The sequence below is a fragment of the Cupriavidus sp. IK-TO18 genome, from assembly GCF_015549295.1.
Classification (GTDB): Bacteria; Pseudomonadota; Gammaproteobacteria; order Burkholderiales; family Burkholderiaceae; genus Cupriavidus; species Cupriavidus oxalaticus_A.
In genome coordinates this window covers 110,747-166,179 of record NZ_JADGMP010000007.1, presented here as the reverse complement: position 1 = coordinate 166,179, position 55,433 = coordinate 110,747, and the positions used below count along the sequence as shown (strand labels likewise).

62 protein-coding genes (2 of these 62 running past the window's edge) are annotated in these 55,433 nt (G+C 64.7%); 16 read left to right on the top strand and 46 right to left on the bottom strand.

Features of this window, described 5'->3' with window-relative positions:
- The 8 genes from IPF36_RS06095 to IPF36_RS06060 all read right to left on the bottom strand — a co-directional run.
- Positions 1 to 192: the 5' end (the start) of a long-chain fatty acid--CoA ligase gene (locus IPF36_RS06095; RefSeq protein ID WP_195427579.1), read on the bottom strand. It extends 1,353 nt beyond the left edge of the window; only the first 192 of its 1,545 coding nucleotides appear in the window; its start codon is at positions 190 to 192; its stop codon lies off the left edge, out of view.
- Between the two features lie 15 nt (positions 193 to 207).
- Complete coding sequence (locus tag IPF36_RS06090) at positions 208 to 1,284, bottom strand: branched-chain amino acid ABC transporter permease (RefSeq protein ID WP_133096446.1); 1,077 nt, start codon at positions 1,282 to 1,284, stop codon at positions 208 to 210.
- A 16-nt stretch (positions 1,285 to 1,300) separates the two neighbouring features.
- A complete protein-coding gene (locus IPF36_RS06085) occupies positions 1,301 to 2,326 on the bottom strand; it encodes a branched-chain amino acid ABC transporter permease (RefSeq protein WP_135705468.1) in 1,026 nt (341 codons plus the stop codon).
- Positions 2,327 to 2,422: 96 nt separating this feature from the next.
- A complete protein-coding gene (locus IPF36_RS06080) occupies positions 2,423 to 3,163 on the bottom strand; it encodes an ABC transporter ATP-binding protein (RefSeq protein ID WP_195427578.1) in 741 nt (246 codons plus the stop codon).
- Positions 3,156 to 3,926 (bottom strand): ABC transporter ATP-binding protein, encoded by a 771-nt coding sequence (locus tag IPF36_RS06075; protein WP_195427699.1) that lies wholly within the window; start codon positions 3,924 to 3,926, stop codon positions 3,156 to 3,158. The genes IPF36_RS06080 and IPF36_RS06075 overlap by 8 nt, the downstream gene beginning before the upstream one ends.
- 116 nt (positions 3,927 to 4,042) lie before the next feature.
- Complete coding sequence (locus tag IPF36_RS06070; RefSeq protein WP_133096449.1) at positions 4,043 to 5,230, bottom strand: substrate-binding domain-containing protein; 1,188 nt, start codon at positions 5,228 to 5,230, stop codon at positions 4,043 to 4,045.
- A gap of 78 nt (positions 5,231 to 5,308) precedes the next feature.
- Complete coding sequence (locus tag IPF36_RS06065) at positions 5,309 to 6,091, bottom strand: enoyl-CoA hydratase/isomerase family protein (RefSeq protein ID WP_195427577.1); 783 nt, start codon at positions 6,089 to 6,091, stop codon at positions 5,309 to 5,311.
- A complete protein-coding gene (locus IPF36_RS06060; protein WP_135705470.1) occupies positions 6,088 to 6,732 on the bottom strand; it encodes a TetR/AcrR family transcriptional regulator in 645 nt (214 codons plus the stop codon). Before IPF36_RS06060 ends, IPF36_RS06065 begins: the two co-directional genes overlap by 4 nt.
- Before the next feature lie 238 nt (positions 6,733 to 6,970).
- Here IPF36_RS06060 and IPF36_RS06055 point away from each other — a divergent pair, with 238 nt between their 5' ends.
- A complete protein-coding gene (locus IPF36_RS06055) occupies positions 6,971 to 7,837 on the top strand; it encodes an alpha/beta fold hydrolase (RefSeq protein WP_133096452.1) in 867 nt (288 codons plus the stop codon).
- Here IPF36_RS06055 and crcB read toward each other — a convergent pair.
- The 7 genes from crcB to IPF36_RS06020 form a co-directional block, all read right to left on the bottom strand.
- Positions 7,819 to 8,199: a fluoride efflux transporter CrcB gene (crcB, locus tag IPF36_RS06050; protein WP_133096453.1), complete on the bottom strand. Its 381-nt coding sequence runs from the start codon at positions 8,197 to 8,199 to the stop codon at positions 7,819 to 7,821. The two genes, IPF36_RS06055 and crcB, sit on opposite strands and share 19 nt — an antisense overlap.
- Positions 8,199 to 8,702 carry a molybdopterin synthase catalytic subunit MoaE gene (gene moaE / locus IPF36_RS06045; protein WP_133096454.1) on the bottom strand — a complete coding sequence of 168 codons (504 nt, stop codon included), beginning with the start codon at positions 8,700 to 8,702 and terminating at the stop codon, positions 8,199 to 8,201. Before moaE ends, crcB begins: the two co-directional genes overlap by 1 nt.
- 1 nt (position 8,703) lies before the next feature.
- The gene (gene moaD / locus IPF36_RS06040; protein ID WP_029048714.1) at positions 8,704 to 8,961 is read right to left on the bottom strand and encodes a molybdopterin converting factor subunit 1; all 258 of its coding nucleotides are present in this window, start codon (positions 8,959 to 8,961) and stop codon (positions 8,704 to 8,706) included.
- Positions 8,962 to 8,997: 36 nt separating this feature from the next.
- Positions 8,998 to 10,239 (bottom strand): gephyrin-like molybdotransferase Glp, encoded by a 1,242-nt coding sequence (glp, locus tag IPF36_RS06035; RefSeq protein WP_195427576.1) that lies wholly within the window; start codon positions 10,237 to 10,239, stop codon positions 8,998 to 9,000.
- Between the two features lie 185 nt (positions 10,240 to 10,424).
- Positions 10,425 to 11,870, bottom strand: coding sequence for a threonine synthase (gene thrC, locus IPF36_RS06030; RefSeq protein ID WP_133096456.1), 1,446 nt, complete (start codon positions 11,868 to 11,870; stop codon positions 10,425 to 10,427).
- A gap of 32 nt (positions 11,871 to 11,902) precedes the next feature.
- Positions 11,903 to 13,213 carry a homoserine dehydrogenase gene (locus IPF36_RS06025; RefSeq protein WP_135705472.1) on the bottom strand — a complete coding sequence of 437 codons (1,311 nt, stop codon included), beginning with the start codon at positions 13,211 to 13,213 and terminating at the stop codon, positions 11,903 to 11,905.
- A 49-nt stretch (positions 13,214 to 13,262) separates the two neighbouring features.
- The gene (locus IPF36_RS06020) at positions 13,263 to 14,498 is read right to left on the bottom strand and encodes a pyridoxal phosphate-dependent aminotransferase (protein WP_133096458.1); all 1,236 of its coding nucleotides are present in this window, start codon (positions 14,496 to 14,498) and stop codon (positions 13,263 to 13,265) included.
- Positions 14,499 to 14,864: 366 nt separating this feature from the next.
- On the opposite strand from IPF36_RS06020, the gene IPF36_RS06015 reads away from it, so the two are divergent.
- From IPF36_RS06015 to IPF36_RS05995, 5 genes are all read left to right on the top strand, one after another.
- A complete protein-coding gene (locus tag IPF36_RS06015; RefSeq protein ID WP_133096459.1) occupies positions 14,865 to 15,254 on the top strand; it encodes an Mth938-like domain-containing protein in 390 nt (129 codons plus the stop codon).
- A gap of 147 nt (positions 15,255 to 15,401) precedes the next feature.
- The gene (locus tag IPF36_RS06010; RefSeq protein WP_133096460.1) at positions 15,402 to 15,866 is read left to right on the top strand and encodes a peroxiredoxin; all 465 of its coding nucleotides are present in this window, start codon (positions 15,402 to 15,404) and stop codon (positions 15,864 to 15,866) included.
- Positions 15,867 to 16,240: 374 nt separating this feature from the next.
- Complete coding sequence (locus IPF36_RS06005; protein ID WP_195427575.1) at positions 16,241 to 17,944, top strand: PhoH family protein; 1,704 nt, start codon at positions 16,241 to 16,243, stop codon at positions 17,942 to 17,944.
- 129 nt (positions 17,945 to 18,073) lie between these two features.
- Positions 18,074 to 18,481 (top strand): hypothetical protein, encoded by a 408-nt coding sequence (locus tag IPF36_RS06000; RefSeq protein WP_133096462.1) that lies wholly within the window; start codon positions 18,074 to 18,076, stop codon positions 18,479 to 18,481.
- Positions 18,482 to 18,597: 116 nt separating this feature from the next.
- The gene (locus IPF36_RS05995) at positions 18,598 to 19,200 is read left to right on the top strand and encodes a C40 family peptidase (RefSeq protein ID WP_255519694.1); all 603 of its coding nucleotides are present in this window, start codon (positions 18,598 to 18,600) and stop codon (positions 19,198 to 19,200) included.
- A gap of 70 nt (positions 19,201 to 19,270) precedes the next feature.
- Here the strand turns inward: IPF36_RS05995 and IPF36_RS05990 are convergent, their stop codons facing one another.
- From IPF36_RS05990 to IPF36_RS05955, 8 genes are all read right to left on the bottom strand, one after another.
- Entirely contained in the window at positions 19,271 to 20,278 is a 1,008-nt protein-coding gene (locus tag IPF36_RS05990) for an inorganic phosphate transporter (protein WP_133096464.1), read from the bottom strand.
- Between the two features lie 13 nt (positions 20,279 to 20,291).
- Positions 20,292 to 20,918, bottom strand: coding sequence for a DUF47 domain-containing protein (locus IPF36_RS05985; RefSeq protein WP_010809517.1), 627 nt, complete (start codon positions 20,916 to 20,918; stop codon positions 20,292 to 20,294).
- 192 nt (positions 20,919 to 21,110) lie between these two features.
- A complete protein-coding gene (locus IPF36_RS05980; protein ID WP_063238032.1) occupies positions 21,111 to 22,502 on the bottom strand; it encodes a replicative DNA helicase in 1,392 nt (463 codons plus the stop codon).
- Positions 22,503 to 22,687: 185 nt separating this feature from the next.
- Complete coding sequence (gene rplI, locus IPF36_RS05975; RefSeq protein WP_135705474.1) at positions 22,688 to 23,140, bottom strand: 50S ribosomal protein L9; 453 nt, start codon at positions 23,138 to 23,140, stop codon at positions 22,688 to 22,690.
- 31 nt (positions 23,141 to 23,171) lie between these two features.
- Complete coding sequence (gene rpsR, locus IPF36_RS05970) at positions 23,172 to 23,450, bottom strand: 30S ribosomal protein S18 (RefSeq protein ID WP_006575387.1); 279 nt, start codon at positions 23,448 to 23,450, stop codon at positions 23,172 to 23,174.
- A 3-nt stretch (positions 23,451 to 23,453) separates the two neighbouring features.
- Entirely contained in the window at positions 23,454 to 23,753 is a 300-nt protein-coding gene (priB, locus tag IPF36_RS05965; RefSeq protein ID WP_133096466.1) for a primosomal replication protein N, read from the bottom strand.
- A gap of 77 nt (positions 23,754 to 23,830) precedes the next feature.
- The gene (gene rpsF, locus IPF36_RS05960) at positions 23,831 to 24,205 is read right to left on the bottom strand and encodes a 30S ribosomal protein S6 (protein WP_029048699.1); all 375 of its coding nucleotides are present in this window, start codon (positions 24,203 to 24,205) and stop codon (positions 23,831 to 23,833) included.
- A gap of 112 nt (positions 24,206 to 24,317) precedes the next feature.
- The gene (locus tag IPF36_RS05955; RefSeq protein WP_195427574.1) at positions 24,318 to 25,310 is read right to left on the bottom strand and encodes an asparaginase; all 993 of its coding nucleotides are present in this window, start codon (positions 25,308 to 25,310) and stop codon (positions 24,318 to 24,320) included.
- A gap of 280 nt (positions 25,311 to 25,590) precedes the next feature.
- On the opposite strand from IPF36_RS05955, the gene lexA reads away from it, so the two are divergent.
- A complete protein-coding gene (gene lexA / locus IPF36_RS05950; RefSeq protein ID WP_029048697.1) occupies positions 25,591 to 26,247 on the top strand; it encodes a transcriptional repressor LexA in 657 nt (218 codons plus the stop codon).
- 113 nt (positions 26,248 to 26,360) lie between these two features.
- On the top strand, positions 26,361 to 26,528 hold the full coding sequence (locus IPF36_RS05945; protein WP_165971523.1) for a hypothetical protein: 168 nt from the start codon (positions 26,361 to 26,363) through the stop codon (positions 26,526 to 26,528).
- Here IPF36_RS05945 and IPF36_RS05940 read toward each other — a convergent pair whose 3' ends face one another.
- The 4 genes from IPF36_RS05940 to IPF36_RS05925 form a co-directional block, all read right to left on the bottom strand.
- On the bottom strand, positions 26,529 to 26,879 hold the full coding sequence (locus IPF36_RS05940; protein ID WP_240745881.1) for a hypothetical protein: 351 nt from the start codon (positions 26,877 to 26,879) through the stop codon (positions 26,529 to 26,531).
- Between the two features lie 536 nt (positions 26,880 to 27,415).
- Positions 27,416 to 27,655, bottom strand: a complete 240-nt coding sequence (locus IPF36_RS05935; RefSeq protein WP_133096468.1) for a hypothetical protein — start codon at positions 27,653 to 27,655, stop codon at positions 27,416 to 27,418.
- Between the two features lie 1,786 nt (positions 27,656 to 29,441).
- Positions 29,442 to 29,723 carry a hypothetical protein gene (locus IPF36_RS05930; protein ID WP_195427573.1) on the bottom strand — a complete coding sequence of 94 codons (282 nt, stop codon included), beginning with the start codon at positions 29,721 to 29,723 and terminating at the stop codon, positions 29,442 to 29,444.
- A gap of 511 nt (positions 29,724 to 30,234) precedes the next feature.
- Positions 30,235 to 30,456 carry a hypothetical protein gene (locus tag IPF36_RS05925; RefSeq protein WP_133096470.1) on the bottom strand — a complete coding sequence of 74 codons (222 nt, stop codon included), beginning with the start codon at positions 30,454 to 30,456 and terminating at the stop codon, positions 30,235 to 30,237.
- 35 nt (positions 30,457 to 30,491) lie between these two features.
- Between IPF36_RS05925 and IPF36_RS05920 the strand changes: the two genes are divergently transcribed.
- The 8 genes from IPF36_RS05920 to IPF36_RS05885 all read left to right on the top strand — a co-directional run bounded on the left by IPF36_RS05920 (position 30,492) and on the right by IPF36_RS05885 (position 34,199).
- Positions 30,492 to 31,040 carry a DUF1643 domain-containing protein gene (locus IPF36_RS05920; protein ID WP_195427572.1) on the top strand — a complete coding sequence of 183 codons (549 nt, stop codon included), beginning with the start codon at positions 30,492 to 30,494 and terminating at the stop codon, positions 31,038 to 31,040.
- 685 nt (positions 31,041 to 31,725) lie between these two features.
- On the top strand, positions 31,726 to 32,016 hold the full coding sequence (locus tag IPF36_RS05915) for a DUF2471 domain-containing protein (RefSeq protein WP_195427571.1): 291 nt from the start codon (positions 31,726 to 31,728) through the stop codon (positions 32,014 to 32,016).
- Positions 32,017 to 32,025: 9 nt separating this feature from the next.
- On the top strand, positions 32,026 to 32,316 hold the full coding sequence (locus IPF36_RS05910) for a hypothetical protein (RefSeq protein ID WP_195427570.1): 291 nt from the start codon (positions 32,026 to 32,028) through the stop codon (positions 32,314 to 32,316).
- Positions 32,317 to 32,321: 5 nt separating this feature from the next.
- Positions 32,322 to 32,573: a hypothetical protein gene (locus IPF36_RS05905; protein ID WP_195427569.1), complete on the top strand. Its 252-nt coding sequence runs from the start codon at positions 32,322 to 32,324 to the stop codon at positions 32,571 to 32,573.
- A gap of 4 nt (positions 32,574 to 32,577) precedes the next feature.
- On the top strand, positions 32,578 to 32,970 hold the full coding sequence (locus IPF36_RS05900) for a hypothetical protein (RefSeq protein ID WP_195427568.1): 393 nt from the start codon (positions 32,578 to 32,580) through the stop codon (positions 32,968 to 32,970).
- Positions 32,971 to 33,164: 194 nt separating this feature from the next.
- The gene (locus IPF36_RS05895; protein WP_195427567.1) at positions 33,165 to 33,344 is read left to right on the top strand and encodes a hypothetical protein; all 180 of its coding nucleotides are present in this window, start codon (positions 33,165 to 33,167) and stop codon (positions 33,342 to 33,344) included.
- A 31-nt stretch (positions 33,345 to 33,375) separates the two neighbouring features.
- Complete coding sequence (locus IPF36_RS05890; protein ID WP_195427566.1) at positions 33,376 to 33,645, top strand: hypothetical protein; 270 nt, start codon at positions 33,376 to 33,378, stop codon at positions 33,643 to 33,645.
- Entirely contained in the window at positions 33,642 to 34,199 is a 558-nt protein-coding gene (locus IPF36_RS05885; RefSeq protein WP_195427565.1) for a hypothetical protein, read from the top strand. The genes IPF36_RS05890 and IPF36_RS05885 overlap by 4 nt, the downstream gene beginning before the upstream one ends.
- Positions 34,200 to 34,386: 187 nt before the next feature.
- Here the strand turns inward: IPF36_RS05885 and IPF36_RS05880 are convergent, their stop codons facing one another.
- From IPF36_RS05880 to IPF36_RS05790, 19 genes are all read right to left on the bottom strand, one after another.
- Positions 34,387 to 34,623 (bottom strand): hypothetical protein, encoded by a 237-nt coding sequence (locus IPF36_RS05880; RefSeq protein WP_195427564.1) that lies wholly within the window; start codon positions 34,621 to 34,623, stop codon positions 34,387 to 34,389.
- 190 nt (positions 34,624 to 34,813) lie between these two features.
- The gene (locus IPF36_RS05875) at positions 34,814 to 35,308 is read right to left on the bottom strand and encodes a pilin (RefSeq protein ID WP_304524022.1); all 495 of its coding nucleotides are present in this window, start codon (positions 35,306 to 35,308) and stop codon (positions 34,814 to 34,816) included.
- A gap of 104 nt (positions 35,309 to 35,412) precedes the next feature.
- Positions 35,413 to 35,907 (bottom strand): pilin, encoded by a 495-nt coding sequence (locus tag IPF36_RS05870; protein WP_304524021.1) that lies wholly within the window; start codon positions 35,905 to 35,907, stop codon positions 35,413 to 35,415.
- 267 nt (positions 35,908 to 36,174) lie between these two features.
- Entirely contained in the window at positions 36,175 to 36,636 is a 462-nt protein-coding gene (locus IPF36_RS05865; RefSeq protein WP_195427563.1) for a lysozyme, read from the bottom strand.
- Positions 36,633 to 37,103, bottom strand: a complete 471-nt coding sequence (locus tag IPF36_RS05860; protein WP_195427562.1) for a hypothetical protein — start codon at positions 37,101 to 37,103, stop codon at positions 36,633 to 36,635. Before IPF36_RS05860 ends, IPF36_RS05865 begins: the two co-directional genes overlap by 4 nt.
- 76 nt (positions 37,104 to 37,179) lie before the next feature.
- Positions 37,180 to 37,410: a hypothetical protein gene (locus IPF36_RS05855; RefSeq protein WP_368671119.1), complete on the bottom strand. Its 231-nt coding sequence runs from the start codon at positions 37,408 to 37,410 to the stop codon at positions 37,180 to 37,182.
- Positions 37,394 to 39,316 carry a hypothetical protein gene (locus IPF36_RS05850; protein ID WP_195427561.1) on the bottom strand — a complete coding sequence of 641 codons (1,923 nt, stop codon included), beginning with the start codon at positions 39,314 to 39,316 and terminating at the stop codon, positions 37,394 to 37,396. The genes IPF36_RS05855 and IPF36_RS05850 overlap by 17 nt, the downstream gene beginning before the upstream one ends.
- A complete protein-coding gene (locus IPF36_RS05845; RefSeq protein ID WP_195427560.1) occupies positions 39,313 to 39,732 on the bottom strand; it encodes a hypothetical protein in 420 nt (139 codons plus the stop codon). The genes IPF36_RS05850 and IPF36_RS05845 overlap by 4 nt, the downstream gene beginning before the upstream one ends.
- Complete coding sequence (locus IPF36_RS05840; RefSeq protein WP_195427559.1) at positions 39,729 to 42,398, bottom strand: DUF2341 domain-containing protein; 2,670 nt, start codon at positions 42,396 to 42,398, stop codon at positions 39,729 to 39,731. Before IPF36_RS05840 ends, IPF36_RS05845 begins: the two co-directional genes overlap by 4 nt.
- A 9-nt stretch (positions 42,399 to 42,407) precedes the next feature.
- Positions 42,408 to 43,574 (bottom strand): hypothetical protein, encoded by a 1,167-nt coding sequence (locus IPF36_RS05835; protein WP_195427558.1) that lies wholly within the window; start codon positions 43,572 to 43,574, stop codon positions 42,408 to 42,410.
- 12 nt (positions 43,575 to 43,586) lie between these two features.
- Positions 43,587 to 44,798: a hypothetical protein gene (locus IPF36_RS05830; RefSeq protein WP_195427557.1), complete on the bottom strand. Its 1,212-nt coding sequence runs from the start codon at positions 44,796 to 44,798 to the stop codon at positions 43,587 to 43,589.
- An 8-nt stretch (positions 44,799 to 44,806) separates the two neighbouring features.
- Entirely contained in the window at positions 44,807 to 48,469 is a 3,663-nt protein-coding gene (locus IPF36_RS05825; RefSeq protein ID WP_195427556.1) for a hypothetical protein, read from the bottom strand.
- 3 nt (positions 48,470 to 48,472) lie between these two features.
- Positions 48,473 to 48,871 carry a hypothetical protein gene (locus tag IPF36_RS05820; protein ID WP_195427555.1) on the bottom strand — a complete coding sequence of 133 codons (399 nt, stop codon included), beginning with the start codon at positions 48,869 to 48,871 and terminating at the stop codon, positions 48,473 to 48,475.
- Positions 48,868 to 52,659, bottom strand: coding sequence for a tape measure protein (locus tag IPF36_RS05815; protein ID WP_195427554.1), 3,792 nt, complete (start codon positions 52,657 to 52,659; stop codon positions 48,868 to 48,870). Before IPF36_RS05815 ends, IPF36_RS05820 begins: the two co-directional genes overlap by 4 nt.
- 94 nt (positions 52,660 to 52,753) lie before the next feature.
- Entirely contained in the window at positions 52,754 to 53,521 is a 768-nt protein-coding gene (locus tag IPF36_RS05810) for a hypothetical protein (protein WP_195427553.1), read from the bottom strand.
- Positions 53,522 to 53,603: 82 nt separating this feature from the next.
- On the bottom strand, positions 53,604 to 54,056 hold the full coding sequence (locus IPF36_RS05805; RefSeq protein WP_195427552.1) for a hypothetical protein: 453 nt from the start codon (positions 54,054 to 54,056) through the stop codon (positions 53,604 to 53,606).
- Positions 54,049 to 54,777, bottom strand: a complete 729-nt coding sequence (locus IPF36_RS05800; protein WP_195427551.1) for a phage tail protein — start codon at positions 54,775 to 54,777, stop codon at positions 54,049 to 54,051. The genes IPF36_RS05805 and IPF36_RS05800 overlap by 8 nt, the downstream gene beginning before the upstream one ends.
- Positions 54,777 to 55,088 carry a hypothetical protein gene (locus IPF36_RS05795; RefSeq protein WP_195427550.1) on the bottom strand — a complete coding sequence of 104 codons (312 nt, stop codon included), beginning with the start codon at positions 55,086 to 55,088 and terminating at the stop codon, positions 54,777 to 54,779. The genes IPF36_RS05800 and IPF36_RS05795 overlap by 1 nt, the downstream gene beginning before the upstream one ends.
- A 1-nt stretch (position 55,089) precedes the next feature.
- A protein-coding gene (locus IPF36_RS05790) for a major capsid protein (protein ID WP_195427549.1) crosses the window boundary here: on the bottom strand, positions 55,090 to 55,433 show its final stretch. Its footprint extends 652 nt past the window's final position; the window shows 344 of its 996 coding nt (coding positions 653-996); the start codon falls outside the window, past its right edge; the stop codon is at positions 55,090 to 55,092.

The following is a 55,433-nucleotide window of genomic DNA, read 5'->3' as shown; positions in this document are numbered from 1 at the left end:
GCTGTTGTGCGCCAGCACGGCGACGCGCGTGCCTGGCGCCAGCTGCAGGCCTTCGGCCAGGTATTCGGCGAAGCGGCTGGCGCGCTCGTCGAACTGGCGATAGGTCACCCGGCGGCCGCTTTCCACGTCCACCAGCGCGATCTTGTCGGGGGTGTGCTGCGCGTTCTTGTGCAGCCAGTCGATTACGTACATTGCGCGGCCCTCCGCTCAGGTTGCCACGTCCTGCACGGCCCGATTGCCGCGCAGCCGCCCCACCACGCCCTGCGGGAAGTAGTAGACGCTCAGGATAAACAGCAGGCCGAGCCACAGCAGCCAGCGGTCCGGATGCAGCAGCGACGACAGCAGCGGCAGCGCCGTGGTGGCGTCGCTCGCCAGCTTCATCACGTCCTGCAGGTAGGTCTGCGCCACCAGGAACAGCACCGTGCCGATCACCGCGCCGTAGATCGTGCCCATGCCGCCGATCACCACGATCAGCAGGATGTCGACCATGATCTCGAATGACAGCGAGGTGTCAGGACCGTTATAGCGCAGCCAAACCGCCATCAGCACCCCGGCCAGCGTGGCGAACATCGCAGACAAGACCGTCGACACCGTGCGGTAGACCACAGTGCGGTAGCCGATGGCCTCGGCACGGAAGTCATTCTCGCGGATCGCCTGCAGCACGCGGCCGAACGGCGAATTGACCACGCGCAGCAGCGCCAGGAACAGCACCAGCGCGCCGGCAAACACCAGGTAGTAGCTCAGCAGCTTGCCGGTCAGCGGCACGCCCAGCAGCTCGGCGTCGCCGAGCGAGAAGCCCGGGCGCAGCACCTCGGGCACCTTGAAGGTCAGCCCGTCCTCGCCGCCGGTCCATTCCGACAGCTGCGACACCAGCGTGGCGAAGGCGGTCGCCACCGCCAGCGTGATCATCGCGAAGAAGATCGCACGCACGCGCAGCGAGAACAGGCCGATCAGGAAAGCCAGCAGCGCCGAGACCGCCAGCGCGCCCGCGGCGCCCACGGCGAGCGCGCCCCAGCCTGGCTCCATGCGCGACATCGCGATGGCCACGCCATAGCCGCCGATGCCGAAGAACATGGTGTGCGCAAACGAGACGATGCCGGTGTAGCCCAGCAGCAGGTCATAGCTGGCCACCAGCACCACGAAGATGCAGATCTTGGCCGCCATGTTCAGTGCGCGCGCGCCGGGAAAGGCGAACGGCGCGCAGGCCAGCGCCAGCAGGATCAGCAGCAGGATCACGGTGAGCACGCGGCTGCGCGGCAGATCGCCGGAGAGAAGTCGGATCATGGTCGTGTCGCTCCGTTCATCGCCGTGCCACCGGGAACAGTCCTTGCGGGCGCCACAGCAGGATCAGCATCATCAGCAGGATGTTGGAGAACAGCGCAACCTTCGGGTACAGGAAACCGGTGTAGTTGGCCATCAGGCCGACCAGCAGCGCGCCGACAAAGCAGCCCGTAGTCGAACCCAGCCCGCCGATGATGATGACGATGAAGATCAGCACGTTCACCTGCGCGCCGATCGCCGCGGTGATGTTCTGCTGGTACAGCCCCCACAGCACGCCGCCCAGCCCGGCGAGCCCAGCGCCGACCACGAACACGCCGATAAACAGCCGGCGGATGCGATAGCCGAGCGCCTCGACCATCTCGCGGTTCTCCACGCCCGCGCGGATCAGCAGGCCGATGCGGGTGCGGTTGAGCAGCAGCACCATCGCGATAAAGATTACCAGCCCGAGGGCCATCGCGATCAGCCGGTATTTCTCGATCGCGGCATCGCCCAGCAGCACCGCGCCGCGGAAGGTGGTGGGCACCTGCAGCGCAATGGTTTCCGGGCCCCAGATCGCCTTGATCAGCTGCTCGGCGACAATCATGCCGCCCATGGTGATCAGGATCTGCTTCAGGTGCTGGCCATAGACGGGGCGCACCACCACGCGCTCGAAGAACAGCCCGACCGCGCCGGCCGCGACCATGGCCGCGGCAATCGCCAGCGCGAAGACCGCCAGGTTCTGCACGAGGCTGTCCGCCTCCACCCAGCCTGCCATCGGCAGCAGCACCGATGCCGCCACGTAGGCGCCCAGCGCGATGAAGGCGCCGTGGCCGAAATTGAGCACGTCCATCAGGCCGAAGACCAGCGTCAGGCCGGAGGACACCACGAAGATGATCATCCCCATCGCCAGGCCGGCGATGGTCAGCGTGAGCCAGGTCGAAGGGCTGCCGACCAGCGGGAAGGCTAGCAGCATCAGCAGCGGCGCCAGGGCCAGCGGGGTCCAGTCGAGCCGGACCTTGGGCAGGGCTGCCGGCGGTGCGGTAGGTAAGGTCGTTGAAGTTGTCATGGGTCTCCATCCTGCGGCGGGCGTATCGGCCGCACGTTGTTTGCTCCCCTCTCCCGCACGCGGGAGAGGGGAGCAAACCATCAGTCCTGCACGGCGCTACTGGTGTGCCGCCAGCGACAGCCCCAGCAATTGCTGCTGCAGCCCGTCATCCCCCGCCAGCGCCGCCATCGTTCCCGCATGCACGGTGCGTCCGTCATCCATCACTGCCACCGTATCCCCCACCGACTTTGCCATGTTGAAGTTCTGCTCCACCAGCAGGATCGACACTTCGGTCTGCTTGAGCTCGCGGAAGACATGGATCATGTTCTGGATGATCGCGGGTGCCAGCCCCTTGGTGGGCTCGTCGACGATCAGCAGCTTGCGCGGCTCGATGATCGCGCGCGCCACCGACAGCATCTGTTTCTGCCCGCCCGACAGCACGCCGGCACGCTGGTGCCAGAAGGTCTTCAGTGCCGGGAACATGCGAAAGACCCAGTCCAGCCGCCGCTCGTCGATGGCCCCGCTGCGCGCGGCAAGGCGCATGTTCTCGGCCACGGTGAGGTCGGAAAACACGCTCATGTTCTCCGGCACGTAGGCAATGCCTGCCTGCGCGATCGACGGCGTGCTGTGGCGCGTGATGTCCGCGCCGTCGAAGCTCACCGTGCCGGCGCTTGCCTGCCACAAACCCATGATGGTGCGCAGCGTGGTGGTCTTGCCGGCGCCGTTGCGCCCCAGCAGCATGGTCACGCCGCCGCGCGGCACGTCGAAGCTGACGCCGTGCAGGATGTGGTACGGGCCGATATGGGTCTGCACGCCCTGCAGCCGCAGGATCGGCGTGGCGTGTTGCGCGTCAGCCATGGTTGCCGCCCTCCTTCTCTTCCTCCGCCATGCCCAGGTAAGCCTGCTGCACTACCGGCGATGCGATCACCTCGGCGGGGTCGCCGTCGGCCACCAGCGTGCCGTTGTGCAGCACGATGATGCGATCCGCCAGCGAGCGCACCACATCCATCTTGTGCTCGACCAGCAACACCGTCTTGCTGCGGTCCTGGCGGATCTCGCGGATCAGGTCCAGGATCACCGGCACTTCGTCCACGCTCATCCCCGCGGTGGGTTCGTCGAACATGAACACGCGCGGCTGCAGCGCCAGCAGGATGCCGACTTCCAGCTTGCGCTGGTCGCCATGCGGCAGCGACGCCACCACCAGGTGCTGCTTGCCCGCCAGCGCCACCCGCTCCAGGATCGCCAGCGCCTGCGCGCGCACGTCGCGGTGGCTGGTCCACATCGAGATCAGGTCGATGCCGCGCTGCTGCCGCGCCTGCACCGCCAGCCGCACGTTCTCCAGCACGGACAGCTGCGGGAACAGGCTGGTCAGCTGGAAGGCGCGGCCGATGCCGCGCCGGGTCTTCTGCGACACCGGCAGGCGCGTCACGTCCTCGCCGTCGAGCAGGATCTGCCCGGCGGAGGGCGGCAACTGCCCCGAGACCAGGTTGAAGTACGTGGTCTTGCCGGCGCCGTTCGGGCCGACGATGCAGGTCAGCTCGCCCGGCCGGAATGCGCACGACACCGCATTGACCGCGACATGGCCGCCGAAGCGGATGGTCAGGTCGCGCGTCTCGAGCAGCGGCCGGGCGCCGGCCGCCGCGGCCGTGCCGCGCTGCGCAGCGGGCGACTGCGACGCCGGCAGGCCGGCAGAGCGGGCAGAGGAGGCCGAGGGGGCGGAGGGGGCTGGCGCGTTCATCAGCGTTGGTTGCGCACGGGCACGTTCATCTCTTCGGGCTTGATCTCGCGCACGAGCTCGGGCACGCCCCAGGCAAAGGCCGGGTCCACCTTGATCTTGAAGTGGTACATCGACTGCATCGCCTGGTGGTCTTCCTTGCGGAAGGTCATCTTGCCCTTGGGGGTCTCGAAAGACATGCCTTCCATCGCCATGATCAGCTTGTCGGTGCCGGTGTCTCCGTTAGTCTTCTTCAGCGCCTCGACCAGCGCGATGCCAGCGGTCATGCCGCCGGCGGTGAAGAAATCGGGCGGTGCCTTGAACTTGCTGTAGTGGTTCGACACCAGCCACTCGTTGGCCTTGTTCTTCGGGATGCCGAAGTAGTAGTACGTGGCCCCTTCCATGCCGGGGAAGTTCTTGTAGCTGGTCATCGCCGGGAGGATATTGCCGCCGGTGGCGATCTCGATGCCGTAGCGCTTGGGATCGAGGTCCGCGATCTTGAACGGATTGCCGGCGCCGGCCCAGATGATGAAGATCACCTTGCGGCCAGGCTTGTCCTTGAGCGAATCGAACAAGCGCTGCGCACCGGCAGTGAAGTCCGTGGTGTTGGTGGGCAGGTATTCCTCATGGACGATCTTCGCGTTCTTGAGCGCGCCCTTGAACGCTTTCACGCCGTCGCGGCCGAAGGCATAGTCCTGCGCCAGCGTGGCGATGGTCACGCCCGGCTTGTCCAGCGCCACGGCATTGGAGATCGCGTCCTGCGACGAATTGCGGCCGGTGCGGAAGATATAGCGGTTCCATTTGTCGCCGGTGATCGAATCGGCGACGGCGGGCTCGACCAGCAGCACCTTCTTGTATTCCTCCGCCACCGACAGCATCGCCAGCGCGGTGCCGGACGACGTCGGGCCGACGGCGATATCGGCGCGGTCGTCGCTGTAGGCGGCGGCAAGCTGCGCCTTGGCCACGTCAGGCTTGCCCTGCGTATCCTTTTCGATCACCACCAGCTTGTTGCCGTTGACGGTCATGGTGCCGTTGGTGGCGTATTCCAGGCCCATCAGCAGGCCGGTCTGGGTCTGCTTGGCATACGCTTCCAGCGCGCCGGTCTTGTCGTAGACGTGGGCGATGCGGATATCCTTGGCCAGCGCGGCGCCGGTGGCAAGAAGGCCGGCGGCCATGACCAGGGCGCGTACGGCGAGGGGGTTGCTTTGCATGGCTGTCTCCTGTGTTCGGGTTCTTTTGCGTTAGAAGGGCTGGAACCTGCTGCAACTGCGGGAATTTCTACTGCCCGGCTACTCTCGCGTGCGCCCGGCAAGGAAGCGGCGCATGCCGTCGGCGGTCTCCGCGCTGGAGATTTGCGCGACGAAGGCGGCGCGCTCGCGTTCCAGGCCCGCTGCCAGCGCGTCGGCGTCCCAGCGCAGCAGCGCGCGGGTATGCGCCACGCTGCCGGGCAACTTGTCCGCCACGCCGCGCGCCAGCGCGATTGCATCGGCCTCTGCCGCACCGGGTGCGGACAGCGCAGAGGCCAGGCCATGCATGACGGCATCCGGCGCCGCCACGACCATGTTGTTCAGTTGCCAGGCGCGCGCCCGTGCCGGACCGGCCAGCTGCGGCAGCATCGCCGTCCAGCCGCCGTCCGGGCTGAAGCCCACCACCGTGTAGAACGGCGCGATGCGCGCATCCTGCGCCAGTACGGCCATGTCGCAGGCCAGCGCCAGCCCGAGCGAGCCGCCGGTCAGCCAGCCTTCGACGGCCGCCACCACCGGGCAACGCAGTGCCGTGAGGCGCAGGATCGAACGGTTCAGCAGCGCGAGCAACTCGCTGGCGTAGGCGGCAATGCCATCGCCTTGCGCCGCAAAGGCCGCCACGTCGCCGCCAGTCGAGAAATTGCGCCCTGCATGCGTCAGCACCACGGCACGGACCGACGTGTCGGCTTCGACCTCGTCCAGTGCGGCCAGCAAGGCTTCCAGCAACGCCGGCACGAGGCTGTTGTGCCGCTGCGGCCGGTTGAGGCGCAGCAGGGCCACGCCGTCCCGGCGTTCGAGCAAGACCAGCGGATCTGCGGCCGTGGTCATCGCGGCTGCAGGCCGTGGGCGATCAGGTCGAAGGCGGTATCGACCACCTTCTCCATGGAGGCCGGACGCTTCCAGCGCGCATAGCGCATGCCGAGGAAGTTGCTGATGCCGATCAGGCACCACGCGCGCACCTCGGCATCGCCGGGGACGATTTCGCCCTGCTCTTCGGCGCGCTCCAGCCGCCGGCTGTAGAGCTCGGCAAAGACCTGGAAATAGCTGCTGTAGATGGTTTCGTCCACCGAGTACGAGTCCAGCACAATGCGGTACAGGTTCTTGTGGCGCGAAACGAAGGAGAGAAAGGCCTTCAGGCCCAGCCGCTCGGCTTCCATCTGGCTGGCGGCGTTGGCCACGTGCTTGCGCAGGTGGGTGCGCACCAGTTCCAGCATGTGGCCGACCAGCGCTCGGAAAATATCTTCCTTGTCCTTGAAGTACAGGTAGAAGGTGCCCATGGCGACCTTGGCTTCCTGCGTGATCTCGGAGATCGACGCGGCGTAGTAGCCCTTCTCGCCGAACACCTTTTCGGCGGCGCGCAGCAACGCTGCACGGGTCTTCTGCCCGCGCGCGGTCTTGGGCGGGCACATGCCGCCGGCGTGGGCCATGTCGGTGGCTTCGCCGACTTCGCCAGTCTCGGTCTGGGACATCTTGTCTCCGGTGGCGCTGCGCGCCTTGTCATGGGAATGCCAGCCGCTTCGGGTCATGCCGCAGGCACCTCCTCCTACTCCTCCTCGCCCCTGCCGCCACCCCGGAAACCGATATGCAGGCAAAACCTGATATCTGATTCATGTTTCATCGTATAAATTGACCGGCGTGGATGTCAATAGAGGCGCACCCTGCCCTCGCTTGCATCGCCCCCCACCTACCGCCTGGAGAGACACGTCGTTGGACGCTCCCGATTCGGCTTGTGACAGCGCCGCCGCCCCGCCCTTTTCCACACATCCGGCGCATGGCGCCTTGCCGGGCTGGCGCGAAGCCGGCGCCGGCCGGCCGCTGCTGCTGCTGCACGGCTGGTCCGTCACCGGCGAAGCCTTCGACGGCCAGCGCGCGCTGGCGCGGGCGGGATTCAGGGTGATTGCGCCCGACCATGCCGGCCACGGGCTGTCGCGGCACGGCACCGGCACCACCATCGCGGCGCTGGCGCGCGATGCCGCGGCGCTGGTCGGCCATCTCGGGCTGGACGATGTGGTCGTGGCGGGCTGGTCGATGGGCGCGATGGTGGCATGGACGCTGCTGCGTGACCATCCGGGTTGTCCACTGGCGGCAGTTGGCAGCATCGACATGACGCCCCGGCTGGTCACCGACCCGCAATGGCCGCACGGACTCCACGGCCATTACGACATGACCCAGGCCAGGCAGATGGCGGCGCGCATCCGCGCCGACTGGCCGCGGCTGGCGCCTTCGGTGGCATTGGGACTGTGGGCGGCAGGACGGCGCCCCGACGGCGCGGCGATGCAGCGCATTGCGCGGATGGCGCAGAGCTGCGAGGCCGCCACGCTGGCCGCGCTATGGGAAGACATGGCAAGGCAGGACTTCCGCGACACGCTGCGCACGGCGCGCCTGCCGCTGTTCCACCTGTATGGCGAGGCCAGCCGGCTGTATGCCCCGGCAGTAGGCATCGCCACCCACGGCTTGCGGCCCGACGCGGGCCTCACCGTGATCGCCGGCGCCGGCCACAGTCCGCACATGGAGCAGCCGCAGGTATTCAATGCCGCGCTGCGCGCGCTGGTGGCTCAGGCCAGCACGCGGTAAGTCCAGAGTCCCAGCGCGGTCAGCAGCAGCGAGCCGCCCAGGTGCAGCAGCAGGTGCATCGCTGCCCAGCCGTAGTCGCCGGCGAGCAGGTTGGCAAGCACCTCGCTGGAAAAGGTCGAGAACGTGGTCAGGCCGCCAAGGAAACCGGTGATGGCCAGCAGGCGCCATTCCGGCGGCAGGCCGGCATGGGTATCGAAAAAACCGACGGCAAGCCCGATCAGGTAGCCGCCCAGCAGGTTGGCGGCCAGCGTGCCGTACGGCAGCGCGGGGTTGAGCGCATTCCACAGCACCGAGAAACCCCAGCGCAGCCATGCCCCCGCCGCGGCGCCGACGCCGACGGCGACAAACCCCAACGGGCCCATCAGGGCTTGCCCTCGCTGCCCTCTCCACCCTCTCCGCTGGCGTTGAGCGACTGGATACCCCAGCGCTTCAGCGCGTCCTCATCGGTCACGCGTGCATCGACCCAGCGCGCGCCTTCCGGCGTTTCTTCCTTTTTCCAGAACGGCGCTTCGGACTTGAGGTAGTCCATGATGAATTCGCAAGCCGCGAACGCATTGCCGCGATGCTTCGATGCGACCGCGACCAGCACAATCTGGTCCAGCGGCAGCAGCGGGCCGACGCGATGGATGACGGTGACGCCCAGCAGTTCCCAGCGCGCGCACGCCGCCGCCTCGATCTGCGCCAGCGCCTTCTCGGTCATGCCCGGGTAGTGCTCCAGCTCCATCGCGCTGATGGCGCTGCCCTCGCTGACATCGCGCACTGTGCCGATAAAGCTGGCCACGGCGCCGACCTGCGGGTTGCCGGCGCGCAGTGCCGCCACCTCGGCGCCCAGGTCGAAATCCTCGCGCTGAACCCTGACGCTCATCTCAGCCTCCGGTAACGGGCGGGAAGAAGGCAACCTCGCAGCCATCGGTGATCGCCGTGTCGGGGCGCGCCACCGCGTGGTCGACGGCCATGCGCAGCGCGCGGCCTTCGGCCAGGGTCTCGGCCCAGGCGCCGCCGCGCTGGCGCAGCCACTGGCGCAGCTCGCCCACGGTGCGGACCTCGGCCGGCACCTCGGCGCGCTCCTCGGCCACGCCGAGTTGTTCGCGCACGCTGGCGAAGAATCGTAGTTCGATGGTCATGACTGCCTCTGTGTACATGCTGGTAATGCGGGCCGGCTATGCGAGCAGGCCGTCAAACGGAATGAACTGCACGGTCTCGCCGCGCGCGATGGCCTGGTTGGGAGGGTTGTCGATCAGCCCGTCGCCCCATACCGTGGACGTGAGCACGCCGGAACTCTGGTTGGGAAACAGGTCCAGCCCGCCTTCGGTATTGATGCGCGCGCGCAGGAACTCGTTGCGGCGGTCGCCCTTGTTCAGTTCGAAATCGGCGCGCAGCGGCAGGCGGCGCGGCGCCACGTCGGCAACGCCCTGCAGGCGCAGGATGAACGGCCGCACGAACAGCAGGAAGGTAACGAAGCTCGACACCGGGTTGCCCGGCAGGCCCAGGAAAAACGCCCGGTCGGGCCCTGCGCTGTTGACCTGGCCGAACGCCAGCGGCTTGCCCGGCTTGATTGCGATCTGCCACATGTCGAGGCGACCTTCCGCCTCGACCGCGGGCTTGATATGGTCTTCCTCGCCGACCGACACGCCACCCGACGTGATGATCAGGTCGTGCCCCTGCGCCGCGCGGCGCAGCGTCTCGCGCGTGGCCGCCAGCGTATCGGGCACGATGCCGAAGTCGCTGACCTCGCAGCCCAGGTTTTCCAGCAGGCCGCGCAGCGTGAAGCGATTCGAGTTGTAGATCGCGCCGGGCTTGAGCGGCTCGCCCGGCATCGCCAGTTCGTCGCCGGTGAAAAACACCGCGACGCGCACGCGGCGCACCACGTCCAGCTTCGCCTGCCCGACCGACGCGGCCAGACCCAGCGCCTGCGGCGTCAGCCGCGTGCCCGCGGGCAGGATCACGCTGCCGGCCTCGATGTCCTCGCCTGCGCGCCGGATCCATTCACCGGATTGCGGCACGTGGTTGACGATCACGTCCTCGCCCTCCGCCGTGCATTGCTCCTGCATCACGACGGCGTCGGCGCCTGGCGGAATCAGGCCGCCGGTAAAGATGCGCGCGGCGGTGCCCGGCTGCAGTTCGGTGCCGACATGCCCCGCCGGAATCCGCTGCGACACGCGCAGCCGCGTGCCCGCTGCCGGGACATCGGCGGCGCGCATGGCGTAGCCATCCATCGAGGTGTTGTCCGCCGGCGGCACGCGCAGCGTGCTGGTCACGGGCGCGGCCAGCACGCGGCCATTGGCGTCAAGCGTGTCGACCTGCTCTACCTGCGCCAGCGGGCGCGCGGCGGACAGCAGCGCATCGAGCGCCTGGGCCATGGTCAGCATCGGGGGACGGGAAGGTGCTGCGGCTTGGGTCATGGTGCGATGTGCAGGAAGGGTTGGCCCATGCGGGTTGGCCAAAAAGAAACGGCCCGCGCATCGCCTCCGCCATGACAGCAGGAAGCAATCCGGGGGCCGGGGATCGGGCCCGCAGCCTGATTGTAGCGAGTTGGCGCGGACACGGCACGCCGCGGTGCCGCAGCGTGCCCTTGGCGCCAGCGTGCTTACAGGCCGGTGTGGCCGGCGATATAGGCCTTGACCCTGGCGGCGTCGGCCGGCATCACTTCAAAGCGCTGCGGCAGGCTCTCGATGCCCTCGAACCTGGCCGGACGCTCCGGCTCGTGGCCGAGCGCCTCGCGGATGGTGTCGGCGAACTTGGCCGGCAGCGCGGTTTCCAGCACCACCATCGGCACGCCGGCGCTGAGATGCTCGCGCGCCACCTTGACGCCATCGGCGGTGTGGGTATCGATGGTGATGCCATAGCGCGACGACAGGTCGCGGATGGTCGCCAGCCGGTCCTCGTGCGTGCTGCGGCCCGAGACAAAGCCGAATGCGCGGATGCGGTCGAATTCCGGCGTGCCCGCCAGGTCGAAGCCGCCCTTCTCATCCACGTCGCGGAACAGCGCAGCCAGCTTGCCGGCGTCCTGGCCCAGCAGGTCGAACACGAAGCGCTCGAAGTTCGAGGCCTTGGAGATATCCATGCTCGGGCTGGAGGTGTGATACGTCTCGGCCGACTTGCGCACGCGGTAGGCGCCGGTGCGGAAGAACTCGTCGAGCACGTCGTTCTCGTTGGTGGCGACCACCAGCCTGTCGATCGGCAGCCCCATCATGCGCGCGATATGGCCGGCGCAGACATTGCCGAAGTTGCCCGACGGCACGCAGAACGAGACCTTCTGGCCCGGGCCGTCGGTCGCCAGCAGCCAGCCCTTGAAGTAGTAAACCACTTGGGCCACCACGCGCGCCCAGTTGATCGAATTGACCGTGCCGATCTTCTGGCGGGCCTTGAATTCGTGGTCGTTGGAGACGGCCTTGACGATGTCCTGCGCGTCGTCGAACACGCCTTCAATGGCGATGTTGAAGATATTCGGGTCCTGCAGGCTGAACATCTGCGCGGTCTGGAACGCGCTCATCTTGCGGTGCGGGCTCAGCATGAACACACGGATGCCGCGCTTGCCGCGCATCGCGTATTCGGCGGCGCTGCCGGTGTCGCCGGAGGTCGCGCCCAGGATGTTCAGCTCCTGGCCGGCACGGGCGAGCGCGTACTCGAACAGGTTGCCGAGCAACTGCATCGCCATGTCCTTGAAGGCCAGCGTCGGGCCGTTGGACAGGCCCAGCAGTTGCAGCTTCGTACCGCCTTCTTCGCCCAGCGTGCGCAGCGGCGTGATGTCGGCGGTGTTATCGCCCTCGCGCGCGTTGCAGTACACCTCGGCGGTATAGGTCTTGCGCGTCAGCGCGCGCAGGTCCTCGGCAGGAATGTCGTCGCAGAACTTGCGCAGGACCTCGTAGGCCAGGTCGGCATACGGCAGCTTGCGCCAGGCCTCCAGCTCGTCGGCCGTGACTTGCGGATACTGCTTGGGCAGGTACAGGCCGCCATCGGGGGCCAGGCCGCCGAGCAGGATCTCGGAGAACGATTGCGGCATGTCATGGCCGCGGGTCGACTGGTATTTCATGTGGCTCTGCTGTGGCTATGCGGTGGCTGCGCTTAGTTCAGTTCTTCCATGCGCAGGCGCGTCACGTCGGACAGCACGGTCGACAGCGCCTCGATCTTGGCGATGGCGGCGTTGACGTGCTTCTCGCGCGTGATGTGCGTGAGGATGATGATGTCGGTCTGCGGCTCGCCTTCGCGCGATTCCTTCTGCAGCATGGCGTCGATCGAGATGCCGCCCTCTGCCAGGATGCGGGTGATCTCGGCCAGCACGCCGGTCTCGTCGGCCACGCGCATGCGCAGGTAGTACGAGCTGTTGATCTCTTCGATCGGCAGCACCGGCACGCTCGACAGCTCGTCGGGCTGGAACGCCAGGTGCGGCACGCGGTGGTTCGGGTCGGCGGTGTGCAGGCGGGTCACGTCGACCAGGTCGGCGATCACGGCCGAGGCGGTCGGCTCGGCGCCGGCACCCTTGCCGTAGTACAGCGTGGCGCCCACGGCGTCGCCCTGCACCAGCACGGCGTTCATCGCACCTTCCACGTTCGCGATCAGGCGCGCGGCCGGCACCAGGGTCGGATGCACGCGCAGTTCCACGCCGTCGTCGCGGCGGCGCGTGATGCCCAGCAGCTTGATGCGGTAGCCCAGTTCCTCGGCGTACTTGATGTCGGTGGCGGACAGCTTCGTGATGCCCTCCACGTGCGCGCGGTCGAACTGCACCGGCATGCCGAAGGCGATCGCGCTCATCAGCGTGACCTTGTGCGCGGCATCGACGCCCTCGATGTCGAAGGTGGGATCGGCTTCCGCGTAGCCCAGCTGCTGCGCTTCCTTCAGGACCACGTCGAAATCCAGGCCCTTGTCGCGCATCTCGGACAGGATGAAGTTGGTGGTGCCGTTGATGATGCCGGCGATCCACTGGATGCGGTTGGCGGTCAGGCCTTCGCGCAGCGCCTTGATGATGGGGATGCCACCGGCGACCGCGGCTTCGAAGGCCACGATCACGCCCTTCTTGCGCGCGGCTTCGAAGATCTCGTTGCCATGCACGGCCAGCAGCGCCTTGTTGGCGGTGACCACGTGCTTGCCGTTCTCGATGGCCTTGAGCACCAGCTCGCGCGCCACGCCGTAGCCGCCGATCAGTTCGATGACGATGTCGATGTCGGGGCGCGTCACCACCTGGTGAGCGTCGCTGACGATCTCCACTTCCCCGTTGGTCAGTTCGCGCGCGCGTTCAGTGTTGAGATCGGCCACCACGGCAATCTCGATGCCGCGGCCGGCGCGGCGACGAATTTCTTCCTGGTTGCGCTTGAGCACGTTGAACGTGCCGCTACCGACGGTACCGATGCCGAGCAGGCCAACTTTGATGGGGTTCATGGACAATCTTCTGAGTTGCTAAGGATGGGTTGCGGCGCAGCCCGCGAAATCAGGCCGCTGCCTTGCCGTGGCGTTTCCGGTACGCCTCGAGGAAGCGCGCGATACGGCCGATGGCCTCGCGCAGGTCTTCCTCATGCGGCAGGAACACGATGCGGAAATGGTCGGGCTTGGCCCAGTTGAAGCCGGAGCCCTGCACCAGCAGCACCTTGGACTCCTGCAGCAGTTCGTAGATGAACTCCTGGTCGTCCTGCACCGGGTACATCGACAGGTCCAGCTTCGGGAACAGGTACAGCGCCGCCTTGGGCTTGACGCAGGTCACGCCCGGGATCGCGGTGATCAGTTCATAGGCCAGGTCGCGCTGGCGGCGCAAGCGCCCGCCTTCCGCGACCAGGTCGTTGATGCTCTGGTAGCCGCCCAGCGCGGTCTGGATCGCCCACTGGCCCGGCACGTTGGCGCACAGGCGCATCGACGACAGCATGTTCAGGCCTTCGATGTAGTCGATGGCCGGGCGCTTGTCGCCCGACACCACCATCCAGCCCGCGCGGTAGCCGCACGAGCGGTAGTTCTTGGACAGGCCGTTGAAGGTCACCGTCAGCACGTCGGTCGACAGCGAGGCAATCGAGGTGTGGGTGACGCCGTCGTACAGGACCTTGTCGTAGATCTCGTCGGCGAAGATGATCAGGCCATGCTCGCGCGCGATGGCGACGATCTCGAGCAGCAGCTCATCCGAATACAGCGCCCCGGTGGGGTTGTTCGGGTTGATGATGACGATGGCCTTGGTATGCGGCGTGATGCGGGCGCGGATATCGGCCGGATCGGGCATCCACTCGTTGGCCTCGTCGCAGATATAGTGCACCGGCGTGCCGCCGGACAGGCTGACCGCGGCGGTCCACAGCGGGTAGTCCGGCGCCGGCACCAGCACTTCGTCGCCGGTGTTGAGCAGCGCATTGACCGCCATCACGATCAGCTCGGAGGCGCCGTTGCCGACATAAATATCGTCCAGGCCAACGCCTTCGATATTTTTTTGCTGGGTATAGTGCATGATCGCCTTGCGTGCAGCGAAAATGCCCTTGGAATCAGAATAACCTGCCGAATTCGGCAGATTTCGCATCATGTCCTGCTGAATCTCTTCCGGCGCGTCAAAACCGAATACGGCGAGGTTGCCAATATTCAGCTTGATGATCTTGTGCCCTTCTTCCTCCATCTGCTTGGCCTTTTCCAGCACCGGACCGCGGATGTCGTAGCAAACGTTATTGAGTTTGTTGGATTTCTGGATGGGTTTCACGGCGATGTCGGGGCAAGCTGTCGGTCAGGCTGTCGGGCAGGCATAGTGTGCCGCGTCGGCGGCACCGGGCAGAAAACCTGGCTAAATCTGGAAGAACGCGGAGGCGCCGTCCGCTGCAATGCAACGCGCGCGTGGCACAGGCGTGGCAAACAGGGAGGCAAAAGCTATAATTTATCGGATTATGACAGACTTCGGCAGGGATTCTTGCATTGCAGCGTACGCCACCGGCGCGTACGGCAAGCGAACGCGGGCCATGGCCCGGCCCTGCGCCTGTCCTGCCCGTCACACCACGACCGCCCGCGCTGCCGGCCTTCCGCCCCACGGGCCGGCCATGCAATCCGCGGCGGCCGCCGCAGAGGCCTCCAAGTGAAACTCCACGCCGACCAGCCCCAGTCGCTGAATACCGTCACGGCCTATGGGCCGGACTATATCGAGATCAACCTCGTCCGCCACACCACCTCGATCCTGGTCATGCCCGAGGGCGAAATCCGGCCCTGGCCGGTGAACCGCTTCGAAGAACTCGAGCCGGCTCATTTCGAACAGCTGGCCGAACTCAATCCCGAAGTGGTGCTGCTTGGCACCGGCTCGCGCCTGCGCTTCCCGCACCCGCGCCTGACCGCATCGCTCTCGCGCCGCCATGTGGGCGTCGACGCGATGGACATGCAGGCCGCCTGCCGCACCTACAACATCCTGATGGCCGAGGGCCGCAAGGTGGCTGCGGTGCTGCTGATCGAGCCGGCCGCCGGCGCTGCCTGAGGTCGAAGCGGGATCGCGTGGTGCGCCCACGCCGAAGTTGAGCCCACGCCACGCTTGAAGTCCGGGTGCGCGCCCCAATCTGCTCCCGCTAAGGTGGCAGCACCCCCCTTCCCGAATCTCCCTGCCCCTTGCCCAGGAGCCACAAGAATGACGATCAGTCTCAACAAGGCCGTACCCGACTTCAGCGCGCCGATGACCGGCGACGCCACCTTCCGCCTTGCCGACTTCCGCGGCAAGACGGTGGTGCTGTACTTCTACCCGAAGGACAACACGCCGGGTTGCACCACGGAGGCCATGAACTTCCGCGACCAGTACGAGGATTTCACCAAGGCCGGCGTGCAGGTGTTCGGCATCTCGCGCGACAGCATCCGTTCGCACGAGAACTTCAAGGCCAAGCTCGAGCTGCCGTTCGAACTGATCTCCGATGCCGACGAAGCGGTGTGCGCACTGTTCGATGTCATCAAGATGAAAAAGCTTTATGGCAAGGAGTATCGCGGCATCGAGCGCAGCACCTTTGTCATCGACGGCAAGGGCATCCTGCGGCACGAGCTGCGCGGCATCAAGGTGCCGAACCATGTCGACGAAATTTTGGAACTGGTGCGCGCCATCTGAGGTCCTGCGTGTTTTGCGTGGCTGCGACACCGCGTACAGCCGGCGCCGCAAAGGGTTGCCAAACCCAATTGCCAAACCCGGGACCTTCGGATACATTGGCCCGTAATGAGTTCAGATTCCGGATGCCACGCTGATTCGACTTCCCGGCCCAGGCGGTTCGCGCCACAGGCCGGTCGCGGACCTGCCGTGTCGCCGGTCCGCAAAGAAGCCGCCAACCCTGTTATGCAGGCATGGCGGCTTTTTTGTTTGCGCTCACGCCTGTCCGCGCCGGGTGCCTCGCGCATGCATGCCCCGGCCCATGACCACGACGCAGTCGCGCGTCGCGGCACGGACGCCTTAGCCCCTCTCTCGTCCCCCTGAAAGGAAAGCCAAGCATGCCGCTGCCTACCATGCCCGCCAAGCCTGCCCAATTGCTGGACCCGAGCGAATTCGCTCCGGTCTCCGCGGTGCCCAAGGCCAAGTCCGCCACACAGTTGAAGAAACCTGTGCCGGCACTCGAGCGCGTGGCATTGCTGGAAACCGGCGAGGCCAGGGCGCCTGCCGTGAAGGCGCGCGCCGCCGGTGGTACCCGCGCCCGCAGCACCGAGACCCCGGCCGGGCCCGCGCCCACGGCCAGCGCGCCGCCGGTCAGCCTGGTCAAGCCCGTGGCCGGCACCTCGCGCCGCGCGCGCAAGGCCGAAGGCCCGAGCAAGCTGTTCGTGCTCGACACCAACGTGCTGATGCACGACCCGAGCTCGCTCTTCCGCTTCGAGGAACACGACATCTATCTGCCGATGATGACGCTCGAAGAACTGGACAACCACAAGAAGGGCATGAGCGAAGTCGCGCGCAACGCGCGCATGGTCAGCCGCACGCTCGATTCGCTGGTGGGCGGCACCGACGGCGTACTCGACGAGGGCCTGCCGCTGGAGAAGCTCGGCAACCGCGACGCGCAGGGCAAGCTGTTCTTCCAGACGCGGCTGAACGACATCAAGCTGCCCGAGGGCCTGCCGCAGGGCAAGGCCGACAACCAGATCCTGGGCGTGGTCAGCGCGCTGCAGCAGCAATACCCCGAGCGCCAGGTCGTGCTGGTGTCCAAAGACATCAACATGCGCATCAAGGCGCGCGCACTGGGGCTGCCGGCGGAGGACTACTACAACGACCAGGTCCTGGAAGACAAGGACCTGCTCTACGCCGGCGTCATGCAGTTGCCCAGCGACTTCTGGGCCAAGCACGGCAAGGGCGTGGAAAGCTGGCAGGATCCCAAGTCCGGCGCGATGTTCTATCGCCTGACCGGACCGCTGGTGCCTTCCTTCCTGGTCAACCAGTTCGTCTACCTGGAACCGGTCGACGGCAGCCTGCCGCTGTACGCGCAGGTCAAGGAAATCAACGGCAAGACCGCACTGCTGCAGACGCTCAAGGATTACACGCACCACAAGAACAATGTGTGGAGCGTGACCGCGCGCAATCGCGAGCAGAACTTCGCGCTCAACCTGCTGATGAATCCCGACATCGACTTCGTCACGCTGCTGGGCCAGGCCGGTACCGGCAAGACGCTGCTGGCGCTGGCGGCAGGCCTGGAGCAGGTGCTCGACCAGAAGCTCTACAACGAGATCATCGTCACCCGCGCCACCGTGCCGGTCGGCGAGGACATCGGCTTCCTGCCCGGCACCGAGGAAGAGAAGATGCAGCCGTGGATGGGCGCGTTCGACGACAACCTTGAAGTGCTGCAGAAGAGCGACGACAGCGCCGGCGACTGGGGCCGCGCCGCCACGCAGGAGCTGATCCGCTCGCGCATCAAGGTCAAGAGCATGAACTTCATGCGCGGCCGCACCTTCGTCAACAAGTTCGTCATCATCGACGAGGCACAGAACCTGACGCCCAAGCAGATGAAGACGCTGGTGACGCGCGCGGGCCCCGGCACCAAGATCATCTGCCTGGGCAATATCGCGCAGATCGACACGCCGTACCTGACCGAAGGCTCGTCCGGCCTGACCTACGTGGTGGACCGCTTCAAGGGCTGGAGCCACAGCGGGCATATCACGCTGGCGCGCGGCGAGCGCTCGCGCCTGGCCGACCACGCCGGCGACGTGCTCTGACGCGGGCGGCAGCCGGGACGCCTGCCTTGCGGGCGGTCGCCCCGGCCCGCTGTCGTGAACGGCAAGCACAATGCGGCTATGATGTCCGCACATCCGCTTGTTGTCCCGCACCCCCAACCGGAGGCGTCGATGAACCAACAGCATCTCCGCCTGGCCGCGCTGATTGGCGCTGCCATGGTCCTGGCCGGCCCGCTTCAGGCGCGCGCAGCGGCTGACGACCTGGTGATTCGCACCATGGGTCCGGTCAGCTATGTCTGCGGCGGTGTCGCCGAAGACGAGCGCGATGCGCTGGCCGCGCGCGAGAAGGATTTCAATATCGGCATCCTGTTCACGCAAGGCGCCGCGGGCGAGTTCCTGTCCGACGTCGCGGTCAAGCTGGTACGCGACGAACAGGAGGTCGCAACCTTCCGCGCCGCCGGCCCCCGCTGCCTGATACGTGCGCCGGAAGGCAGCTACAATATCGAAGCCAGTTACAAGGGCCAGGCCAAGTCGATCAAGGTCAGCACCGGTACGCGCAACGCCCAGCTACGCTGGTAGCGTCAAGGCTTCCGGTGCGCCGGCAGGCCGGCGACCGGAATCCAGCGATGCCATTGCCCCGTACCCCTAGCTCTTCCAGTCCTCCCGCACTGCCAGGCCCGCTTGCCCGGGCCGGCATGCCGCTGCTCTGCGCCGCCGCACTGCTGCTGGCAGCGTGCGCCAGTTCCCCACCCTCTCGCCATGGCAGCTTGCCGCGTACGCCCGGCAAGCCCATGGTCGATCCCAGCGCCGGACTCGAGGAGATCTCGATCCAGGCGATGTCGCTGGTCGGCACGCCCTACCGCTACGGCGGCAACACGCCGGATGCCGGCTTTGACTGCAGCGGCTTGGTACGCTATGTGGTATCCCGTGCCGCCAGCGTGGACCTGCCGCGCACCACCGAAGCCATGGGCACCCGCGGCACCACGCTCGACCGCAGCGAAGTCGCCTCCGGCGACCTGGTGTTCTTCAACACCACCGGACGCGCCAACTCGCATGTCGGCATCTACGTCGGCCAGAACCGCTTTGTCCATGCGCCATCGTCCGGCGGCACCGTGCGGCTGGAAGACATGGGCAAGCCATACTGGGCCTCGCGCTACAACGGCGCGCGGCGCGTGGTTTCCGGCGCGATCAACCTGCCGCCGCCTGCTATACCGGCCCCCGCACCAGCGCCGCCGGTACCGGAACCGGCCCCGCTGCCCGACGACGACGATCCCATCGCCGCCTTCGCCAACCGCTGAGCGCCTGGCACGCGGGCAAACAAAAAGCCAGGCAGCTGCCTGGCTTTTTGCATGACCGTCCAACCCTGCGTTACAGGATATGGCGCCCGATCCACCATGCGATCGCCGCCATGAAGGCCGATGCCGGGATCGTCAGCACCCAGGCCCACACGATATTGCCGGCCACGCCCCAGCGCACCGCGGACATCTTCTGCGCCGAACCGACGCCGACGATGGCCCCTGTGATCGTATGCGTGGTCGATACCGGCACGCCCAGCGCCGAGGCAAAGAACAGCGTCAGCGCTCCCCCGGTCTCGGCACAGAAGCCGCCCACCGGCTTGAGCTTGGTGATCTTCTGCCCCATGGTTCGCACGATGCGCCAGCCGCCGAACAGCGTGCCCATGCCGATGGCCACATAGCAGCTCACGATCACCCATGTCGGGGGTTGGCCGCCAGCCATCACGTGGCCACTGGCGATCAGCAGCATCCAGATGATGCCGATGGTCTTCTGCGCATCATTGCCGCCATGGCCCAGGCTGTACAGCGAGGCCGACACCAGCTGCAGCCGGCGGAACCAGCGGTCTACACGCGACGGCGGGGTGCGGAAGAAGGTCCAGCCCACCATCACCATCATGATCGAGCCAAGCACGAAACCCAGGAACGGCGAGATCAGGATAAAGGCCACCGTCTTCAGCAGACCGCTGCCAACCAGCGCACCGGTGCCGGCCTTGGCCACCGCCGCGCCGACCAGCCCGCCGATCAGTGCGTGCGACGACGACGACGGGATGCCGTAGTACCAGGTAATGACGTTCCAGGCGATCGCCCCGACCAGGGCGCCGAAGATGACGTAGTGGTCGACGATCCCGACATCGATGGTGCCGGTGCCGACGGTGGCCGCCACCTTCAGGTGAAAGACGAAGATGGCGACGACGTTGCACATCGCCGCCATAGCGACCGCATGGTGCGGCTTGAGCACGCCGGTGGACACCACCGTGGCGATCGAGTTGGCCGCGTCATGGAAGCCGTTCATGAAGTCGAACAGCAGCGCGAGCGCCACCAGCAGGGCAATCACCCACAGGCTCATTTGAATGGTCTGCATGCCGATTGCCGCCTCAGGCGTTTTCCAGGACGATGCCTTCGATGATGTTGGCGACGTCCTCGCACTTGTCGGTGATCGTCTCGAGCTGTTCGTAGATGGCCTTCAGCTTGATCAGGCGCTTCACGTCGGTCTCGTCGCGGAACAGCTTCGACATCGCCGAGCGCATCACGCGGTCGGCCTCGGACTCGAGCTGGTCGATCTGCTGGGCGGTCTTCAGGATGGTGCTGGCATTCCCCATGTCCTCGAGCAGGCCCACCGCGATCTTGACCTGGTCGCAGCACTGCACGCAGATTGCGGCCAGGCGCAGCGCCTCGTCGGTCAGGTTGGTCACGTCGTACAGCGAGATGGTCTCGGCCACGTCTTCCATCAGGTCCAGGATATCGTCCATGGTCGTGATGAGCTTGTGGATCTCGTCGCGGTCCAGCGGCGTGATGAAGGTCTTGTGCAGCAGGTCGATGGTGTCGTGCGTGATCCGGTCGGCCTTCTTCTCGGTGGCCTGGACGCGGCGGGCATGGGCCTCGGCGTTGGGCAGGTCGTTGACCAGGGCCTGGAGCTCGTGGGCGGCGGTCACCGCGCAGTCGGCGTGCTGGTTGAAATATTCGAAGAACTTGCCCTCGGTGGGCATGAATCGGCCGAACATGGAATGTTCCTTAAGGCGGCGCGTGTAGCGCTGCTGATGTGTTGCAGATGGATTGAACGCGAAGCACGACAGCCGCCGGGTCGGCGGCTGTCATCAAAGCGCAATATTTTACAGGGTTACGCGGACATTGCCCGCCGATTTGGCACAAACGAGACGGCCAGCGGCGCGATCTCTGCAGGCGGCTTGACTTCGTCAGGTGTCGTTGTCGAAGAACGCCGGGCCGCCGGTGAAGTTGTCGAACTTGGTGAACTGGCCCAGGAAGGTCAGCCGCACCGTGCCGATCGGGCCGTTACGCTGCTTGCCGATAATGATTTCGGCGGTGCCCTTGTCCTGCGAATCGGGGTTGTAGACCTCGTCGCGGTAGATGAACAGGATCACGTCGGCATCCTGTTCGATAGCGCCGGATTCACGCAGGTCGGACATCACCGGACGCTTGTTGGGACGCTGTTCCAGGCTTCGGTTCAGCTGCGACAGCGCGATCACCGGGCAGTTGAGTTCCTTGGCCAAGCCCTTCAGAGAACGGGAAATCTCTGAAATTTCCGTCGCGCGGTTCTCACCGCCGCCGGAGCCCGACATCAGCTGCAGGTAGTCGATGATGATCAGGCCGAGCTGCCCGCACTGGCGCGCCAGCCGGCGCGAGCGCGCGCGCAGTTCCATCGGGTTCAGCGCGGGAGTTTCGTCGATGAACAGCTGCGCATCGTTCATGCGCTGGATGGCATGCGTCAGGCGTGGCCAGTCTTCATCCAGCAGGCGGCCGGTACGCAGCCGGTGCTGGTCCAGCCGCCCGACCGAGCCGAGCATACGCATGGCCAGCTGCGTGCCGGCCATTTCCATCGAGAACACTGCCACCGGCAGGCCCTGCTCCACCGCCACATGCTCGCCGATGTTCAGCGAGAACGCGGTCTTACCCATCGACGGGCGGCCGGCGACGATGATCAGGTCGCCGCCCTGCATGCCGCTGGTCATCCGGTCCAGGTCCACGAAGCCCGTGGGCACGCCGGTCACGTCGCTGGTGCTGTCGCGATGGTAAAGCTCGTCGATGCGCTCCACCACCTGCGTCAGCAGCGGCTGGATTTCCTGGAAGCCGGCCTGGCCGCGCGCGCCTTCCTCGGCGATCGCAAAGACCTTGGATTCAGCTTCGTCCAGCAGCTCGCGGACTTCCCGCCCCTTGGGCGCGAAGGCGGCCGAGGCGATATCGTCGGCCACCGTAACCAGCTTGCGCAGCACCGCACGCTCGCGCACGATTTCCGCATAGCGGCGGATATTGGCCGCGCTGGGCGTGTTCTGTGCCAGCGAATTCAGGTACGCCAGCCCGCCAACTTCCTCGGCCTTGCCCGCAACCTGCAGCATTTCATAGACCGTGATCACGTCGGCCGGCTTGGTGGCCGAGATCAACCGGGCGATGCTCTGGAAGATCATCCGGTGGTCGAAGCGGTAGAAATCCGCCTCCGAAAGGAAGTCCGCAATGCGGTCCCAGGCGGCATTGTCCAGCAGCAGGCCACCGAGCACCGACTGCTCGGCTTCGATGGAATGCGGCGGGACCTTGAGGTTGTCGAGTTGGGGGTCGGCGACGGGCGCGTTCATGGGGAGGGATTATAACGGCGGGACGCTGGCAGGAGGACGCACTACACCGGACATTTGCCGGACGTGCGTCCAACATCTGCCGGCCAGCGCCAGCGGGCAACAAAAAAGGCAGGAGCCAGGGCTCCTGCCTTTTCTGCTTGCAGTGCTTCGGGCGGCGCCGCGCAGCGGCACCGCTGCAGCGGGTCTTAGACCTGCTCGCCCAGCACCGACACGGTCACGTCGACCACGACGTCGGTGTGCAGCGCGACGCTGATCGGGTGGTCGCCCACCATCTTCAGCGGGCCGTTCGGCAGGCGAACCTGAGCCTTCTCGACCTTGAAGCCTTGGCCTTCCAGGGCCACGGCGATGTCGGCGTTGGTGACCGAGCCGAACAGACGGCCGTCCACACCCGACTTCTGGCTGACCTGGACGGTCAGGCCGTTCAGCTTCTCGCCTTCGGCTTGCGCCGCGACCAGCTTCTCGGCGGCGGCCTTTTCCAGCTCGGCGCGCTTGACTTCGAATTCGGCGATCGCGGTTTGCGTGGCGCGGCGCGCCTTCTTCGACGGGATCAGGAAGTTACGAGCGTAACCGTCCTTCACCTTGACGATGTCACCCAGGTTGCCCAGGTTGATGACTTTTTCCAGCAGAATGACTTGCATCGTGTTTTCTCCGTTACGGACCTAGGGCCTATCAGTTCTTGTGCAGGTCGGTGTACGGCAGCAGCGCGAGGAAACGCGCACGCTTGATCGCCGTATCCAGCTGACGCTGATAGTGGGCCTTGGTACCGGTCAGGCGGGCCGGCGTGATCTTGCCGTTGTCGCCGATGAAGTCCTTCAGGGTGTCCAGATCCTTGTAGTCGATCTGTTCCACGCCAGCCACGGTGAAGCGGCAGAAGCGCTTGCGCTTGAACAGCGGGTTCTGTTGCTGGAAGCGCTTCTTGTTCTTGTTGTCACGTTTGACGAATGCCATGATTCAATCCTTTACGAATGCTTTACATCCGGTGATGTGAAAGACGAGAGCCTTGCTGTTGCGGTGCTTGCGGGCGAGGAATCCTTCGCAGTCGAGCAGCGTGCCGAGCGGTAACCGCTCAAGCCGCTGACCCACCGGCCCGATCCCCATTGCCGCGATGGCAAACTCAACCTGCCGTGGCGTTTCCGCCTCGACCGTCTCGCCGCTGTACTGCAGGATGCAGTTCACGACGGGCACTCCGGCCGGGGTATAGCGCAGGGCATCGCGTTCCGCCAAAGTGGCGGCAAGCCGAAGTTGGTTCAACGCGGGGCCTCTTGCCGTTTGCCATCCGTGCCGCCAGGGCCGACATGGTCAGCCTGGGCGCGCACCGCAGTCCGCACTCAGGCGGCCTGGCCTTCGGTGGTCGTTTGCGCGGCCTTGCGGGCTTCTTCGCGCTGCACTTCCTTCATCATCGGCGAAGGAGCGGTTTCAGCCTTCTTGGTCTGCACGATCAGGTGGCGCAGAACGGCGTCGTTGAACTTGAAGGCGTGTTCCAGTTCAGCCAGCGTGTCCTTGCCGCATTCGATGTTCAGGCAAACGTAGTGAGCCTTGGCCAGCTTCTGGATCATGTAGGCCATCTGGCGACGGCCCCAGTCTTCCACGCGGTGAACGTTGCCGTTCTGCGAGGTCACGAGCTGCTTGTAGCGCTCGATCATGGCCGGCACTTGCTCGCTCTGGTCCGGGTGGACGATGAAGACGATTTCGTAATGACGCATTGACGCTCCTTTTGGGATTAGCCACCCGGGCGTCACGAGTCCGGTGTGGCAAGGTTGAATAGCCTTAAATTATAGCCCGGCGCCAACGGGGCGCGCAAGCGGCAAGGCTGGCTCAGGCTTTGGCAAAGGCGGCCTGCAGGCGCACGGGATCCCGTGCCAGCGCAGGATCCGCCGCAAGCGCCAATGCCAGCAGTACCCTCGCCTTATACGGATTCAGGTCCGAGGCGGAGACAAAAACGCCATCGGACGGGCTGGGATGCGCCGGAATCGCCACATGACCTGCCCCGGTGCGCGAACTGCGCACCACCGCCACTCCGGCGGCGGCGGCATCCACCAGGGCCTCCGCCAGCACTTCGTGTATCGAGCCATTGCCGGCGGCGGCCACCACCAGGCCCGCCACGCCAGCCTGCACCAGCGCATCGACGGCGATCCGGCCCGGCTGCGCGTAGCTCGCCACGATCTCGACCACCGGCCATGCGCCCGGCATCGGACCGATCGCCCATGCCTGCCGGGGCGTGCGGGCAAAGCCCACGTAGTCGTCCTGCACCAGCCCGAGCGGCCCGCACTGGGACACGAAGGCATCCACCGCCGAGGTATGCGCCTTGGCAACATCGCGCGCCGCATGGATCTGCTGGTTCAGCACCACCAGCACGCCCTTTCCGCGCGCATCCGGATACGCCGCCACCCGTACCGCGTCGAGCAGGTTGAGCGGCCCGTCGGCCGACAGCGAGGTGGACGGCCGCATCGCCGCCGTCATCACCACCGGGACCGGGCACGCCTGGGTCAGGTGCAGCGCCATCGCCGTTTCTTCCAGCGTATCGGTGCCGTGCGTGATCACGATGCCCGCCACATCCGCCTGCGCCGACCAGTGCTCGACGCGAGCGGCCAGCGCGACCCACAGCGCAAAGGTCATGTCCTTGCTGTCGACCTGCGCCACCTGCTCGGCTTCGATCCGTGCCACCGACTGCAGCGCCGGCACCGCCGCAAGCAACGACGACACGGGCACGGTGGCCGCCTGGTAGTGCGCGCTGCTGGCGGGGTTGCCGGAAGCGCCGGCAATGGTGCCGCCGGTAGCCAATACAACGATGCGAGGCAATTGGGTCATGGATGCTGGGGCTCAGGAAACAGAAGGGAATACATGCGCCGGGCGATGGAATCGCGATTGTAACGGCGGACTTCCACCGGAATGGCCCGCGCCGAGGCCGATCGGTTCACGCGCGCCAGCAAAAATTCTGCTTGCGCTGACGCCGATACTGTATAAAATCACAGCATACTGTTTAAACATACAGTGCCCGGCCCGCCGGATGCAGGATTTCGGGGACCGCCCACCCCGTTGGGCAGCCCATCCAACCCTGCCCAGCGCGCCCGCACGGAACGGCGATCCCATGGCGACCCTGACACCCCGGCAGCAGCAGATTTTCGATCTGATCCGCAATACGATCCGCCGTACCGGCTTCCCGCCGACGCGTGCCGAGATTGCTGCCGAATTTGGCTTTTCCTCGCCAAATGCCGCGGAAGAGCACCTGCGCGCGTTGGCCCGCAAAGGCGTGATCGAGCTGACGCCTGGCGCCTCGCGCGGCATCCGCCTGAAGGTTTCGCGCAGCGACTCGGAAATGCCGGACCAGTTCTCGCTACCCATCCCCGGCGTTTTGCAGCTGACGCTGCCGTTGGTTGGCCGCGTCGCAGCCGGCAGCCCCATCCTTGCCGCCGAACATATCGACCGCCAATACCAGGTGGACGCCTCGGTCTTCGATGAACGCCCCGACTACCTGCTGCGCGTGCGCGGCCTGAGCATGCGCGACGCCGGCATTCTCGACGGCGACCTGCTCGCCGTGCGCCGGGCCAGCGAAGCGCCCAACGGCAAGATCGTGGTGGCGCGACTCGGCGACGATGTCACGGTCAAGCGCCTGCAACGGCGCGGCGGCCATATCGAGCTGATCGCGGAAAACCCGGACTTCGCCAACATCATCGTTGAACCGGGGCGCGAAGAGTTTTCGCTGGAAGGCATCGCGGTCGGCCTGATCCGATCCTCCGGCTTCTAGCCGGTCACGGCAGGCGCTTCGCCTGCGCGGACCCACCCGCTTCCATTGCTTTGCAGACGCCGCCCGGCTTGCCGGGTGTTGACCCCGCTTTTGCCTGAAAAAGAGGTGCAACCATGCCGCAAACCCACCACGTCGCCGCCCGCCGCCCGGTCAAGCCGGTGCCCTTCCGCCAGTGCAAGGGCGTGCGCGTCTATCAGGGCGCGCAGCGCCGGACCATGGTAGGCAGCATGGCCGCGATCTGCAGGATGCTTGAACTGGAAACCACTAGCAAGCTGGCCTGATCAGCTACGCGCGCACGCCTTGGTTTCCGTCTCCAGTTCTTCCGGAGTCATCTGCGGGAACCATGTATTAGTCTTGCGCAACTCGACCGCCGTGCCATCCGGCCTGGCGGTCAGCGAGATCAGGTAGGCATACGCAAATTCGCCACTGATCTTTGGCTGTCCGATCCGGATTTCCATCTGGTTCTGTGCCGGCAGGTTGACCATCGTGGCTTCGTCGCCGAGATTGTTGCGCAGGCATTTGGCAACGTCAGCCATTTTTGCCGGCGTGAACAAGCGCATCGGCGGACGCGCACGAATATCTTTCTCCGATGTGCCGGTGGCGCATCCGGCCATCATCGCGGCCACTGCCACGCCAGCCCCTATTACCGCTGCTCGAAAGAACATACGACCCCTTTGGAATGCAAGGCGCGTATGGTACAGGAGCCACATCGATTGTGGGCGTCGCTGGCACTGAAAGGAGCGTCCAAGACGATGACGCAGGGATCTCCATCCCCTCCGCGCAAGCGCGTTTAGCCAGGCCACGCCAGGAAGAGTAGGCCCAGCCCGAGCACCACCGCCGCGAGGATCAAATAGTGGCGCCAGCCGTGCCTCGGATCACCGGTACGGTATGCATGATGGGAATGAGGGATGTGAGGTCTCATGGAGCGAATTGCCGAAAGCTCTTATCCCATCGTAGCCCTTTAAGACCAAGTCGTCCCGCTCGCGCAGCGTCCGCAGCATGCCGCAGCGCCGCCGTCTATTCCGATTCTCTAAGTGCAGTTCGCCTGCATAGGAAGCTGGCCGAAACGCCGCGCGTGTAAGGCGGCAGCACTGGTAAGCGCCAACGCGCCTGAGATGGCGAGTTGGTCGGCGAAGGAATCAAAATGCTTCGGAGTGGCCGCATGAGGCTACAGCCCGGTCTTAGTGTTCTCGACGCAAGCCTTTGCGTAAGCAATTGCTTCAGCCATCGCCTCTTCCTCGCTATTGAACGTGGCTTTGATCTTGTGTCGCAAGCCTGGGACAAACTCGTTTGCGTGATCGATTCTGCGCTCGAACAATACCGATGCCTCCCAGGATCCAGATTTCGACTTCCAGACCGTGCAGTGGCAGAAATACTCCCCTTCTTCGACCAAGGCATGGCTCGACATGGCGCGCTCCCATCGTTTCAGAGGAATCCTAGCATGATGAAAGAACGCCCCATCCGCTTCAACGGCAAGCCTCATCGCCCTCGTCCATCTGCTCGGTCACCGCACTCGGTCGCATACCCGCCAGCGCAAAACGCACGAACGGAATTTCCTCCCTTCTCGGCCGTCTCTTCGCAGTAGTCCAGCGGAGAATGGCTTTTTATGGCACGGCCGATATTCCCACTTCTACTGGTCGGCTTACCGCGCCGAGCAAGCGATCGACGAGCGCCATAAAGTGACTCGCGACAATATTGTGCGCTGCATCACAATTCATAACGAAGCTCTTGTGCGATGCGGCATATGATGTGACGGGGGACCTGTAGTAAGAGCCTTGGGCCCATGCAGCCAAGGCCTCATATCTGTTTTGACGGGGGAATTTCGGTAGCCCAAACGGGCCTTGGCCTATGCAGCCAAGGCCCACTCCATTCTGTGCAAGCGGCGAGGTCAGCGAATACACCCGACGGCAGAAGGAGGGATCCGCCAATGGGTAGCAGCGCCGCTGTTCTCGCCCTGCAGGACATCGACGCGTGTCGGCCCGAGGTGAGCAAGAAATGTTTGCGAGGCAACGGAGCCCCCTCGCCTACCCACAGAGAACGCGCAAATCGGCACGCGCCTTCAGAGCGATCGGCGCCCACTGCTTGCCTGCCCGTAGCTTCGCTACATACGTTGGCTCATAGCACCGCAATTCATGTGCCGGAGTTCAGGATGCCTGGCGGCCGACCGCGATCAAGCGGGGCCTACCTTCAACATCCTCGATGCGCGGCAGGGCGCCCGAAGCAATGTTCTGCCGAACCGCAGCCTTCAATTCAGGAACATCCCAACGCCCCTGCTCGATAGCACCCAGAGCGTCGCCAGTAACTGCGAATCTCCCGCCACAGGCAGCGCAGCGGTATATTTGACTACCGCGCAGGCGATCTTGTCGGTCAAGCCAGCGTCGCGCGAGTGCAGCGCATAGTAAGCAAGGCACGGTTTTGGTTGAACTCACAGTGTGTCCCCGGCGATTGTCAAATCGGCCTTACGGCCGGCCTGCGTCTTGCAACCTGCTTGGGGTCAACATCAGGCACAGCAGGAGATTGGTGGTCCAATCCGGATGCAATGGTGCGCCTGGCAGACCCTCATCGTCACGGTAGCCTTAGGCCTAAGTTTCATTTAAGAAACGTGCCCTGATCTGTTTGCGACACAACAGAGTCAACCAGTGCTGTGCCGTGCCGCACAACGAGGGATGGACAATTCCCGGCGTGGGCCATCGATCACCCCCTTGAGGTGTGGCTCGCCGTCGGTGCTTGGGCTGCGCTGGACGACACCACCATTCGTTTTTCCCTGCGCTGACGGCCCATGCCAAGCAAAGCGCTACCTCTGGATGTGCCGGCCCTCACGGACGAGGAGTCGCGCGACATCTGCCTCCGCATGCGCAATCCCGACGTAAATGACCTGCTCAACTCCTTTACTCGTATCAGATTGCCCTGCAACTGTCACAGGAAGACGCCCTGACTTTCGCGCAGGTCATGGACTGCAGCAGGCGACGACCGTGGAAGCCTTGAACCTCGCCGCAAACCTGTCAGGTACGTGCCCGACATGGTGCAACAGGATGAGCTTCGAGCGGAATTCGAGCGCCTGAAGAAAGGCGACGACTAAACCCCGAGAGCGGAGCGCCGCGCGTGTGAGAACCAGGCGTGACAGCCGGCAGAGACCGGCACGCTTACAAACGTAGCAGGAACAAACATGACCAAGTACGGAAAGCTGGATTGCCTCATCTTGCGTTCCTTTGGCGAGCAATCGGCGCAATTTGCTTCCACATCCGCGACCTTCTGTGCGCTCCAGGCCTGTCAATCGTTGCCACGATCTCCGCCTCGACCTCTACCGCCGTCGCCCCCGCGATTTCCTCCACGGTCATCAGCGCGGTTGCCGCCGCGGCCACTGCTTCTGTCTTCGCCACGCTCGGCGCGGCGGTCCGAGCCGCGATTCTCCGCTCGCTCATCGCCGCGATTCCACCCACGCTTCTCACCGCGGTTTTCGCCTTGATTTCCACCACGATTCCAACTGCGGTTGTCACCGTCGTTCCAATCGCGGCCCCTGCTGCGTTTCTCGTCCCGGTCCCAGCCGCGATTCCAGTCACCATCCCATTTGCGATTACCGCCGTAGTACCTGGCGCCGCTCCAATCAGAGTAACCTCCGCCGTAGTATGGGCGCGAGTATCCGCCGTGGTAGTAGCCGTCATCGTAGGGAGCGACAGCACAGCCGGTGAGAAGTGCTGCCGTAGCTACGGTGAGCACGAGAGGGGGTTTCATGGTGACCTGCGTTTGCGGTTGGCGAATTTGCCGCAAGAATACCGACGGGCGACTCCCCCAGTTGTAAGAAATCGTGTCCCGTTAATGATCGTTCATGGCGTGCATCGCCACAGCCATCGGGGTTGATGGCGACGTCGAGGAGGAACTGGTCCTGGATCCCCTCTTCGCCGGACCCGATCACCGGCGCCGGCGCGCGGGACGCCCGCCCGATCCGTCGGTGTGTGTGGTGGGGTTCAGGAGGGTCGAGCGACAGACTTAAAACTCGAGTTCTTTCAGCGTCCTGGTGGCCAGGTATGTCGCAGCTTCCTTCGCCTCATCTCTAGTTGGGAAATCCTCCACGGTTTGGTGTGGCACTTCTGCATCCGGCTCTTCTTCCAAACGGCGGATATACACATACCCTCTGAACCGTCCAGGAGCGGTCTCCATAACCGCTATCCGGGCCACATGCGTGTCCGTGGCAAAAAGCTCATCTTCCATGGCAGCCTCCACTTCTAATGTCTCAGGATCGTAGCATGATCAAATCCCCCAGGAACCGCTGTGAAACGACTGTCGAGACCACGCTGGACGGTGAGGGCGGATGCATCCTGTCGGATTGCGAGCAGTACCGGTACCGCCTCTGGCGCGCCTGGGACGACAACCGCCCAGCGCTCGGCTTCATCATGCTGAACCCGTCGACGGCCGACCACCACGTCAGCGACCCGACCATCACCAGGTGCCTGCAGCGCGCGCTGGCCGGCAAGTATGGCCGGCTCGAAGTCGTCAACCTGTTCCCACTGCGATCGACGGATCCGGATGGCCTGCTGAGTCATCCGGATCCGCTCGGAGATCCGCCGGGTCGCAACGACGGCGCTGTCATGGATGCAATCGATGGCTGCTCGACGGTCATCTGCGCGTGGGGATCGCACAGAGCGGCACCGGCGCGTGCGGCGGAAGTGCTGCGAATCGTCCGCATGTGCGGCCGCGGCAACCTGCTTTACCACCTCGGACTCAACCATGACGGCAGTCCAAGGCATCCGCTCTACGTCGCGGCCACAGTCCAACCGCGGCCGTACACCGCCTGACCGGACCCGCGAAATATCATCGAGACAACCCCGCAACACAGGGACGCATAAATCCGAGCGCGGTACCCTGCCCGATCTACACGCCTACCCAGCAATTACAGCGCGGGTCTACGACCACGACCGGAGCAAAATGGTCAGACGCAAGGCACTCTAGAGCCGTGCAGCGTCAAGGCGGAGCGTCTCCGATTCATAGCCCGGGAACTTAGCGTTGTGCGTGACCTACGCACCAGGCGCCAACCGCGCTTGAATTTCCGCGACCAAGTGCTCGAGCTTCTGCCAGTCCTTCGCGCCCACCATGTTCTCTCCTCATTGTTACGAAAAAGTAACATGAGACCGGGGCGAGATTGGAAGGCTATTCCCACCGTGGGAATATGGCGGGAACAGACCACTGTATGGATGTCCAGAAAGCAAAACAGCCGCTTTTGTAAGCGGCTGTTTTGCAAAGAATTTTTGGGGTGGCTGATGGGACTCGAACCCACGACGACAGGAATCACAATCCGGCCGCGAAAGTCACGTTTCCCTTTAAGAATCAACACACAGGTTTTCTAATTTTCCCACAGCAGCGAGAAGTGCCACCCTCTAGTTATGCGGGTTACAGGGCGGCAGTGGGAAAATTTTGACGCCTTGTAGCGGTCCTCATTGGCTGCGCTATACTGTACATCCATACAGTACTTCACCGCATACCATGCCCCCCTTCGAAGCAGCTGAATCGTCCATCGTTGCAGCCACCCCGGCCATCGTCGCCAAGCACCGCAGCGCCGGCATCCTGACGTGGAACTTGATCCACCAGATCGAGGACGAGGTAATACGAGAGGTTGCCCAGACCGGCAAGCACCCGTCCAACCTATTGCGCATGCTGAGGGCATCGCCAATGCTGGGCTACCCGAAGGACGACACCCCTGCCGACTTTACCGGTAGCGACGTGTTGCCACTGACCTTTGGAGCAATTCAGGACGCTTGGAATCGAGTCAACTGAACCGGCGCCATGGGCAACAGCAAACTGGCCGCGAGCTGCCACCTCTCTTCGGATCTCTCGGACGCCGCGCCCGCCGCCGCTGAGAACGGCATTCTCGGGCAGATCCACGGCCAGTACATTGCGGCCGCCATCGGGACGCTTGGCAGGGCCACGCGCGAGGCGACAGACCGCCATGAGGTGATAGTAGAGGCCGGGCACGCCGGGACGGTCCGGTTGTTCATCGAGAAGAAGCGGGCCAGGCACGGCCGGTATTCCCACTACTACTGGTCGGCCTACCGCGCCGAGCCAGAGAACCGCTAGCGCCAATGTCGGCCACCACCATTTTTCTCGAAGCCCACTACTTCGGCGAGGACAGCGAAGAACTGCGGCTACCGTGCGACGCGATCGCGGCGACGGCCGGCGGCCTGGTCGTGACCGGGCTGGAGACCAGGCACCTGAAGACGCTGACCTGGCGGCCGGACTACGTCTCCTACTGGTCGGACGGCCTACTGGTGCGGCTCGCCGTCGGCACGTGGGCTGCGCTGAATGACACCACCGTCCGTTTTTCTCTGCGCTGACGCCATGCCCAACAAAGAGCTCCCCGTGGATCTGCCAGCCCTCACAGACGAGGAGCTGCGCGACATCGGCCTTCGCGTGCGCAATCAGGACGTGAAGGACCTTCTCTGGGAAATAGCTCGCCTGCGGAGACAAGTCCTTCACTCGTACCAGATAGCCTTGCAGTTGCCCTCCAGCAATGAGGGACACTGGCGCACTTGGCTCCAACACTTGGAAGGCGAGCCCTGCGTGGTCGAGGCGCTTGAAGGCGACTATGGAAGCAAGGCGCCTGGAACGCGCGGCTGGCGCGGGGAAGTGCGGACGCCTGAGCATGAGGTGCAGCTGGGCAAAATGAAGGCTGAGGCCAAAGGCCGTATTGCAAAGCGGCGGGCACGCGCAGGCCGCGACAGCCTGGGCTAATCTTACTGAAACGCATACCGCACTTACCACTTCTACTATGCCAAGGGCGGATGGATCACAAAGCCACTACGTCAAGACAGTCCCGCTTGCTCAAAAAGGTCTACGAAAAGTCTTTGATATTAGCCCCTTTGGTGCTAATATACGTCTCAGAGGTAGCGCACCGCGCCGCCCGACATCCCGAAAGGACGACACGAATGGAAAAGACCTTGGACATCCTGAAGACCGAAGCGGAAATCGGCAAGCTGATGGCTGAGACGATGAAGCTCAACGCCGAAGCCTCCAAGCTGAACCGCGAGCACCGCTGGCTGCCGGTGGTGTATGCCACTGGCTTGATCGTGGCAGCGATGGGTTTCGCGAAGCTGTTCCTCAACTGATCCAAGGCCCGCCGCAAGGCGGGTTTCTTCTATGCGCTATACCCCTCCCAGCACCACGGACCTGCAACGGCTGAAAGACGAACTCGGCCGGACCGGCGAGCAGATGGCGGAACTGTTTGGCGTCGCTGGCGGCCAGCAGTGGCGTAAGTACACCGGCGGCGCCCAGCCGCGGGAGATGGCTCCGCAGATGCTATTCTTCGGCGCCGCACGCTTGGCTCTGTCAGACGCTGAGATGGAGCGCGTGCTGGCGCGCATGCGCGACATCGGCGCGGATGTTGATCTAAGCGGGTCAGACGCGTGACGCTACCTTCTTTTTCGCTGAGCGACGCGCAGATCGCTGTCGGCATCCTGGTATCTATTGTCGGCGTGCTCGGGACCGTGTTCGGCTGGTTCGGCCGCGCGTTCCGTTGGTTGGGCAACCTAGCCGGCAAGAAGCCGGCGCAGACTGGAACGATCCCGATCCCGAAGCGCACCGTGATTGTCCAAGCGGGCCACCGACACGCACCGTTCTGGTGGCACATGGGCAGCATGAGCGGAGCACCCGCCATGCAAATCGTCGCCCATTTGTCCGCGACGAACGTCTCTCAGTACGACGTGCTGCTCGTGGCCGCGCAGCTTCGGCACGGGCGCCTTCTGCGCAAGACGGTGTCAGGGGCGGCGGCCACCCAAGCACACGACCGTGTAATGTATGGCAGGTTTTCCATCCCCGTCCGCCATATCTCCGAAGTATCCTGCGACTTCTGGATTCAGCCGCCCTGCAGAGTGAAGACCAAGCCGTTCCGCGCAGACATCGCGCTCATTGACCAGTTCGGAAACAAGCATTGGGTCAAAGGCGTTACCTTCGCCTACACCTGAATTCGCGCTAGCGCGGCCGACGTAAAGATGGATCGCTTGTTGACGCGCATGCGCGACATTGGCGCGGATGTTGATCTTGACGAAGGTCCTGGAGGCACGGAATAATCGTCGTGCCGATTCGTCGGCGGCTCGCCGTACTACATGACCCCTCGAAGAGTGATGTGGTGCAATGGCGGGCCTTTTGCGTTTACGCGCCCTTCCACTGCTTGCGCGCCTCTATTAGCGCAAGCGCCATCGTCTCACCGAGATCCGGCGGCACGCGATAGATTGCCGCCAGGTTGCGCATGCGCAACACCTCCCGCGCCACTTCATCCGGCGTCTCCAGAGGCGGCAGATCGGCGGCCAACTTCAGACGCTCATAAAGCAGATCCACCAGTTCCTCATCCAGTGAGGCGATAAGTTCCGATGTACTTGGCAGCGACAACCTTTACTCTCCAACAATTAAAGTGACGCCATCTACACGATGCGTCTCTAACAAACCCGCTACGCCCTAAGGCTTACATCCTACGGCGATATTGAGCGACGTGCATTGAGATTGCGTCGAATCATCGCTGCCGAACTTAAAATGGAAAAAGCGCCCCTTAGGGGCGCTTCCATCAAAAGTGAGCCTCAAATTAAACCCACTTGGCGATTTCCGTGGTGCACGGTGCTGCAGTAGCGTTGGTCGTGACAGTCCACGTCATAACGTTACTGCCCGCATTGGGAGCCGGCGTGAACGTAATCGTCTTGCCGTTGCCACAGGTACCGATGGTGTTGGCAAGCGTCACAACAATGGCACCCGTCGCGGCCGTGAGGGCATAAGACGCGATTTCATTTGTCGCGGTCGGTGCAGCGGTAAGACCCAGGCCGCCCGCGGTTTGTGCCCCGGTCCAATTGCTGGCCGTAATCGCCGCCGGGTTGCCGCCGTTAAACTGGACATACTCGGCCACCGCCGTCTTCAGCGGCTCGACTGCCACTGTTACCTTCGCCAAGCGGGCGCGAATCGTGTAGTCCTGATACTGCGGAATCGCAATAGCCGCCAGGATACCGATGATCGCGACCACGATCATCAGTTCGATCAGCGTGAAGCCTTTTTGTACCCGCTTGAATCCCATCTGCGTTTTTTTCATGATGACTGACACCCCATGTTTGAATAACAAAGTGCGCCGAGCGATACCTGAGAAATTCGCTTGGCAAAAGACGACAGCGCTCTCGGGGAGCGCTGTCTATCAAATTAAACCCACTTGGCGACTTCCGTGGTGCACGGTGCTGCAGTAGCGTTCGTCGTGACAGTCCACGTCATAACGTTACTGCCCGCATTGGGAGCCGGCGTGAACGTAATCGTCTTGCCGTTGCCACAGGTACCGATGGTGTTGGCAAGCGTCACAACAATGGCACCCGTCGCGGCCGTGAGGGCATAAGACGCGATTTCATTTGTCGCGGTCGGTGCAGCGGTAAGACCCAGGCCGCCCGCGGTTTGTGCCCCGGTCCAATTGCTGGCCGTAAGCGCGGAGGGGTCACCACCGTTGAATTGGACATACTCGGCCACCGCCGTCTTCAGCGGCTCGACCGCCCCTGTCACCTTCGACAAGCGGGCGCGAATCGTGTAGTCCTGATATTGCGGAATCGCAATAGCCGCCAGGATACCGATGATCGCGACCACGATCATCAGTTCGATCAGCGTGAAGCCTTTTTGTACCCGTTTTCCCATCCGCGCTTTGTTCAGCATGAGTTGACCCCCAAGAATTTTGATTTACGCAGCGAATTTGCTGCTGCGGAACCATAGAGCAGGAGGTGTGCCAGCTACCTAGAATGAGTTAAAAGCAGGGGTGAAGTGACAATTTTTGTCAGTGCGGCCGCCAACACAGAGGTGAGTGACAAATTTTGTCACCCCCGCGCGGTCGTAGAGGTGACAAAATTTGTCACCCCGTCTGTGCGATGAGTGACAAAAATTGTCACCTCGTTTAGCAACGTTTCAATGAGAACTTAGCCACTCCTATATTAGCGCCGCCTCCGCTTCGCGCCGCAGCACCAGACCGCGCAGCACGCGCCCGCCACCGCGGTTCCACTTCCGCATCTCGGCGGGCACGTCCGCCCATCGCTTCGCTTTGATCCGCTTGCGCAGCGTGCTCGCCTTCAGGTTGCCGGCCCCGAGGTTGAACGTCCAGTCGACAATCGCTGCCAGACGTTCGGGCGTGTCGATACCCGGACACAGCTTCAGTACCCACGGCAGATAGACGGTGCGCACCTGGTCGAGCAGCATCACCTCCGCGACCACCCGGGTGATGGGCGGGTCTTTCAGTGTCACCGCGCGACCGTCCAAATACCTGGTCGCCCCGTAGCCGATCGTCGGTACGCCGGACGGGCACAGATAGGGGCACAGGTACAGCCCCTCGAAGCGCCTGGCCAGCGCCGCAGCGACCTGGACCGCCAGCGCGCGAAACTCGGCGGGTGTCATACCTTGCTCCGCGCCGACAGCACGCGCACGGCGAAGAAGAAGCCGAGGATCACGCCGACCAGTTCGCGGTCCCACTCGGTCATCTTGAAGCCCTGCGCGTTCAGCGCCACGCACCACAGCATGAGCGCGATGGTTGCTGCTGCCGGCCGCACGATGCCGTTCCAGGTGTCGACCAGTGCAATGCCCGACGGCTTCATGGATTCGGCGACAGCCTGGCCGAACGTCGCGGCATCGAGGCGTGAGAGATCCGCTTCGGCCTGCACGGCGATGGTCTTCACGCCCAACTCGGCCTGCAGTTTGATCGCCGCCTGGTTGCGCTCGTGCGCTGCGGCGTCAAGCTCGCCCTGCAGTCGCATGCGCTCCAGCTCGTGCTTCTGCTCTTGGTGGGCGGACCACATCTGGCTGATCTGTTCCCAAATCAGCCGGAATGCGGAGCCGCCGAGGAATGAAACGATTGCGCTGAACATCGACGTCCTCCTGAAAAGTTGTCCAGGTGGACACCGTATGGTGGGCGGCAGAACGCCGCCTGCGGATGGATTGCGCCTATACGTCGATCAGGACGATGGACAGCGTTGGCGCCGGACCCTCGATCACGCCATCGCGGAAGAACACGCGGTCGCTGACAGCCGCTTCGCCGCGGGCCTGCGCCACGCCACCGCCGGGCAGTTGGATGGATGCCACACCGCCCGTGATCGACACGATCGTGCCCACCTGGAGCGGCGCGTCCGGCAGCAGGCCGCGCAGGACTTGGTAGGGATTACGCAGCAGCGACATGGGTTTCCACTCCGATGGTTTGCCACACTTCCGGGTTGCTCACGTCGACGCTGGTGCTGCGCACGATGCCGATGCGCGTCACGCCGCCGTCGACATACCGAACGAACTCGCCCGGCTGGATCACGCCGGTTTCCTCCAGCACCGGAAGGCGCAGCGAGAGGTGAGCTTGTCGACCAGTGTCGCCGAGCACGGCCAGCCCGCGCTGCCGAGCTGCGTCCGCATGCGTGATGAGCGCGTCGGTGATCATCGGCGCAACGCTGTCGCCAGCAGTGCCGGTGCGCGTAACCTGGCCGAGCACGCCCTGCCCCTGACCCGACACGAACACGCGGTTGTAGCGCGGGCGCTCCAGCCACTCGATTCCCTCGCGCGTGGTCACGGCAGCCGGCAGCTCGAAGTCGGGTACCTGAGAGCCCCAGTTCCACGGCGCGGTCGGGTACCTGGACAGCACGTTCAGCGTCTTCAGGCTCGGGTGCGGTTGGATGTATGCGCCGGCCGCACCAGCAATCGCGTTCAGTGCGGAGATGTAGGAACCCTGATGCGACCAGGCGCCCGCCGGCACCAGCCAATCAGTAGCCTGCCAGTTGACGGTCCAGCCGATGCTTGCCCCGTTGACGGTCAGCGCGTCGTTCATCAGTTGCTGCGCGGTGCGCGCGGCCGACGAGTTGTTGTAGTTCTGGACGGGCGCATACGGTGCGTCCAGGAGCCCGGACTTGCCCTTGCCGCTCACTCGGATAGCCGCGCGCCCGAACGTGCGATCACGGCCGATCTTTTCCGCCAGTACGCGGTACGCGGTGCCATTGATCATCGCTTCGAGTTCAACCGGCGTGCCGTCCGAGCCCGGCTCAATGGCGTCGAGAGTTTCCGCCGGCAGCGAAGCATTGAAGCCCCATGTCCAGGTATCGGCGTCGATGCTCAGCGACATCGAGAAGGTGGGGATCATCACGTTGCCGTCGACGCGGCGCAGAGAGGTGGTGTTCAGCACGATGTAGACCCTCTTGACGGGTACGATGATTGTGTCGCCCGGCTCCACCGGGTCTTCCGGGCACGGGTGGATCGCAAAGTTCAGACGGATGTCGTCGCCGGAGTAGTCCAGCCACGGGCAGATGAAGTTCAGCGGTTTGCCGGTGCCGTCGTATGGCGGCGTGACCGGCGGATCGACCGGCGGCACCTCGCCCGGCGCCCAGTACGCCTGGTGCGCCTCCTGCCATGGTAGGCGCGGGGTGACGTGGGTCTTCACCGCCTTGCCGAACAGGCTACGGAAGCTGCGCGTGGCGCGCTGCGTTGCTTGCCACGGCAGTCTGCTTTCCTTGCGCGTCCGGATGCCGTCCTGACCGCCCTCGGTGATGCTGCGGCGCTTGAACTGCGCGGTCTGCCACATGTCGACCGGCGCGGCGCGAAGTCGGATGCCGTACTCGAAGCGCGAGAACAGAATCGACTCGGCGCGGGCCGCCTCCTGCCATCGTTCGCCGGTTCGCGCTCGTGCGGTGGCCGCCTGCTCGAATCTCGACCTTACCACCGAGGTCGTCGGCGAGGCCGGCTGCCATGTGTCCTGATGCGCAGCGCGCTGGTTGGCGGACTGCTGGAAGGCGTCGCCCGCGGTTGAACGGTTCGGCGCAGCGGTCTGCCAGGCGCTGCCGGGGGTCGTGCTCGGACCCCGGAACACACTGTTGTCGTAGTTCGCTTGCAGGTGAACAGCCTGCACCGTGTGCAACGTCATCACGCAGGTGCCGGCAACAGGCGTGGCGGGTGCGGCGTCGGCAGCGATCTGCAGCGTCGGCGGACTGACGTGCATAGCCACAACCCCGTTGGTGATCACACCGTCGGGGTTGAGCGAGAAGTTGAGGTTTACCGCGTTTCCGGCGGGAGGCGTGTAAGCCTTGTGGAAGTCGAGATCTACGTTGCTCACGCTTCTACCAGCGTCGCCAGGGAGATAGCGACTACGCCGCCTTCATAGAGTTGGGTGGTCGGGGTACCGCCTGCCGACAATTCTACTTCCCTGCCGCTCCCTGAAGCGCCCGCGTCCATGTCTGCGACGAAGGTGCCGTCGCTGGCGACGATCCGAGCCCAACTGGCGTTGCCGGTCTTACTGGCCAGCACCGACGCGCCCAGTGCCAGCGTCAGCGTGGTGCCCGAGATACTGCCCGTCGACGGGTCGGCGAACGGCTGCTCGACCAGCTTCTGCTGGGTCGTGATGGCGGCACCGGTGGCCGGGCGCGTGCCATCGTAGATCCGCAGCAAGCCGGGGCCGGAGCCCCCGTCGATGGCCCGGGTCAGCGCCTGCAGCCGGTCGTTGATCACGGCGGTGGAGAGGGCGAGCGTCACAGGAATTCCTCCGGAAATTGCACCATCACGGGCGGCCCGCTCGGAATGTACTTACGCGCCAGCACCCAATCCAGCTGCTGCGACACGCCCGAGGTGTAGGTGCTGGCGATGATCACCTTGGCGTTGGCCGTCGAGGCGCCGGTGCGGGTCATCACCTGCGCGCCGTTGACCGAGAGCGACACCGAGCCATCGGTCGCGCGGCCCAGCGCCAACCGTCCCGAGGTCAGCCTCGGCGTGAAACGACCGTTGGCGCTGCTGGTCACCTCCTGGTTGATCGCCAGGCGCGAGCCGGCCTGGAAATCACCTGGATTGTCGAACATCGCAATGGCGTTGGCCACGTTGGTCGTACCATCGCAGAAGCCGAACTTGCCCGACGAGAAGCCGGTGAACGTGTTGGTCGGGATCACGGCTTGATTCGCTATCACCTCCAGCCCGGCAGCGTAGGTGCCCACGCTCATCACATGTCCCAGCGAGCCGTTGGCGCTGACGGATAGCAGGCTGCCGGAAGCGCCAGGCGTCGAGCCACCCGACGCGGCCCACTTGCCGGTGTCGTAGGTCGCAAAGTCGTCGAACAGCGTCGGGAACAGCGCCGCCCCGTTGCTGGTCTTGGTCAGCGTCTCGCCGGTGTTGTAACGCACGTAGATGTCGACCGGTCCGGCGTCGAGATCGCCCGGCAGCTTGACCCAGTAATACGCCACGCGGTCCGGCGCGGTGCCGGTGGTCGACTCCTGCCAGAAGTCCAGCTGGTTGCCCGCCGTGTCGGTGAAGATGATGTCGGCCACGTCGTCGCGGGCGCGCGGCATGTAGCGTACCGGGGCCGTCAGGTCTGCCGCCGTGAGCGCCAGCGCGCTCAGCGTGCCTAAGCCGCCCTCGGCCACGCGGATCAGTGCGGGGTAGCTGGCGCCGAGCCCGGTGCCGCCTGCGACAAAGCGTAGCTTGCGGCGGGCCGCCCGGTACGGCGGGATCGCGGTCTCCACCGGCGTGATGTTGTCCTGCACCACCGCGTTGTAGGTCTGCGTGTAGTCTCGGCCCAGCACTAGGTACTTGCGGCTGCCGTCGATGTTCGGGAAGCTGTAGTTGCCGCTGGCGTCCGACCAGGCGGCGCGGATCACGGTCAGCGACTTCAGGTCGACCAGATGCACCCGACGCTGCGCGGCGATGTTGTTGACCGTCACCTGGCCGGACACACTGGCGGTTCCGCCCCAGGTCACGTCACGCAGCTTGCCGTAGCCATACGGAATCGTCGGCGCCTGCCGGTTAGCGACCGGCACCAACCGCCCCAGCGCGCCCCGAAGGCGTACGCCGCGCAGCACGCAAGCCCCGCCGTCCGTCAGACCCGGATCAGAGAACGCAGCCGGTGGCGGCGTGAACGCACCGGTGTAGACCGACGACCCGGTAACAATGCGCCACTCGTCCAGATAGCCGGCGTAATACCACGCCGAAGGTTCGCCGCCGAAATACAGGGGGAAGGTGGTAGGCCAGAGGGCCACCCCTGCCCCAATCGACGCTGTCCCCAGTGAGACGCCATTCAGGTACAAGGTAATGGTCGTGCCCTGCCGCACCAGCGCGACGTGATACCACATATTGGTGGTTAGGGTGCCCACTGGCCCGATGTTCTGCGTGTAGGACGACCCGTTGGTCGAAAGCTGCGCCTGAAGCTGGTTCGCCACCCGCAAGATACGGAATGGCACCCCCGCGCCGCCGTTGTACTTCTCGATCAGCAGTGCGGTGCCGCCAGCGACAGAGGTCGGGTAGAACCAGCCCTCGATACAGAAGTCGTTCGCGCCCAAGGCCAGTTCCGGCGCGTCGGGGGCCGTAATGTAGGCGGCGGCTCCGCTGAAGAACACCGAGTTGCCGCCGAATTTCGATTGGGCGCTGCTCTGGGCCGGCGGGGTGCCGCTAGAACCGGTCAACTGCCGCGCATAGCGCGACGAATCCCGCCAGTACAGCGTGGTGTACGCCCGGTCGAAGTGGCACAGCAGCACAATGTTCCAGTAGTCCTCGAACGCAGCCGTCGACGGCGTGAAGGCGCCGGTATAGCGCGCCAACCCCACACTGACGCGGAAGTCGTCGTAGTACGCCTCCAGGTAGGTAGAGCCGCCGCCGAAGTTAGACTGGCCCAGCGCAGCGAACTGCGCCCGCGCGCAATTGATTGCGCCGGACAGCGTGCCGCTACCCTTGGCGACGCCGCCGACCCAGACCTGCAGCGTGGTGCCCGACCGGGTCAGCGCCACATGCGCGAACGCGCCGGTCGGCAAATCGCCGGCCGCGCCGGTCACCACCTGCGAGCCGTTGACCGACACGTTGACCGAGCCATCGGCGGCGCGCCACACCAGCCAGTCCTTGTTGGCGGACACGGTGTCGTCCCAGCGCCCGAAGATCGCGCCGTAGTCGGAGCCCTGCGACACCGGCCACACCCAGGCTTCGACGGTGAAGTCACCGCTGCCGAAGTTGTACGCCTGCCCGCCCGACAGCTTCAGGTAGTTGCCGTTGGCGCTGCCGGTCTTCAGCGACGCTGTGCCGTACTTGAACTGCGTGGTGCTCAGCGCGGCGGTGCCGACACAGACCGCGCCCAGCGCAATCTTCGACCCGTCGGCGATGGTCGTGCCGCCGTTGCTGCCGTCGAAGTGCAGCAGCGCAGTCAGGGAGTCTTGATTGGTATCCATATCCGCCTCTTAGCGCCAGGGTCCGGTGATGTCGATCACCGTGTTCGCGCCGACGCCGAAGGCGGGGCCGCCATGTCGCATCATCAGACCGACCCGACCCGGTGCGTCCGTCATGCTGGGCAATCGGTCGCGGTGGTTGTACCCAGACCCGGTCAGGTCCTGCGGGCAGTGGAACAGTCCCGGGTAGCGGCCCCGCAGTCCGGAGCCGGACATCGCCATGTGGACGTGGGTCACCATCACCGCGTTGTCGGTGCTGTTCGGGAACTTCAGCATGTTGGACGTATAGCCGGCGGCTCCGGACGCCCCGCCGGTGTTCCACATCATCCCGCCCACGCGCGAAGTCTTGACCGAGCCCGGCTGGCCATACGCGGCGCGCGGCATGTACGGCTGGGCGGCGTTGGCCGAGTACGAGACGCACTCGGTGCTCCACTGCCCGGCGTAGGCCACCTGCGACGAGCCCTGCGCGCTCAGCGTCGCGCACCACAGGTCGGTCGAGGTGTAGCTCACCAGGTCACCAAAGGCCCACATCAGTCCAGCGGAGGCGACGTTGCATTCCACCCACAGGTAGAAGAATCGCTCGTCACCGACCAGCACCCAGTTGCGCGAGGTGCTGTTGGCTAGCGAGGACTTGCCGGCGTACATGCCGCCACTGAGCTGCGTGCCGGTCGGGAACGCGCCGGTGCCGGTGTTCACGTCGGTCATGGCCTCGTAGCCGACCACCCTGGCGTCCAGCGTACCGGTATCGTCGACGCGCAGATACATGCCGTAGGAGCCGGAGTCGGCCGACGTGTACGCGGCCAGGTTGGTGCCCGAGAACGGCTTCAACCAGCCCAGCGGGCTGACCTTGGCGGTGATCGTTCCGGTCGCGGTCCCATCGCTGATGCCGGTGGCGTCGAACGTCACCTGCGAGCTGGAGACCGTCAGGATCTTCTTCTCGCCATTCAGCCCGCTGGGCGTCGCGCCGGCGATCAGCGCGGTGTTGCCAACCTCGAAGCTGTGCCCGGAGTTGATCGTCATCGTGGCCACGCTGCTGGCGACCACAATCGAGTCGACGGTCTTCAGCCCATAGCCGTTGATCAGCACCGCGTCGAGCAGTGCGATCAGCGCACCGGCGGTGCCCGACAGGACCGGGTGGCCGCCGCCTCCGGCGTAGCTGCTATACAGTTTAACTGCCATGTCATCCTCTCCTTAGCGCCACGGGCCGAACAGATCGAACAACGTGATGCCGGCGTACTGGACCTGCGCCGGGTTGCCGGTGCGCATCGCCACGAAGGTCTTGCCGGGCAGCGTATCGACGCCGGTCACCGGATCGAGGTGGTTGTAGGCGGTGTTCGACCCGGCCACTGGCATGTGATACATGCCGGGGCACCAGCCGCGCAGCCCCTTGTTCGTGCCGGTCGCCTCCAGGATCACGACCGGCGTTACCATCACCGCACCGTCGGTGGGGTTCGGGAAGGTCGGCAGCGCGCTGGCGGAGTACCCGGAATCGCCGGAGTAGGCCGAGCCCCACCCAAACATCAGGCCGGCCCGGTTGGCGGTCACCGACCCACCCAACTGCGAGTTGAATCGAGCCAGGTAGCCGGAGTTCAGGCCGCCGGCACCGCCGGAACTCATGCAGTTCGTGATCACACCGGAACCATACGAGGTAATGTCGCTGGTCGCCCCACTGATCAGGAAGTGATACTGATCCGTCGACCCCATCGGCAGGATGTCACCGGCGAAATAGATCTGGTTGCCGTTGATCGGGTTGGTCGGGTGCGGCGCCATCCCGATGTAGAAGCAGCGCTCGTCGCCGATGATGAACCACGCGCGCGCGGTGGTATCGAGCGACGCGGACTTGCCCCACCACATGCCCCCACTCTGCTGGGCCGTGGTCGGGATCATGCTGGTGTACGTGTTGATGTCGGTCATCGACTCGACCGCAAACACGCGCGAATGGCGCGCGGTCAATATCCCGGTGTCATCGACCCGCAGGATCATGCCGGTGGCCTGTGGATCGCTGGGCTTGTACGCGGCCAGGTTCGTGCCCGAGAACGGCTTGGTCCAACCCAGCGGCGCGATCTTGGCGGTGATGGTGCCGGTCGCGGTCTGGTCGCTGATGCCGGTCGTGGCGAAGCGGAACACCGTCGCCGACAGTACGGTGATGCGCACGTCGCCGTTGAGTCCGGACGGCGTGGCGCCGGCCACGGTCACCACCTGGTTGCTGCTGAAGCCGTGGCCGGCCGACACCGTGCAGGTGGCGACATTGCTGGCGACGATCAGCGCGTCGAGCGTCTTCTGGCCGTAGCCGTTGACCAGAACGGCATCGAGCAGCGTGATCATCGAGCCGGGGTTGCCATGCAGCACCGGCGCCGAGGCCGACAGGCTGTTGTAGTTCTTAACCGAGGTTGGCGTGCCCATCTTCGTCCTTATGCGTCAATGTCGCCGCGAATCTGCACGCGGAAGCTGTCGGACTGACCCGACGGCACCGACTGCAGCACCGTGCGCGCAAGCCACAGCGGGTAGTTGGCGGCGGCCGTATTGAACCGCAGCACATTACCAGCTGCCCAGCCTCCGCCCCAGCCCAGCGCCGCCAGTGTGAAGAACGGTTGCCCAGTGCTCGGGTTCGTCGGCGAGCAGTCGGAGTTGACGCTGCCCACGGCGATCTGACCGACGCTCTCACCGATCACGCGGAAGTTGATCGTGTCGGTGAACACGATGGCCCATCGCTCCTGGATGCAGCTCTTATCTGTGACCACCAGCGGGTAGGTCGTGAAGTTGTAGGTCGACGCCGGGCTGCCGCCGGACACTGTGTCGGCGAACACACTTGCCCACGTCGTCTGCGTGAACGAAAGAGAGCGACGCGCTTGCAGATCGCCCATGATCAGTGCCGAGCTGACGCGCGACTCGTCCGCCGGGTAGGTGTGCGTCAGTTGTCGCATCAGCGTCAGCTGCCCGGTGATCTGCACGTCGGACAGCAAGCTCATGTCCTCGATCCGGTTCTCAACGTAGATCGTCCCAACCATGCCCGATGTCGATACCGTACCGTTGAACGTCAGCGTGCCGGCGTCCAGGTTGGTCGCGTACATGCTCGGGTTCATCACCACTGGCGGGTTCGACGAGTCGATCACGCGCATCGCTGCGACACGCACCCGTCCGACATCGACCGCGAGGCCCGACGAAGGTGGGACAGCCTGCTTAGCCGTGTGATGGACCACCACCACATCGCCCGAGCGGAAGATCGGGACCCGGCCGTCCTGCGGCAGTCGCACCGGGTCCAGGCCGAGGATCGTCGAATCCAGGGGCAAGTACGTATATGCAACCGCGTTGAACAGAATTTGATCAGCGAAAACCGGCAGCGGCTTGAAAATCTTGCCGTCGGTCTGCACGGCGGCTGCGTTGTACCAGATGGCTGCCTCGTTGCCGGCGGCGGTCACCATGTCGCCGAAGCGGACCTTCACCACGCCCGTGGCGTAGTCGATGCTGCCGAAGCACTTACCCGCCGAGGTGATCGTGCCGTTTGAGTCGGCGGTCACCGAGTACGGCGCACCAGCCAGCGGTGTCACGCGCATCTGCAGCGAGCCCGGCACCACCGGCGCGGCCGGCACGCGGAACACCACGTAGTCGGTCGGCTGACCGTTAATCGTGGTCAGCAGCGACTGCATGGCGATGGCGTTCGACGCGCCGGTGGCCCAACTAGTCAGCGTACAGTCGCCGGTCGCGTAGTTGACCGTGCCAACCTGCGTCGCCGCGCCGGTGGCCTGGTCCAAGTCGGTGAAAAGGTAGCCGGTGCGGTCGAAATAGACCTTTCCACCCCAGGTGAACATCACGCTGCCCGGCACGATGGGTTCGTCGAACTGACGGGTCAGGTCGAACTTCATCTCGCTCCAGGTGTACGTCTGCGTGTTGCTGTCCGGCGTGTCGGACGCGCGGTACTCGACATCGACTACACCGGTCTCGTCGTTCGGGAACAGCGCGGCGGCGTTGTAGTACGAGATCCCGGTCAGCGTGTTGCGGTACACCGGGTCGTTGCGGTCGGGCCAGCCGTTTGCACCCTTCTGGTAGCCGATCAGCGTCGACTGGTAGTTCGGCTGAGGGATGCTGATGGTGCGGTCCGGGTTGAACGACAGCGTGCCGGCGCTGTAGTTGACCGCCGCAGCCGCCACAGTCGCGCCGTTGCCGGTCGTGCTCGACGGCAGTACCAGGTTGCCCGAGCTGTCGTCCTTGGTGTTGACCGTCGGGTCGATCTCGATGTACTGCATCGCGGCCGGTACGCCCGAGATCACCGAGTAGTCGTTGATCAGCACGTTCCAGTTGACGCGCAGCGAGCCGGCGACGATGTTGGTGTCGTCCAGCGCCAAGTTCAGCTTGCCGTTGCCGTCGCGCAGCGGGTGCGTGAAGGTCTTGGTCTTTTTGATCGAGTGCTGGTACGCCAGAGTGAACACCGTGCCCATTGCGGGCACCAGCGTCGGCACGATCTCGATCAGGAACGAGCCGTTCTGCCATCGCACATAGCCGGTGCCGTCGCCGGACAGGATGCCGTTAGCATCCGATGTCGCCGTCGCCGTGCCACCGGCCGTCTTGGGCCAGGTCACCGACACCGACGACAGGATCAACTTCTGCGTGCTGGTGGTGGCGACCTGGAACTGCACGCGCGGAGCCTGCACCGTCGCGGTCACGCGGTTGAAATACTCGGCCGGCGTCGACCAGAAGAACATCACCGAGCTGCCCACGTCCGGCAGCGCGCCCAGCGTCATCACCACGGTGCCCGTGATGTAGTTGACCGTGCCCGAGCCGATGGAGCCATCCGAGCCCCTGATCACGCCCTGGTTGCCGGCGCCGCCGGTGTCGACCAGTTCATACCAGTTGCCCTGCGCCATGTACGCGACCTTCAGCGCTTTGGGCTTCGGCGGCGGGTTCAGCGTGATCGTGTACACGTTGCCCCGGTTGGTCGTGTCCACGTCAATGGACGCCGTCTCCGACACCTTGGTCGGCGCGGCTGCCGGCTTGAAATAGAAGTTCACGGTACCGGTGGTGCCCATCGACGTAGTCAGCGTGAACGTGCCGGTCGCGTAGTCGATGGTGCCGATGGCGACCGCGTTCAGGATCACCTGCCCGGTGCCATCGTCGGACACCGCGGAAACGTTGGGGCGGAAGCTGCCCGGCACCATGCCCGTGCCGAAGTAGATCTTCTGCGGGTACGAGCCGGTCACGTTGGCCACGCGAACCTGCTCGACGCCGGTCGCGCCGCTGGCGATGATCGGCGCCAGGTTGCCGGCGGCGTTCAGGTCGGCCAGTGCGGTCTGCGACTGCGCGCTAGGTACCAGCTGGCTGAAGATCGACGACACCATGACGCGGATGTCACCGATGCTTGCGTCGTCGACCATCTTGGCGATGCCGTAGTAGACCGCAGCGTTCGCCACGCGGGTGTCGCGGCACTTGGCGGTCGCGTTCTGGTCGTCGTAAGGGCTGGCGACCGGCCCGGTGAAATCGTACAGCAGCGGGTTGGCGATGGTACAGGTAACCAGCAGCCCCTGCCACTTGACGCCGTTGCTGGCGGTGAATTCGCGCACCAGCGACTCGACCTTGGTGATCCGAACGTACTGCGAGAATTCGGTCGACAGCCCCTCGTTCTGGATCAGAACCAGCGTCTGCCCGACCTTCGGCAGCGCGTCGGCAGGCTTCTGCAGGATCTGGATCGCGCGCTGACCCTGCAGTTGAGTTTCCAGCAACTGCCCCGGCCACTTCACGCCGCGTGCCAGGTACGACTCGACGCGATTCTTGGCGTCGGTACGCACGTCGGTCCAGCTCTTGGTGCTGAACAGCGTCACCGATACGTTCGGGTCGGCCGGCTCCTGCAGAATGATCGCGTGCGAGCCCAAGTACGTGTCGGTTCCGGTCACGTCGATTGCCGGGTACGCCTTGCGCAGCCCAATGCGACCGTACACGCGGTCCAGTTCTGATACGTCAGGGAAAAGGTTGTTCGAGACGCCGTCGACGACCTCGTTGGCCGTGATGCGACCGCCACCGTTGTCAGTGTCGAGCAGCACCTCTGACTTCATCAGCTTGATGTTGCTGCTGGTAATGGTCATTCGTTAAATCTCCATAAGCCGCAGGGTGGCGAGGTAGTTGTCGGTATCCACAACGTCGTCGTAGTGGACGACAGGGTGTGCCTCGAAGCCGCCCCCGTCGTGGTGTCGCCAGATCACCGTGCGCTCTTGCCCGCGGAGTGTAAGAGTCATTTGCTGTCCGGCGACTGCGGCCCAATTTCGCAGTTGGTCGATCACGTCCCGGTGCATCCATCCGCTGTCGTCATCTGCGGTCTCCAGCGTGATCGGACGCCCGGCGATCCGCTGCGCGGCGCTGATGATCAGCGCTCCGGTGATCGTCCGCTCGGCCGTTTGCTCGACCGGCGACCAGTTGTTTTCGTCCGACCAATACAGGGCGGAAGCCAGGGTCACGGTCGTCGCGCCGACCGCCAGGGTGATGCTCATACGTTTGACCTCCCTTGCAGGGATTCGAGTTGTCGCATCACGCCCGTCAGGTTCGCTGCGTCAGCGTCTGATGCGACATTGACCGGGGTTTTCTTCCCGTTCAGGTTGATGTTGACCGTCTTGGTGCCGGCGGCTCGCGGGGAACCACCGGTGTCCGTCTTCGCCTGCAGCCCTTGGACCGTTTCGAGGATGGACCGCGCCTGCTTGTAGGCCGTATCGACACTTCGCGCGCCCTCAAGCGAAAACTGTGCTCGGTATTGCTCCATCACCTGGCGGTTAAAGTCCGCCGCCTGGAATGCCGCCTGAGCCGTCTTCAAGTCATCCGAGCCGAGCGTTCCGCGTGTCTGCTTGTCCGCCAGGCTCATCAGGGCGTCGTTCTGCGATGCCTGCAACATCCGGCCACCGCCTCCACCGGCACCGCCCCCGGGTTGCCCAACCTGCCGGGTACCCTCTTGCACGGCGTCGTTGCGCATGCGGATGGCGTCGATCTCGTTCTGCAACTGGCGGATCTGCTGCTCGCCGGCTTGCGCCTCGCGCAACTTGGCCTGCGCATTCCGGATGCGCAGCTCGATCTCCTGCTGCTTGGCCGGATTCAGTCGGCCGCTGGCGTCCAGGGCGGCGCGATCTGCCTCGGCCGCAGCGATGGTCTGCCGCGTCTCAGCCTCGACGGCGGCGATGTGGTCGCGCACCATCTGGATCTGCACCTGCTTCTGCCGGATCTGGTACCCCTGCGCCTCGGCTGTGCGCCCGTACATCTGCGCCTCTTGCTCCTGAGTCTTCAGGTACGCGAGGCTGGCCCGGCTGGCGATGTCCGTCTCGGATGCGTTCTGGCGCAGCACAGCGATCTTGCGCTCGGCAGCCGCGGCGGTGTCGGACAGCGCGTCGCGGTACAGCCCTTCGGCGTAAGCAGCATCCTGCGCAGCCCTAGCGACGTTGGCGTGCGACTCGGCGTTGTCGACCTCCTGCGACCGCATGCGGGCGAGTTCGGCGGCAGCGGACTCCGCAGCTACCTTCAGTTCCGCCAGGCGCGCGGCGTTGTCCTTGTACGTTTCAGCAGCGGCGTGGCGTGCGACCGTCTCGACCTGCGCCTGATCGGCGGCGACCTTGGATCGTTCAGCCTCGGCCGTTTTCTTTTCGATCAGGTCGTTCAGCGTCTTGATCTGCTCCCGCTGATCGTCGCGCAACTTCTCCGACCCGCCGGCTGCGAGGATCAGGGACTCGGCTTGCGCCTTCAGGTAGATCACCTCCTGCTGACGTGCGGCAGCGAGCGTGCGCAGCGACTGCTCGTCACCCTGCGCGGCGCGCACAGCAGCCTGACGCATCTCGATCTCATTGCCGCCGATCTGCGCCAGTTGGACGGACGCCTCGCCTTCGTGCTTCTTCGCCTGCGCCAGCTTCTCCGCGATCAGCGTGTTCTGCTCTGCAGTCTTGTTCACGTCGATGTACGCAGCCTGGATCGCATACCAGCCTTGCGCAGCACCGGCAGCCTGCGTACCGGCGGCAGTGGCTGCGGAACCGGCGCCCTGTTGAGCCTGCGCATTGCCCGTAGCAGCCGCGGCAGCAGCCCCGAGAGCCTGCGCGTTAGCGTTGACCCCGCCGGCGGCAGCCTGCGCCTGAGAGCCTGCCTGCTGAGCCGCCACGCCGACGCTGCGTTGCGCCGCAGCCGCTTGTTCGCCGCCACCCGCCATCTCTCCGATTGCGCGACCGAGTTTGGCCTGCCGATCGATCATCTGGTCGAACAGAACGCCCGCCTCGTTCACTGCCCCTTTCAGGTCACCGTGTACGACGCCGGCCGTCAGCGTAGCGAGCTGCTTGATGCTCGTGAAAACGATGTCGAGCGTAGTCGAAACACCCATCGCCACTGAGCCGGCCACAACACCGGCGGCTCGCAGGGCAGTGGTGAGCGCCGTCAGCGCCCCGGTATCGCCGATGGTCGTCGACGCCAGTGTCATCAGGTTCTTAGCACGAGCCCACGCGGCCCCGAAGCCGTCGACTTGCTCGGTGCCCTTAGCGAGGGTCTTCGTGAGCTGATCAGCGAGAGCCGGCAGCATGTCGGCGGCCATGATCTGGCCCGCCTCGGTCATCTTGGTAAGCTGCTTGACCGATAGGCCCATGCCGTCGGCAACCACCTTCAGCGCACCAGGCAAACTGTCACCGAGTTGCTGCCGCAGTTCTTCCATCGACACGGTGCCCTTGCCCGCCATCTGCGAGAGGGCTTCCAGTGCCAGGGAGGCGCGCTCGCTCCCCTGTCCCATCAGGCCCGTTGCACGGGTGACCGCTGCGAACACCGACTCGGTGGTCTGCGCCGAGATGCCGGCCTGCTGCATTGAGACAGCGAACCGCTTGTAGGACTCGCTGATCTCGCCCACGGCAATGCCGGAACGGTTGGCAGTATCACGCAGGAACTCGATCTGTCGGGCGGCCTCCAGCGTACTGCCCGTGGTGATGGAGAGCGAGCGACGCAGCGATTCGAGCTGGATGTTCGCGTCTAGAAATTTCTTGGCGAGTTCGAGGCCGCCGTAGGCTGCCGTCAGTTGCGCGAAGCCGCTCGACACGAGGCGGCTTGCCCCTGAGGTCTTCGTAGCGGCCTCGGCCGTGCCGTTCAGCGATTCCTCCAGATCTTGGATGCGCTTTTTCCCCGACGCGAATGCCCGGTCGAATTCCGCACCCGTGATCGAGGTGTCGTTCGCCAGGGTGATCAGCGCGCTGTCGATCCGGCGGATTTCCGCCTGCAGAGCCTGTGCCGACTTCACGCCGGTTACGGCGAATGCTTCCTCCACCTGCCTGCGCGCTTGTGCCGCACTCTTTTGGAACGACGCGTACGCCTGCTCGGCGGCGATCTTTTGATCGGCTGCTTCCTTAGCGAGCCGTGCCGATTCTGCATATTGCTGGCGCTCCGCCTCCAGTTGCTCGCGCGCCGCGGCGCCTAGCCGGTACCTCGCATTGATCTGCAGGCTGGTGAGGCGATCTTCTTCGGCCAGGGCGGCTTTCTTGCGCTCGGCAGCGGCTGCTTCCTTGGCCCGCAGCGCGACCACGGCAGCCTGCTGCTGCTCGATCGAAGCGACCGTCTCAGCGAACGCGCGCCCGAGCGTGCCCTGCGCCTGCGTCATGTCCTCCGTAGCAACGCCAGCGGACTGCAGCGCCTCACGCGACTCGTTCAGCGCGGCGGTGCGGCGGGCGAGTTCTTTCGTGGCGGCAGAGGCCTCGGCGTTGGCGAGTTTCGACTGCGCGGCCAGCTGCTTCTCACCTTCGCCGGCATCACGGGCCGCCTGCTGCGCTGCCTGCATCGCCGCGCGCTTCTCGTTCAGCGAGGCGCGAGCATCGAGCACGGCCAGTTGCGCGTCCTTCACCGCCTGTTTGTACTCGGCCTCGGTCTTGGCGGCGTCATCGGTTGTCACCTTGAGCCGGGCCAGTGCGTCACGCTTAGCGGCGAGATCCTGCTGCGCCACGCGGACCTCCGCCGTCGCCTGCTGCTCGGATTCCTTGAACTTCGCTGTGGTAGCGGAGAGGTCTGTCAGCTCCTTGCCGAGCGCGCCCGCGGCGTCCTTCGCCTTCTGCTGGTCCGTTGTCAGGGCGTCGACTGCACCCTTCAGTTCGATAAACGTGTCGATCGCGTCCCGCTGGCCAGCGAGTTTGTCGATCTCGTCAGCGAGCCGCTGGAATTCAGGCGCGGCATCTCCGCCCTGCTTTGCCAGGTCGTGAACGTCGTTTGCCAGCTTACGGATTGCTTCGCCACCGACCGTTGTGGCAGTAACCTGGAGGGAAACGTCGCGGTTATTATCTGCCATGGTGGCCCTGCGCGAGATGTGGAGTGGTGGCAGGGGAGCGTCAGCGCCCTCCCCCGGCACCCGGGACGAATGCCCCGGGCGTGCGCATCGCCGCTTAGGCGGCGCTGTCGAGCAGCTTGACGGTGTACGGCTCTTGCTTGCCAACCGGAGTCTTCAGACGGCCCGGCAGGCTGACTTTTGCGAAGTCGCTCTGCAGGAAGTCGAAGGCCGAGTTGGCAGCGATCACAGCTTCGTACACGTCAACGATGCACGGCAGGTTGTCGGCAAAGTTGATGCCGTCGAACCGCAAGCGAGCGCGGATCTGTGCGTTGGTCGAACCGCGGATCAGCGTGCCGGTCATGGCATTGGTATTGCCGGTAACCTTCAGAGCTTGGTTATCGGTGATGGCGCCGCCGACCTTGGTGCGAATCCAACCCATGCGCCAGTTCACTTCGTAGTCGGTGTCGAGCACGTAGGTGGTCGAGCCGGCCGTGTTCTTCACCAGGAAGCCGGTCTTCTGGAAGTTCTGCTTCGACAATTCCACCCAGGCACCGAGTTTCGCGGTGATAGCCTCGTCCGCGATGCTATCGGCGGCGACGTTGATGTCGCTGTCGGTGCCGAGAAGTGCGGTCGACAGACCCTCTCGGTTCACTTCCGCCAGATCCAGGGTGAATTCCGTCGGCTTCGGCAGCGTCACGGATTCGAGGATCTGGCCGTAGGTGTTGCGACCGCGGGACGTGTTGTCCTTGATTTCTACCCCCGGTTTGATTTCAAACTTATTCGCCTCGTAGGGACCCTTGAAAGCGTCGAACTGGGAGGTGGTGGGGTTGTAGCGGGCGATGTAGAGGTCGCCAGCACCGATAAATCCGCGAGCAGCGGTCATGGGATTTCTCCAAAGTTAAGCCAGCACTGGCACATCAGCACTATGTCGATCCGCAGCGTGCCGTGCCTGCGGATGAATTTCGTCAAGGGTTCGTCAGATCCTCGACGTAGAGCACGTCGATGTGGATGCCTGCGAACACGGTGGGTGCCCCATCCTCGCGGGCACCGATCACGCGGCCCTTGTAAGTCATGCCCTTTGCCTTGCCATTCAGGCGCATCCCTAGCTTCGGCTCGCCGGCGAAAATGGCACGCTTCAGGTCCGCAATGACCAGGTGCGCAGCGTCATTCGGGTGATCCGGGTCGCATTCGGTATGCGCCTCGAACACGTACCGCTGGCTGACCACCATCGCGGTCAGTGCGTCGTCCTGCGGCGTGTCGTTGCCTTCAACCAGCACCAGGCACGGCAGGTCGTCCTCGCTAAACGCGCGCTTGCCGCGGAAGACCCGCAGCCCGATGTCGGTGTTGAAGCCGTTCGCCTTCGTGATCCGGGCGATGCGGTTGCTCAGTTCGACCGCGATGTCGCTTGCCTTACTCATTTCCAAGAGCCTTTTTCAGTTCGTCTGCCGTGAGCGTGACTACCGTCTTTCCGAGGCGGTCCGCAACGTCGTTCAGGAACGTCTCGTCCAGTGCCGCGCGGAACAATTGATAGACGGACGGGCCGTACAGCGCCTTCAGGTCGCCCCGCTTCTTCCCGGTCGTGCCCGGCTTGCGCGTCATCACGAGCAGGTTGCCGCTGCGCCCCCGGACGAAGAACGGCTGCACGCTGGTGATTGACTTGCGCCCGCCGCGCGTGACCTCGACGGAGATCCCGTCCTGCTTCATGCCGACCGGAATGCCGAGCGCCTGGTTGCCCACGCGGAGCTTCCACGGCAGCAGCGAACCAGCTTTGCGGGGGTTGCGCCCCAACTTCCCGGGGCTGATTGAGTCGTTCGAGAACTTGACGGGCCGCGTCGACTGCTGCGCACCGTACTGCGTCAGCGTCGTCAGGCGCCCGCGCGCGAGGATCCGCGCCCTCGGCTTCGCCGGGTCAGTGGCCAGCTCGATCGCCATGCGTTCATCGAGATAACTATCCGGCAGGTTGATGCCGGCGTTCATCTTCGCTTTGGCGTCGGCGAACGCCTTCTGCGCGACAATATTCACCGCCGTGACAGCAGAGCGGCCGAGCGCGGCATCGTCCAGATGGGACAGCGAATTGCCTATCTCTTCTAACCTGACGGTATCTACCGTGACGGAGAAGGCGGATGAGCGGCCAGCCATCACGCCCTCCTCAGCACGTATCGAGCGGTGTAGCCGTTGTCCTCGAACGCAGGGGAGTCGATGAAGTAGGACTGGCCTGGGATGGGCACCCCGTCGGAGTCGACAAGGGCCAGCGATTCGTTGCGTTGAGGGCGCAGGGACCGCTGGCAGGTCACCACCGCACGGGCGAACGACATCTGCCCGTCCGTACCGACCACCTCAACGTTGAACTCAATGTTGACGCGGCACGGATCGGTACCACGCAACACCGCATCCTCACCCAGTCGAGCGAGGATGCGGTCAGAGAGGCGTTGAAACGCGCTCAGTGCCACGTTACGAGATCGACAGCTCGACGATCGCGTCCGGGCGGGTGCAGAGGTGGATGGGGTTGCTTTGCGCTTCCACTTCCACGCCCTTGTTGAAGTCCAGCGTTTCCTGCTTGGCGTAGTACGGCAGGCCCATCGTGTTGACCGTCTCCATGTAGTCGGCCGGCACGAAGGTCGTGCTGAACAGATCGGGCACGCCCTCCGGCACCATGTACGCCTTGCCGCTCGGGATGAAGTCGGTGCCGCCGACATTGCCGCGGTATTCTTCCCAGATCACGTTGTTCCAGCGGAAGCCGTCGCGCAGGTCTGCCTGCAGTTGCTGACGGTCCTGGAAGTTGTCGTAGGCACGCT

Coding starts and splice junctions, on each gene's coding strand:
- IPF36_RS06005 (WP_195427575.1), top strand. CDS start 16,241: ATGCCGCTGCCTACCATGCCCGCCAAGCCTGCCCAATTGCTGGACCCG.
- IPF36_RS05840 (WP_195427559.1), bottom strand. CDS start 42,398: ATGGATACCAATCAAGACTCCCTGACTGCGCTGCTGCACTTCGACGGC.
- IPF36_RS05990 (WP_133096464.1), bottom strand. CDS start 20,278: ATGCAGACCATTCAAATGAGCCTGTGGGTGATTGCCCTGCTGGTGGCG.
- IPF36_RS05855 (WP_368671119.1), bottom strand. CDS start 37,410: ATGTCGCTGCTGCGTAATCCCTACCAAGTCCTGCGCGGCCTGCTGCCG.
- IPF36_RS05800 (WP_195427551.1), bottom strand. CDS start 54,777: ATGGCTGGCCGCTCATCCGCCTTCTCCGTCACGGTAGATACCGTCAGG.
- rpsR (WP_006575387.1), bottom strand. CDS start 23,450: ATGGCATTCGTCAAACGTGACAACAAGAACAAGAAGCGCTTCCAGCAA.
- IPF36_RS05920 (WP_195427572.1), top strand. CDS start 30,492: ATGATCAAATCCCCCAGGAACCGCTGTGAAACGACTGTCGAGACCACG.
- IPF36_RS06080 (WP_195427578.1), bottom strand. CDS start 3,163: ATGGCTGACGCGCAACACGCCACGCCGATCCTGCGGCTGCAGGGCGTG.
- IPF36_RS05825 (WP_195427556.1), bottom strand. CDS start 48,469: ATGACCATTACCAGCAGCAACATCAAGCTGATGAAGTCAGAGGTGCTG.
- IPF36_RS06065 (WP_195427577.1), bottom strand. CDS start 6,091: ATGACCACGGCCGCAGATCCGCTGGTCTTGCTCGAACGCCGGGACGGC.
- IPF36_RS05945 (WP_165971523.1), top strand. CDS start 26,361: ATGCCGCAAACCCACCACGTCGCCGCCCGCCGCCCGGTCAAGCCGGTG.
- IPF36_RS05900 (WP_195427568.1), top strand. CDS start 32,578: ATGCCCAACAAAGAGCTCCCCGTGGATCTGCCAGCCCTCACAGACGAG.
- crcB (WP_133096453.1), bottom strand. CDS start 8,199: ATGGGCCCGTTGGGGTTTGTCGCCGTCGGCGTCGGCGCCGCGGCGGGG.
- IPF36_RS05820 (WP_195427555.1), bottom strand. CDS start 48,871: ATGAGCATCACCCTGGCGGTCGGCGCGACGACCGTGACCCTGGCTTCC.
- IPF36_RS05865 (WP_195427563.1), bottom strand. CDS start 36,636: ATGACACCCGCCGAGTTTCGCGCGCTGGCGGTCCAGGTCGCTGCGGCG.
- IPF36_RS05955 (WP_195427574.1), bottom strand. CDS start 25,310: ATGACCCAATTGCCTCGCATCGTTGTATTGGCTACCGGCGGCACCATT.
- IPF36_RS05985 (WP_010809517.1), bottom strand. CDS start 20,918: ATGTTCGGCCGATTCATGCCCACCGAGGGCAAGTTCTTCGAATATTTC.
- IPF36_RS05810 (WP_195427553.1), bottom strand. CDS start 53,521: ATGACCGCTGCTCGCGGATTTATCGGTGCTGGCGACCTCTACATCGCC.
- IPF36_RS05995 (WP_255519694.1), top strand. CDS start 18,598: ATGCCGCTGCTCTGCGCCGCCGCACTGCTGCTGGCAGCGTGCGCCAGT.
- IPF36_RS06000 (WP_133096462.1), top strand. CDS start 18,074: ATGAACCAACAGCATCTCCGCCTGGCCGCGCTGATTGGCGCTGCCATG.
- IPF36_RS05925 (WP_133096470.1), bottom strand. CDS start 30,456: ATGGAAGATGAGCTTTTTGCCACGGACACGCATGTGGCCCGGATAGCG.
- rplI (WP_135705474.1), bottom strand. CDS start 23,140: ATGCAAGTCATTCTGCTGGAAAAAGTCATCAACCTGGGCAACCTGGGT.
- IPF36_RS06010 (WP_133096460.1), top strand. CDS start 15,402: ATGACGATCAGTCTCAACAAGGCCGTACCCGACTTCAGCGCGCCGATG.
- IPF36_RS05815 (WP_195427554.1), bottom strand. CDS start 52,659: ATGGCAGATAATAACCGCGACGTTTCCCTCCAGGTTACTGCCACAACG.
- IPF36_RS06060 (WP_135705470.1), bottom strand. CDS start 6,732: ATGTCCCAGACCGAGACTGGCGAAGTCGGCGAAGCCACCGACATGGCC.
- rpsF (WP_029048699.1), bottom strand. CDS start 24,205: ATGCGTCATTACGAAATCGTCTTCATCGTCCACCCGGACCAGAGCGAG.
- IPF36_RS06025 (WP_135705472.1), bottom strand. CDS start 13,213: ATGAACCCCATCAAAGTTGGCCTGCTCGGCATCGGTACCGTCGGTAGC.
- IPF36_RS05805 (WP_195427552.1), bottom strand. CDS start 54,056: ATGAGTAAGGCAAGCGACATCGCGGTCGAACTGAGCAACCGCATCGCC.
- IPF36_RS06085 (WP_135705468.1), bottom strand. CDS start 2,326: ATGACAACTTCAACGACCTTACCTACCGCACCGCCGGCAGCCCTGCCC.
- IPF36_RS06070 (WP_133096449.1), bottom strand. CDS start 5,230: ATGCAAAGCAACCCCCTCGCCGTACGCGCCCTGGTCATGGCCGCCGGC.
- IPF36_RS05875 (WP_304524022.1), bottom strand. CDS start 35,308: ATGAAAAAAACGCAGATGGGATTCAAGCGGGTACAAAAAGGCTTCACG.
- thrC (WP_133096456.1), bottom strand. CDS start 11,870: ATGAAATACCAGTCGACCCGCGGCCATGACATGCCGCAATCGTTCTCC.
- moaE (WP_133096454.1), bottom strand. CDS start 8,702: ATGAGCGTCAGGGTTCAGCGCGAGGATTTCGACCTGGGCGCCGAGGTG.
- IPF36_RS05895 (WP_195427567.1), top strand. CDS start 33,165: ATGGAAAAGACCTTGGACATCCTGAAGACCGAAGCGGAAATCGGCAAG.
- IPF36_RS05890 (WP_195427566.1), top strand. CDS start 33,376: ATGCGCTATACCCCTCCCAGCACCACGGACCTGCAACGGCTGAAAGAC.
- IPF36_RS05860 (WP_195427562.1), bottom strand. CDS start 37,103: ATGTTCAGCGCAATCGTTTCATTCCTCGGCGGCTCCGCATTCCGGCTG.
- IPF36_RS05980 (WP_063238032.1), bottom strand. CDS start 22,502: ATGAACGCGCCCGTCGCCGACCCCCAACTCGACAACCTCAAGGTCCCG.
- IPF36_RS05835 (WP_195427558.1), bottom strand. CDS start 43,574: ATGGCAGTTAAACTGTATAGCAGCTACGCCGGAGGCGGCGGCCACCCG.
- moaD (WP_029048714.1), bottom strand. CDS start 8,961: ATGACCATCGAACTACGATTCTTCGCCAGCGTGCGCGAACAACTCGGC.
- glp (WP_195427576.1), bottom strand. CDS start 10,239: ATGACCCAAGCCGCAGCACCTTCCCGTCCCCCGATGCTGACCATGGCC.
- IPF36_RS05905 (WP_195427569.1), top strand. CDS start 32,322: ATGTCGGCCACCACCATTTTTCTCGAAGCCCACTACTTCGGCGAGGAC.
- IPF36_RS05935 (WP_133096468.1), bottom strand. CDS start 27,655: ATGTCGAGCCATGCCTTGGTCGAAGAAGGGGAGTATTTCTGCCACTGC.
- IPF36_RS05870 (WP_304524021.1), bottom strand. CDS start 35,907: ATGCTGAACAAAGCGCGGATGGGAAAACGGGTACAAAAAGGCTTCACG.
- IPF36_RS05830 (WP_195427557.1), bottom strand. CDS start 44,798: ATGGGCACGCCAACCTCGGTTAAGAACTACAACAGCCTGTCGGCCTCG.
- IPF36_RS05915 (WP_195427571.1), top strand. CDS start 31,726: ATGCCCCCCTTCGAAGCAGCTGAATCGTCCATCGTTGCAGCCACCCCG.
- IPF36_RS05910 (WP_195427570.1), top strand. CDS start 32,026: ATGGGCAACAGCAAACTGGCCGCGAGCTGCCACCTCTCTTCGGATCTC.
- lexA (WP_029048697.1), top strand. CDS start 25,591: ATGGCGACCCTGACACCCCGGCAGCAGCAGATTTTCGATCTGATCCGC.
- IPF36_RS06090 (WP_133096446.1), bottom strand. CDS start 1,284: ATGATCCGACTTCTCTCCGGCGATCTGCCGCGCAGCCGCGTGCTCACC.